At 70.6% G+C, this 57,671-nt stretch carries 42 protein-coding genes, 1 tRNA gene and 2 riboswitches (1 of these 45 running past the window's edge); of the genes, 27 read left to right on the forward strand and 16 right to left on the reverse strand.

Going from position 1 to position 57,671, the window contains the following annotated elements:
* Window positions 1-356: 356 nt before the first annotated feature.
* Window positions 357-447: riboswitch (ZMP/ZTP riboswitch) on the forward strand.
* Between the two features lie 20 nt (window positions 448-467).
* The gene (locus IEZ13_RS40560; protein WP_183227039.1) at window positions 468-1,892 is read left to right on the forward strand and encodes a glycine hydroxymethyltransferase; all 1,425 of its coding nucleotides are present in this window, start codon (window positions 468-470) and stop codon (window positions 1,890-1,892) included.
* A 288-nt stretch (window positions 1,893-2,180) separates the two neighbouring features.
* Window positions 2,181-4,349, forward strand: a complete 2,169-nt coding sequence (locus IEZ13_RS40565; protein WP_183227036.1) for a discoidin domain-containing protein — start codon at window positions 2,181-2,183, stop codon at window positions 4,347-4,349.
* Here IEZ13_RS40565 and IEZ13_RS40570 read toward each other — a convergent pair.
* Window positions 4,336-5,127 (reverse strand): substrate-binding domain-containing protein, encoded by a 792-nt coding sequence (locus IEZ13_RS40570; protein ID WP_229795655.1) that lies wholly within the window; start codon window positions 5,125-5,127, stop codon window positions 4,336-4,338. The two genes, IEZ13_RS40565 and IEZ13_RS40570, sit on opposite strands and share 14 nt — an antisense overlap.
* Window positions 5,128-5,277: 150 nt before the next feature.
* Between IEZ13_RS40570 and IEZ13_RS40575 the strand changes: the two genes are divergently transcribed.
* The 5 genes from IEZ13_RS40575 to IEZ13_RS40595 are packed head-to-tail and all read left to right on the forward strand — an operon-like array spanning window position 5,278 to window position 11,266.
* Window positions 5,278-7,245, forward strand: coding sequence for a putative bifunctional diguanylate cyclase/phosphodiesterase (locus IEZ13_RS40575; protein WP_229795658.1), 1,968 nt, complete (start codon window positions 5,278-5,280; stop codon window positions 7,243-7,245).
* Complete coding sequence (locus IEZ13_RS40580) at window positions 7,242-8,141, forward strand: ABC transporter substrate-binding protein (RefSeq protein WP_183227030.1); 900 nt, start codon at window positions 7,242-7,244, stop codon at window positions 8,139-8,141. Before IEZ13_RS40575 ends, IEZ13_RS40580 begins: the two co-directional genes overlap by 4 nt.
* Before the next feature lie 42 nt (window positions 8,142-8,183).
* On the forward strand, window positions 8,184-8,783 hold the full coding sequence (locus IEZ13_RS40585) for a TetR/AcrR family transcriptional regulator (protein ID WP_183227028.1): 600 nt from the start codon (window positions 8,184-8,186) through the stop codon (window positions 8,781-8,783).
* 12 nt (window positions 8,784-8,795) lie between these two features.
* Window positions 8,796-9,698: an ABC transporter ATP-binding protein gene (locus IEZ13_RS40590; RefSeq protein ID WP_183227026.1), complete on the forward strand. Its 903-nt coding sequence runs from the start codon at window positions 8,796-8,798 to the stop codon at window positions 9,696-9,698.
* Window positions 9,695-11,266 carry an ABC transporter permease gene (locus IEZ13_RS40595; RefSeq protein ID WP_183227024.1) on the forward strand — a complete coding sequence of 524 codons (1,572 nt, stop codon included), beginning with the start codon at window positions 9,695-9,697 and terminating at the stop codon, window positions 11,264-11,266. Before IEZ13_RS40590 ends, IEZ13_RS40595 begins: the two co-directional genes overlap by 4 nt.
* Here IEZ13_RS40595 and IEZ13_RS40600 read toward each other — a convergent pair.
* The 3 genes from IEZ13_RS40600 to ahcY all read right to left on the reverse strand — a co-directional run bounded on the left by IEZ13_RS40600 (window position 11,263) and on the right by ahcY (window position 14,987).
* Window positions 11,263-12,918 (reverse strand): Na+/H+ antiporter, encoded by a 1,656-nt coding sequence (locus IEZ13_RS40600; protein WP_183227022.1) that lies wholly within the window; start codon window positions 12,916-12,918, stop codon window positions 11,263-11,265. The two genes, IEZ13_RS40595 and IEZ13_RS40600, sit on opposite strands and share 4 nt — an antisense overlap.
* 4 nt (window positions 12,919-12,922) lie before the next feature.
* Complete coding sequence (locus IEZ13_RS40605; RefSeq protein WP_183227020.1) at window positions 12,923-13,462, reverse strand: DUF4142 domain-containing protein; 540 nt, start codon at window positions 13,460-13,462, stop codon at window positions 12,923-12,925.
* A gap of 64 nt (window positions 13,463-13,526) precedes the next feature.
* Complete coding sequence (gene ahcY, locus IEZ13_RS40610) at window positions 13,527-14,987, reverse strand: adenosylhomocysteinase (protein WP_183227018.1); 1,461 nt, start codon at window positions 14,985-14,987, stop codon at window positions 13,527-13,529.
* A gap of 297 nt (window positions 14,988-15,284) precedes the next feature.
* Between ahcY and IEZ13_RS40615 the strand changes: the two genes are divergently transcribed.
* From IEZ13_RS40615 to IEZ13_RS40625, 3 genes are all read left to right on the forward strand, one after another.
* Window positions 15,285-17,249 carry a glycosyl hydrolase family 28-related protein gene (locus IEZ13_RS40615; protein WP_229795660.1) on the forward strand — a complete coding sequence of 655 codons (1,965 nt, stop codon included), beginning with the start codon at window positions 15,285-15,287 and terminating at the stop codon, window positions 17,247-17,249.
* Window positions 17,250-17,379: 130 nt separating this feature from the next.
* Window positions 17,380-18,279 carry an NAD-dependent epimerase/dehydratase family protein gene (locus IEZ13_RS40620; RefSeq protein WP_183227014.1) on the forward strand — a complete coding sequence of 300 codons (900 nt, stop codon included), beginning with the start codon at window positions 17,380-17,382 and terminating at the stop codon, window positions 18,277-18,279.
* A gap of 57 nt (window positions 18,280-18,336) precedes the next feature.
* Entirely contained in the window at window positions 18,337-18,981 is a 645-nt protein-coding gene (locus tag IEZ13_RS40625; RefSeq protein WP_183227012.1) for a response regulator transcription factor, read from the forward strand.
* 1 nt (window position 18,982) lies between these two features.
* Here the strand turns inward: IEZ13_RS40625 and IEZ13_RS40630 are convergent, their stop codons facing one another.
* Window positions 18,983-20,473, reverse strand: a complete 1,491-nt coding sequence (locus IEZ13_RS40630; protein WP_183227010.1) for an MFS transporter — start codon at window positions 20,471-20,473, stop codon at window positions 18,983-18,985.
* A gap of 167 nt (window positions 20,474-20,640) precedes the next feature.
* Between IEZ13_RS40630 and IEZ13_RS40635 the strand changes: the two genes are divergently transcribed.
* Together IEZ13_RS40635 and IEZ13_RS40640 are read left to right on the forward strand one after the other, a co-directional pair.
* Window positions 20,641-22,728, forward strand: coding sequence for an Ig-like domain repeat protein (locus IEZ13_RS40635; protein WP_183227008.1), 2,088 nt, complete (start codon window positions 20,641-20,643; stop codon window positions 22,726-22,728).
* A gap of 47 nt (window positions 22,729-22,775) precedes the next feature.
* Window positions 22,776-24,056, forward strand: a complete 1,281-nt coding sequence (locus tag IEZ13_RS40640) for a M48 family metallopeptidase (RefSeq protein WP_183227006.1) — start codon at window positions 22,776-22,778, stop codon at window positions 24,054-24,056.
* 129 nt (window positions 24,057-24,185) lie between these two features.
* Here IEZ13_RS40640 and IEZ13_RS40645 read toward each other — a convergent pair whose 3' ends face one another.
* The 3 genes from IEZ13_RS40645 to IEZ13_RS40655 form a co-directional block, all read right to left on the reverse strand.
* A complete protein-coding gene (locus IEZ13_RS40645) occupies window positions 24,186-25,643 on the reverse strand; it encodes a calcium-binding protein (RefSeq protein WP_183227004.1) in 1,458 nt (485 codons plus the stop codon).
* An 11-nt stretch (window positions 25,644-25,654) separates the two neighbouring features.
* On the reverse strand, window positions 25,655-27,232 hold the full coding sequence (locus IEZ13_RS40650; protein WP_183227002.1) for an integrin alpha: 1,578 nt from the start codon (window positions 27,230-27,232) through the stop codon (window positions 25,655-25,657).
* A 188-nt stretch (window positions 27,233-27,420) separates the two neighbouring features.
* The gene (locus tag IEZ13_RS40655; RefSeq protein WP_229795662.1) at window positions 27,421-28,521 is read right to left on the reverse strand and encodes a Gfo/Idh/MocA family protein; all 1,101 of its coding nucleotides are present in this window, start codon (window positions 28,519-28,521) and stop codon (window positions 27,421-27,423) included.
* A gap of 62 nt (window positions 28,522-28,583) precedes the next feature.
* On the opposite strand from IEZ13_RS40655, the gene IEZ13_RS40660 reads away from it, so the two are divergent.
* From IEZ13_RS40660 to IEZ13_RS40675, 4 genes are read left to right on the forward strand one after another with little or no spacing between them, the layout of a single operon-like run.
* The gene (locus IEZ13_RS40660) at window positions 28,584-28,799 is read left to right on the forward strand and encodes a DUF397 domain-containing protein (RefSeq protein ID WP_183226998.1); all 216 of its coding nucleotides are present in this window, start codon (window positions 28,584-28,586) and stop codon (window positions 28,797-28,799) included.
* Window positions 28,800-28,820: 21 nt separating this feature from the next.
* Window positions 28,821-29,225, forward strand: coding sequence for a TOBE domain-containing protein (locus tag IEZ13_RS40665; protein ID WP_183226996.1), 405 nt, complete (start codon window positions 28,821-28,823; stop codon window positions 29,223-29,225).
* Window positions 29,222-30,007 (forward strand): ABC transporter permease, encoded by a 786-nt coding sequence (locus tag IEZ13_RS40670; protein WP_183226994.1) that lies wholly within the window; start codon window positions 29,222-29,224, stop codon window positions 30,005-30,007. Before IEZ13_RS40665 ends, IEZ13_RS40670 begins: the two co-directional genes overlap by 4 nt.
* On the forward strand, window positions 30,004-31,047 hold the full coding sequence (locus IEZ13_RS40675; protein ID WP_183226992.1) for an ABC transporter ATP-binding protein: 1,044 nt from the start codon (window positions 30,004-30,006) through the stop codon (window positions 31,045-31,047). The genes IEZ13_RS40670 and IEZ13_RS40675 overlap by 4 nt, the downstream gene beginning before the upstream one ends.
* A gap of 3 nt (window positions 31,048-31,050) precedes the next feature.
* On the opposite strand, the gene IEZ13_RS40680 is transcribed toward IEZ13_RS40675, so the two are convergent.
* Window positions 31,051-32,145 carry a DNA glycosylase AlkZ-like family protein gene (locus IEZ13_RS40680; protein WP_183226991.1) on the reverse strand — a complete coding sequence of 365 codons (1,095 nt, stop codon included), beginning with the start codon at window positions 32,143-32,145 and terminating at the stop codon, window positions 31,051-31,053.
* A 15-nt stretch (window positions 32,146-32,160) separates the two neighbouring features.
* The gene (locus IEZ13_RS40685; RefSeq protein WP_183226989.1) at window positions 32,161-32,766 is read right to left on the reverse strand and encodes a GNAT family N-acetyltransferase; all 606 of its coding nucleotides are present in this window, start codon (window positions 32,764-32,766) and stop codon (window positions 32,161-32,163) included.
* A 120-nt stretch (window positions 32,767-32,886) separates the two neighbouring features.
* Here IEZ13_RS40685 and IEZ13_RS40690 point away from each other — a divergent pair, with 120 nt between their 5' ends.
* Together IEZ13_RS40690 and IEZ13_RS47185 are read left to right on the forward strand one after the other, a co-directional pair.
* Window positions 32,887-33,474 (forward strand): class I SAM-dependent methyltransferase, encoded by a 588-nt coding sequence (locus tag IEZ13_RS40690; protein WP_183226987.1) that lies wholly within the window; start codon window positions 32,887-32,889, stop codon window positions 33,472-33,474.
* 770 nt (window positions 33,475-34,244) lie between these two features.
* On the forward strand, window positions 34,245-34,400 hold the full coding sequence (locus IEZ13_RS47185; protein WP_221246302.1) for a hypothetical protein: 156 nt from the start codon (window positions 34,245-34,247) through the stop codon (window positions 34,398-34,400).
* Window positions 34,401-34,546: 146 nt separating this feature from the next.
* Here the strand turns inward: IEZ13_RS47185 and IEZ13_RS40695 are convergent, their stop codons facing one another.
* Window positions 34,547-35,773, reverse strand: coding sequence for a saccharopine dehydrogenase family protein (locus IEZ13_RS40695; protein ID WP_183226985.1), 1,227 nt, complete (start codon window positions 35,771-35,773; stop codon window positions 34,547-34,549).
* A gap of 299 nt (window positions 35,774-36,072) precedes the next feature.
* Window positions 36,073-36,222, forward strand: a riboswitch (cyclic di-AMP (ydaO/yuaA leader).
* On the opposite strand from IEZ13_RS40695, the gene IEZ13_RS40700 reads away from it, so the two are divergent.
* Window positions 36,222-36,785, forward strand: a complete 564-nt coding sequence (locus IEZ13_RS40700) for a LysM peptidoglycan-binding domain-containing protein (protein WP_183226983.1) — start codon at window positions 36,222-36,224, stop codon at window positions 36,783-36,785. It overlaps the preceding riboswitch by 1 nt.
* 3 nt (window positions 36,786-36,788) lie before the next feature.
* Here IEZ13_RS40700 and IEZ13_RS40705 read toward each other — a convergent pair.
* Window positions 36,789-36,861, reverse strand: a tRNA-Arg gene (locus IEZ13_RS40705).
* Between the two features lie 76 nt (window positions 36,862-36,937).
* The gene (gene katG, locus IEZ13_RS40710) at window positions 36,938-39,160 is read right to left on the reverse strand and encodes a catalase/peroxidase HPI (protein ID WP_183226981.1); all 2,223 of its coding nucleotides are present in this window, start codon (window positions 39,158-39,160) and stop codon (window positions 36,938-36,940) included.
* 338 nt (window positions 39,161-39,498) lie between these two features.
* Here katG and IEZ13_RS40715 point away from each other — a divergent pair, with 338 nt between their 5' ends.
* The 3 genes from IEZ13_RS40715 (at window position 39,499) to IEZ13_RS40725 (ending at window position 46,459) form a co-directional block, all read left to right on the forward strand.
* On the forward strand, window positions 39,499-44,343 hold the full coding sequence (locus IEZ13_RS40715) for an ExeM/NucH family extracellular endonuclease (protein ID WP_183226979.1): 4,845 nt from the start codon (window positions 39,499-39,501) through the stop codon (window positions 44,341-44,343).
* Between the two features lie 80 nt (window positions 44,344-44,423).
* On the forward strand, window positions 44,424-45,647 hold the full coding sequence (locus IEZ13_RS40720; protein WP_229795664.1) for a vanadium-dependent haloperoxidase: 1,224 nt from the start codon (window positions 44,424-44,426) through the stop codon (window positions 45,645-45,647).
* A 233-nt stretch (window positions 45,648-45,880) separates the two neighbouring features.
* Window positions 45,881-46,459: a hypothetical protein gene (locus IEZ13_RS40725; RefSeq protein ID WP_183226977.1), complete on the forward strand. Its 579-nt coding sequence runs from the start codon at window positions 45,881-45,883 to the stop codon at window positions 46,457-46,459.
* Here the strand turns inward: IEZ13_RS40725 and IEZ13_RS40730 are convergent.
* Window positions 46,419-46,733, reverse strand: a complete 315-nt coding sequence (locus IEZ13_RS40730) for a DUF3040 domain-containing protein (RefSeq protein WP_183226975.1) — start codon at window positions 46,731-46,733, stop codon at window positions 46,419-46,421. The two genes, IEZ13_RS40725 and IEZ13_RS40730, sit on opposite strands and share 41 nt — an antisense overlap.
* 236 nt (window positions 46,734-46,969) lie before the next feature.
* Between IEZ13_RS40730 and IEZ13_RS40735 the strand changes: the two genes are divergently transcribed.
* From IEZ13_RS40735 to IEZ13_RS40755, 5 genes are all read left to right on the forward strand, one after another.
* Window positions 46,970-47,257 carry a hypothetical protein gene (locus IEZ13_RS40735; RefSeq protein WP_183226973.1) on the forward strand — a complete coding sequence of 96 codons (288 nt, stop codon included), beginning with the start codon at window positions 46,970-46,972 and terminating at the stop codon, window positions 47,255-47,257.
* Between the two features lie 465 nt (window positions 47,258-47,722).
* Entirely contained in the window at window positions 47,723-50,521 is a 2,799-nt protein-coding gene (gene fxsT, locus IEZ13_RS40740) for an FxSxx-COOH system tetratricopeptide repeat protein (protein WP_183226971.1), read from the forward strand.
* Between the two features lie 26 nt (window positions 50,522-50,547).
* The gene (locus IEZ13_RS40745) at window positions 50,548-50,757 is read left to right on the forward strand and encodes a hypothetical protein (RefSeq protein ID WP_183226969.1); all 210 of its coding nucleotides are present in this window, start codon (window positions 50,548-50,550) and stop codon (window positions 50,755-50,757) included.
* The gene (locus IEZ13_RS40750) at window positions 50,738-51,964 is read left to right on the forward strand and encodes an FxsB family cyclophane-forming radical SAM/SPASM peptide maturase (RefSeq protein WP_183226967.1); all 1,227 of its coding nucleotides are present in this window, start codon (window positions 50,738-50,740) and stop codon (window positions 51,962-51,964) included. Before IEZ13_RS40745 ends, IEZ13_RS40750 begins: the two co-directional genes overlap by 20 nt.
* Window positions 51,961-53,241: an aKG-HExxH-type peptide beta-hydroxylase gene (locus tag IEZ13_RS40755; RefSeq protein ID WP_183226965.1), complete on the forward strand. Its 1,281-nt coding sequence runs from the start codon at window positions 51,961-51,963 to the stop codon at window positions 53,239-53,241. The genes IEZ13_RS40750 and IEZ13_RS40755 overlap by 4 nt, the downstream gene beginning before the upstream one ends.
* Here the strand turns inward: IEZ13_RS40755 and fxsT (IEZ13_RS40760) are convergent.
* Together fxsT (IEZ13_RS40760) and IEZ13_RS40765 are read right to left on the reverse strand one after the other, a co-directional pair.
* Entirely contained in the window at window positions 53,230-56,475 is a 3,246-nt protein-coding gene (fxsT, locus tag IEZ13_RS40760) for an FxSxx-COOH system tetratricopeptide repeat protein (protein WP_183226963.1), read from the reverse strand. The two genes, IEZ13_RS40755 and fxsT (IEZ13_RS40760), sit on opposite strands and share 12 nt — an antisense overlap.
* Before the next feature lie 143 nt (window positions 56,476-56,618).
* Window positions 56,619-57,671: the 3' portion of a 3-deoxy-7-phosphoheptulonate synthase gene (locus IEZ13_RS40765; RefSeq protein ID WP_183226960.1), read on the reverse strand. The gene runs 12 nt beyond the window's last position; the window shows 1,053 of its 1,065 coding nt (coding positions 13-1,065); its start codon lies off the right edge, out of view; it ends in the stop codon at window positions 56,619-56,621.

A 57,671-nucleotide genomic window follows, 5' to 3' on the forward strand; every position in this document is an offset into this window, starting at 1 on the left:
AGGGTGTGGGAGAGTAGGACGCCGCCGGACTCAACGTGATAGAAAGGCCCACCCCATCCGGGGTGGGCCTTTCTTTTTGCCCGAAATCAGCGCCGTTACTTTTTCGTGATCTGAATCGGCGAACCAAATCGCCCCCGCCGGCATCGGACTCGGTGACAGCAGCCGGAAGGACAGCCGCTGCCGCTGGTGTCTTGTCGTCACGGGGGCGATCAAGAGTTCGGCGGCAGCGGCGACAGCCGAGGGCCGTAGCCGAGGGCCGTGCTCCGGGCGTACCGGAAGAGGGTTTGAGGCCGCGGCAAAGTGGTGTGGGTGACCTGCGATGGGCGTGCCCGTGGAAAGCGGCGCCGGTATGCTGGCGGGCAGGCCGTGACTGGCGCGTTCGGATGGTTGACCATCGGGGAGCGGCCTCGTCGAGATGACGACTTGCCGTGCGCCTGGGCCTCTTCGCTTCGTGATAGGGAGGTCCCATGCCTGAGTTGAACGCCGAATCCACCGCCTTCCGCGCCGCCCTCGAGGTGGTCCGGTCCGTGGAGCCGCGGATCGCCGACGCGATCGCGCAGGAGCTGACCGACCAGCGTGAGTCGCTGAAGCTGATCGCGAGTGAGAACTACGCTTCCCCGGCTGTTCTGCTGGCCATGGGTAACTGGCTCTCCGACAAGTATGCGGAGGGCACGATCGGCCGTCGTTTCTACGCCGGCTGCCAGAACGTCGACGCCGTCGAGTCGATCGCCGTCGAGCACGCCAAGGCCCTGTTCGGCGCGCCGTACGCCTACGTTCAGCCGCACTCCGGCATCGACGCGAACCTGGTCGCCTACTGGGCGATCCTGGCCGACCGGGTCGAGGTGCCGTACCTGAAGAAGTTCGAGAAGCGGCAGATCAACGACCTGACCGACGCCGAGTGGGCCGAGCTGCGGCAGGCGTTCGGCAACCAGCGGCTGCTCGGCATGTCGCTGGACGCCGGTGGCCACCTCACCCACGGGTTCCGGCCGAACATCTCCGGCAAGATGTTCGACCAGCGCAGCTACGGCGTGGACATGGCGACCGGCCAGATCGACTACGCGGCGCTGCGGGAGACGGCCCGGGAGTTCAAGCCCGCCGTGATCGTCGGCGGCTACTCGGCGTACCCCCGGAAGGTCAACTTCGCGACGCTGCGCGAGATCGCCGATGAGGTGGGTGCCACCTTCATGGTGGACATGGCGCACTTCGCCGGCCTGGTCGCGGGTGGCGTGTTCACCGGCGACTTCAACCCGATCCCGCACGCGCACATCGTCACCACCACCACGCACAAGAGCCTGCGCGGCCCGCGCGGTGGCGCGGTGTTCTGCCAGCCGGAGCTGTCCGCCCAGGTGGACCGCGGCTGCCCGATGGTGCTGGGTGGCCCGCTGCCGCACGTGATGGCGGCGAAGGCGATCGCGTTCGCGGAGGCCCGCCGGCCGGAGTTCGCGACCTACGCGCAGCAGATCGTCACGAACAGCCAGGCGCTCGCCGAGGGTCTGCTGAAGCGGGGTGTGCGGTTGGTCTCCGGCGGCACTGACAACCACCTGGTGCTGATCGACGTGCACCCGTTCGGCATCACCGGCCGCCAGGCCGAGCAGGCGCTGCTGGACAGCGGCATCGTCACCAACCGCAACGCGATCCCGCAGGACCCGAACGGCGCCTGGTACACCTCGGGCATCCGGATCGGCACGCCGGCGCTGACGAGCCGCGGCCTGGGCGTCGCGGAGATGGACCAGATCGCCGAGCTGATCCACAACGTGCTGTCGGCGACCACGCCGGCCGAGGGGTCGAAGGCGAAGTTCAACCTGGACCCGGCCCTGGCCGACCGGATCAGCAAGCAGGCCACCGAGCTGCTGGCGCCGTTCCCGCTCTACCCGTCGGTCGACCTCGGCTGAGCTCGTCCTCTTCGGAGCCCTTCACCCCGCCGGGTGGAGGGCTCCGTCGTTTATGCGCTGAGAACCCCAGATGTGAGTTGTGACGAACGCTAGCGGAACCGGTTCCGGAATCCCTGTTATTGACGGGCCCGAATCGCCCCGGCCAGCGAGAACGCGCGATGAGCTGGGAAAACCCGCGCCGGTTCCGGAACCGAGCCGAAGTCTGGATTGTGAACCGGAGAACTCTTAGCGTCAGGTGCTGGGTGAGCGCTCTCCCATGATCATTACTCCTCCGTCCTAGGAGATGCCATGTCCGTTCCCAGACGCTCCCCCTGGCGGCGCGGTGCCGCCGGTGGCCTGGTGGCCGTGCTGGTCGCCGGGCTGACCACGATCACCGGCAGCAGCGCGGCCGCCGCCGAGGTCCTGCTCTCGCAAGGAAAGCCGGCCACCGCCTCGTCCACCGAGGCGCCGGGCGCCTACCTCGCCGCCGAGGCGGTCGACGGCAACACCGGCACCCGCTGGTCGTCGGCCTTCACCGATCCCCAATGGCTCCAGGTCGACCTGGGCACCTCCCAGGCGATCACCCGGGTCGAACTGAACTGGGAGACCGCGGCCGCCAAGGCGTACCAGATCCAGGTCTCCGACAACGCGTCCAGCTGGACCACGGTCTACTCGACGACCACCTCGACCGGCGGCAACCAGTCGGTGGCGGTCACCGGCACCGGCCGGTACGTGCGGATGTACGGCACGCAGCGGACCACCACCTACGGCTACTCGCTGTGGGAGTTCAAGGTCTTCGGCGAGACCGGCGGGCCGACCGTCCCGGGTGGCGGCAGCCTCGGCGCCAACGTGGTCGTCTTCGACCCGTCGATGTCGTCGGCCACCATCCAGGCCCGCGCCGACGAGATCTTCCGTCAGCAGGAGTCGGCCCAATTCGGCACCGGCCGGTACGTGCTGGCGTTCAAGCCGGGCACCTACAACAACCTCAACATCCAGGTCGGCTTCTACACCTCGGTGGTCGGCCTCGGGCAGAACCCGCAGGACGTCCGGATCAACGGGGACATCACCGTGGACGCCGGCTGGTTCCAGGGCAACGCCACCCAGAACTTCTGGCGTTCCACCGAGAACCTGTCGGTCTACCCGGTGAACGGGGCGAACCGCTGGGCCGTGTCGCAGGCGGCGCCGTTCCGCCGGATGGACGTGCACGGTGACCTGAACCTGGCGCCCAACGGCTACGGCTGGGCCTCCGGTGGCTACATCGCCGACTCCCGGATCAGCGGTTCCGAGGGCCAGTACTCGCAGCAGCAGTGGTTCACCCGGAACAGCCAGATCGCGTCGAACACCAACGCGGTCTGGAACCAGATGTTCCTGGGTGTGCAGGGCGCCCCGTCGGGCGCCGCCTACCCGAACCCGCCCTACACCACGATCGCGGCCACGCCGGTCATCCGGGAGAAGCCGTACCTCTACCAGAGCGGCGGAGACTACGCGGTTTTCGTGCCCAGCCTGCGGACCAACTCGAGCGGTGTCAGCTGGGCGAACGGCAACACACCGGGTGCCGGCATCCCGCTGAGCCAGTTCTACGTGGCCAAGCCGGGTGACACCGCGGCGCGGATCAACCAGGCGCTCGCGCAGGGCCTGAACCTGATCTTCCAGCCGGGCATCTACCAGATCGACCAGACCATCAACGTGACCCGGGCGAACACCGTCGTCCTCGGCCTCGGCTACGCCACCATCATCCCGGTGAACGGCGTGACCCCGATGCAGGTCGCCGATGTGGACGGTGTGAAGATCGCCGGCATCCTGTTCGACGCGGGCACCACCAACTCGGCGAACCTGCTGGTGATGGGCCCGAACGGATCGTCGGCCAACCACGCCGCCAACCCGTCGACCGTGCAGGACGTGTTCTTCCGGATCGGCGGCTACATCGCCGGCAAGGCCACCAACAGCCTGCTGGTGAACAGCAACAACGTGATCGTCGACCACATCTGGGCCTGGCGGGCCGACCACGGCAACGCCGGGACGTACGGGTGGAACGTCGCGACCGGTGACAGCGGCCTGATCGTCAACGGCCAGGACGTCATCGGGTACGGGCTCTTCGTCGAGCACTACCAGAAGTACGAGGTGATCTGGAACGGCAACGGCGGCCGGACCTATTTCCTCCAGAACGAGATGCCGTACGACCCGCCGACTCAGGCCGCCTGGCGGACCGGGGCCAACGGGTACGCCGCGTACAAGGTGGCCGACTCGGTGACCACGCACGAGGCGTGGGGCATGGGCAGCTACTGCTACTTCAACGTGAACCCGTCGATCCACGCGGACCGCGGGTTCGAGGTGCCGGTCAGGTCCGGTGTGAGGCTGCACAACCTGCTGACCGTGTCACTGGGCGGCAACGGGGTCATCGACCACGTCGTCAACACCACCGGTGGACCGGCTCAGGGGACGGCGACGGTCCCGTCGTACGTCGTCAACTTCCCGTAGGGATCTCACCGCTGCCGCGCGGGACGAGGGTGGTCGGCACCCGGATCTCGCGCGGCGGCCCCTCGTGGCCGTCGATGCGCTCGAAGAGCGTGCCGACGGCCACCCGGCCCATCCGGGCCGCGTCCTGGGCGACCACGGTGACCGCCGGCTCGAGCAGGTCGGCGAGGGGGAAGTCGTCGAAGCCGACCAGCGCCACCGAACGGTGCCGGTCCGCCCGGCGCAGCGCCCGGACCGCGCCCCGCGTGATCGGGTCGTGCCCGGCGAACAGCGCGGTCGGCGCGTCCGGGCGGCGCAGCAGGGCCAGCGTGGCGCGTTCCGCGGTGCTCTCGCCGTCCAGGTCGTGCACCACCGGACCGGGCCGGTCGCCGAGCGCCTGGCGGTAGCCCCGGAAACGGTCCCGTGCGGTCGGGGAGTCCTGGTGACCGCCGAGGTAGGCGATCCGGCGGTGGCCCCGGGCGGTCAGGTGCCGGACCGCCGCGGCGGCGCCCGCCACGTTGGTGGAGACCACGGCGTCGGTCTCGAAGCCGGTCGGCGGGCGGTCCACGCAGACGATCGGCGTGCCGGCGAAACGGGCCAGGTACGACTGATCGGCACCGGACGGCACCACGATGAGACCGTCGGCCCGGCAGTGCTGGAGGACGTGGGCCAGTTCCCCGGCCGGGCCGCCGGCGAGCACTCGCGCGCCGCGGGTCCGGGCCTCCTCCTCGACGGCCCGGTGCAGGACGCCGGAGAACGGATCCGCCAGGTCTTCCAGCAGCACCCCGATGGTTCTGTGCACGCTCGGTCCAATCACTCGGCGATGTTCCCGGCACTCATTGTGTCGTTCTTCGATGTCTGGCGGCCGCCACGCCGAATCCTCAACCCCGACCTCTCCGGGTCGATCAAGTGGCACATGTGGTTCCCGCGGGTCCGTCGCCGCCTTCCGCGAGTGCGGAGCAGTTCCCGGCTGTTCGCCACCTACGCGGCGGCCAGTCTCCTGCCCGTGGTCGCCCTGGGTGCTCTCCTGCTCCAGGACTATCGCGGGGACGCGGCCGCACAGGGCCGCGAGCAGGGGCTGGCCCAGGCCGAGGTGATCGCCCGGATGGTGATCGCGCCCGTCCTGAACAGCGGTGGCTCGTCCACCCTGGGCGACGCCGACCTGAGCCGGCGGGGACTCACCGCCGAGCAGTTCGAGCGGATGCGTGAGGCCACCCAGATCGCCGTGTACGACGGCTCGGTCCAGCACCTGCGGGTACGCGGGTTCACCGGCCGGGTGATCTTCTCCGACGACGGCTCGACCGGCAGTGGCGTCCCGGTCTCGGACCCCGACTTCCGGTCCGCCGCCTCCGGTCACCCCCAGGCCCGGGTGGTCACCGGGCGGACCCGGACCATCCGGGTGATGCGGCCGCTGTTCCTCAACACCGGGCAGTCGGTCGGGGTGCTCGAGGTGTACCTGCCGTACCAGCGGATCGACGACCGCCTCCAGGCGCAACTGGTGCACACCTCCAAGCGCATCGCCGGCGGCCTCGTGGCCCTCTACCTGGTGCTCGGGCTGCTCGCCTGGTGGACCACCCGGTCGCTGAGCCGGTACGCCGCCGATCAGCGGCACAACGCGCTTCACGACGCGCTGACCGGTCTGCCCAACCTGGCGGCGTTCCGTACCTGGGCGGAGGCCGGGCTGGCCGAGTCGCTGCGGGACGGGCAGCCGGGCGCCGTGGTGCTGGTCGACCTCAACCGGTTCAAGGAGGTCAACGACACCCTGGGCCACCACGCCGGCGACGAGTTGCTGCGGATCGTGGCCGACCGGTTCCGGGCCCGGCTCGGCGAGCGGGACATCCTGGCCCGGCTCGGTGGTGACGAGTTCGCGCTGTTCCTGCCGGGCCGTACCGGGCCCGAGGCGGTGGCGCTGCTGGCGAAGATCCGGGAGCGGCTGTCCGAGGAGATGGTGCTCGACGGTGTGCCGCTGAGCATCGAGGCGAGTTTCGGCATCGCGCTCTTCCCCGAGCACGGTGGGCGGCTGGAGGAGCTCAAGCAGCGCGCGGACATCGCGATGTACCAGGGCAAGCGCGGCACCGCCGACATCGTCGTCTACTCCGGCGACGGCATCGGCCACTCGCACCAGTGGCTCGTGGTGCAGGCCGAGCTGCGGCACGCCCTGGAACGCGGCGAACTGGTGCTGCACTACCAGCCCAAGGTCAACCTAGCCGACGGCGAGGTCCGCGCGCTGGAGGCGCTGGTCCGCTGGCAGCACCCGCAGCGAGGGCTGGTTCCGCCGGGCGACTTCCTGCCGGCCGCCGAGCACTCCGGGCTGATCGTCCCGCTCACCGAGTGGGTGCTGCGCCGTGCCCTGACCGACCAGGTGGGCTGGTCCGCGGCCGGACAGCAGTGGGCCGTCTCGGTCAACGTGTCCGCCCGCAACCTCGAGGTCCCCGGCTTCCCGGAGCTGGTGGCGAACCTGCTCGCGGAGACCGGCACGCCGGCCCGCCGGCTGGTCCTGGAGGTCACCGAGACCGCCCTGGCCGGCGACGGGGAGGCCGCCGCCCGGGTGATCGGCGAGATCGCGGCACTCGGCGTCGGCATCTCGGTCGACGACTTCGGCGCCGGATACACCAGCCTCTCGCACCTGCGGGAGGTGCCGGTCGACGAGATCAAGATCGACCGGGGATTCGTCTCGGACGTCATCGACGACCCGCGGAGCCGGGCCATCGTCCGTTCGGTGATCGAGCTGGCGCACGGGCTCGGCAGCCGGGCCACCGCCGAGGGCGTGGAGACCGCCGAGATCTACCGCTGGCTCGTCGAGGCGGGCTGCGACGAGGCGCAGGGCTACCTGATCGGGCGCCCGGTGCCGTGGCCGCAGGTGGCGCCCGAGTTCGAGGTACCGAAGACCGTCAGTGAAGCCGAGGGGGCCGTTCGATGACGCCACTGCGCCGGACCATCGCCGCCACCGGGCTCGCCCTCGTGCTGGCGGCCGGAGGTTGCACCCGGGCCGACGACACGGTGCAGGCCGGTGGGCTCGACGCGACCGGCACCGTGACGATGGACCAGCAACTGCACGACAGGCTGCCCGAGGCGGTCCGGGCCCGGGGTCTCATCCGGCTGGTCACCGACGCCAGCTACGCGCCGATGGAGTACTTCGCGGCGGACGGGCGCACCATCATCGGGTTCGACGCGGACCTGGCCGGGGCGCTCGGCGACGTGCTCGGCATCAGGGTCGAGATGGTGGTGGGCGCCTTCGACACGGCCCTGGACGAGGTGGCGGCCGGGACCTACGACGGGGTGCTCTCGTCGATGACCGACACGAAGCAGCGGCAGGCGAAGGCGGACTTCGTCGACTATCTCTCCACCGGCACGTCGATCCTGGTGCAGCGGGGCAACGTGAAGGGGATCACCGAACTCGACGACCTGTGCGGGCAGACGGTCGCCACCGAGAAGGGCACCTACCAGGAGGAGATGCTCCAGCGGATCCGCGCGAAGTGCGGCGCCGCGGGAATGTCCATTCACCGCCTGGTGACGAACGCCGACACGCTGATGGAACTGCGGACCGGGCGGGTGGCGGCGGTGTTGCAGGACTACCCGCCCGCCTCGTTCCTGGCCACCGACGAGCGGACCAGCGCCTTCTTCCAGCTCGCCTCGGACCAGCAGTACGAGACCGGGCTCTTCGGGATCGCGGTGGCCAAGGACGACACTGCCCTGCGGGACTGCCTGCGCGCCGCCCTGCAACGGCTCATCGATTCCGGCACCTACGCCGACCTGCTGGCCCGTTGGGAGCTGAGCGCCAGCGCGGTGACCGAGGCGACGGTCAACGGTGGATAGGCGACGATGGCAAGCTACACGATCGTGTAGTACGCTACACGTGTGAGTAGTGGTAGCGACCTGACCGCCCGTGCCCGGATCCGGGAAGCGGCCATCGCGCTCTTCGCCGAGCGTGGTGTCGCCAGCGCCTCGATCCGGGACATCGCGCAGGCCGCCGGTGTCTCCTCGGGCCTGCTGCGGCACCATTTCGGGTCCAAGGAGGGCCTGCGTGACGCCTGCGATGAGTGGGCGATGAGCCGGGTCGTCCAGATCCAGATGCGGTTCACCGAGCTGGGCACGTTCGGCCCGGTCGACCCCGAGTTCCTGGTGCTCCAGCGCTATCTGGTGCGGTCCCTGATGGACGGCTCGCCACGTGGCATGGCGATGTTCACCCAGGCCGTCGAGCACGGCGAGCAGTGGCTGGCCGGCACCTCGCTCCAGTCGGCGGATCCGCGTGCCTTCGCCGCGGTCCTGGGCGCCATGAAGCTGGGCATGTTCGTGATGCGCGACCAGCTCACCGCGGTCCTCGGTGAGGACGCCGGTGAGCTGCCCGGCTATCTGCGCATGATCCGGGCCTCGGTGGAGATCTTCACTCAGCCACTCCTCACGCGAGAGCAGGCCGACCAGGCACTCAAGGCACTGGATCGGCTGGTTGATTCGTGATGGAGGCGATCCATGTCCGAGGCCATCGACGCTGAGGGACTGATCAAACGGTTCGGCGCGGTCACCGCGCTGGACGGGTTGGACCTGCGGGTCCGCACCGGGGAGGTGCACGGGTTCCTCGGGCCGAACGGGGCGGGCAAGACCACCGCGATCCGGGTCCTGCTGGGGCTGATGCGGGCCGACGGCGGATCGGCACGGCTGCTCGGGGGTGATCCCTGGGCAGACGCCACCGAACTCCACCGCCGCCTGGCGTATGTGCCGGGTGACGTCACCTTCTGGCCCAACCTCACCGGCGGCGAGGTGATCGACCTGCTCGGGCGGCTGCGTGGCGGTGTCGACCGGAAGCGGCGCGACAGCCTGATCGAGCGGTTCGAGCTGGACCCGCGCAAGAAGGGCCGGGCCTACTCGAAGGGCAACCGGCAGAAGGTGGCCCTGGTCGCGGCCCTCGCCTCCGATGTGGAGCTGCTGCTCCTGGACGAGCCGACCTCCGGCCTCGACCCGCTCATGGAGGAGGCCTTCCGGGAGGTGATCCTGGAGGAGAAGCGGCGCGGCGACCGGACCGTGCTGCTGTCCAGCCACATCCTGTCCGAGGTCGAGGCGCTCTGCGACCGGCTCACCATCATCCGGGCCGGCCGCGTCGTGGAGACCGGCACCCTCGGCGACCTGCGCCACCTCACCCGGACCACGATCCGTGCCGAGCTGACCGGCCCGGTGAACGGGCTGGGCGACCTGGCCGGTGTCCACGACCTGATCACCGAAGACGGCCGGGTGGCCTTCGACGTGGACGCCGATGCCCTGGAGCCGGCCCTGAAAGCGCTGGTCGCCGCCGGGGTGCGCAGCCTGGTCAGTCAGCCGCCCTCGCTGGAGGAACTGTTCCTGCGCCACTACACGCGGGACGAGGAGACCGCGCGATGACCGGCACCCTCAGCCTGCTGCGGTTGGTGCTGCGCCGGGACCGGGTCGCCATGCCGCTCTGGGTGCTCGGGCTCGGGCTCCTGCCGTATGTCTACGTCACCGGGTTCGACACCCTCTTCGCCACCGCGCAGGAGCGGATCGACTACGCCCGGATCAGTTCGGGGAACGCCGGATTCGTCGCCCTCTACGGTCCACTGCACGGCGACAGCATCGGCGAGCTGACGGTCTGGCGTGGCGGTTTCGTACCGGTGATGATCGGCCTGGCCGCACTGCTCACGGTGATCCGGCACACCCGGGCCGACGAGGAGGCGGGCCGGACCGAGCTGATCCGGGCCACCGTGGTCGGCCGGTTCGCGCAGCTCGCCGCCGCCGTGCTCGGCACCGCCGCGGCCTGCCTCGTGATGGGCGTGCTGGTGGTGGTGACCCTGATCGGCAAGGGGCTGCCGGCCGGCGGGTCGGTGGCGCTGGGCGCGGTCTTCACGCTGAGCGGCTGGGTCTTTGCCGGGGTCGGTGCGGTCGCCGCGCAGGTGAGCGAGACCGCCCGTGGCGCCCGGACGATCGCGGTGCTGGTTCTCGGCGCGGCCTACGTGCTGCGGATGGGCGGGGACATCTCGGCGCTCGGTGACGAGCGGATGGAGTGGCTGTCCTGGCTGTCCCCGGTCGGCTGGCTGCACCGGGTGTTCCCGTTCGGGGCGGACGCCTGGGGGCCGGCGCTGCTGACCCTGGTCGTCTCCGTCGCCACGGTCGGCGCCGCGGCGTACCTCTCGACCCGGCGTGATGTGGGCGGCGCCCTGGTCGCCGGACGGCTCGGACCGGCCACCGCGGCCGCGGGCCTGAACTCGCCGGTCGCGCTCGCCTGGCGCCTGCACCGCGGCCTGCTGTTCGGCTGGACCGGCGGGTTCGCCGCCCTCGGGCTGGTCTTCGGCGGGGTCGCCGGCAGCGTGGCGGAGCTCACCGAGGACTCGGCGAACGTGAGCGAGGTGTTCAGCCGGTTCGGCGGGGCGGACGCCGTGCTCGACAACTACTTCTCCACCACCGCCGCGATCTGCGGGGTGATCGTGTCCTGCTATGCCGTGCAGGCGGCGCTGCGGATGCGTGACGAGGAGCAGACCGGGCACGCCGAGGCGGTGCTCAGCACCGCCGTGAACCGGTACGCCTGGGCCACCGGCCACCTGCTCTTCGCGCTGCTCGGCCCGGCCGCCGCACTGCTCGCCCAAGGGCTCACGGCCGGGCTGGTGCACGGCGACCCCGGGCCGGTGCTGGGCGCCTCGATCGCCCAGTTGCCCGCGGTCTGGGTGCTGGCCGGGCTGACCGTGCTGCTGGTCGGCGCGGCTCCCCGGCTGGCCCAGGCGGCCTGGGCGGCGGTCGCGGCGTGCCTGCTGGTGATGCTGGTCGGCCCGCTGCTCGAGGTGGACCAGTGGGTGCTCGACATCTCGCCGTTCACCCACGTCCCGCATCTTCCGGGCGGGGACCTCACGACCGTACCCCTGATGATGTTGATCTTGATCGCGGCCGGTCTGGGCGGCGCCGGCCTGATCGCCCTGCGCCGCCGCGACCTGCCGGTCTAGGAGCCCGAAGGGCGCTTCGGCAGGATCAGCTCCTCGTGATCCAGCTCGCGGTTGAGCATGCGCAGGTTGTCGTCGTCGAGACGGCCCGCGTCGCGCCAGCGCAGCAGCTCCTCGCGCTCGGCGTCGATCACCGCCTGCCGGACCATGAGCGCGGCCTCGTACTGCGGCGACTCCGGCACCTCGTGCGACTCGACCTGCTCCAGCAGGTCGAGTCGCCGCTGGTAGCGGTCCAGCCGGAACTGGAGCTGCGTGCGCATCGTCTCGATGGCCTCGTCCTCGACGTTGTCGTGCTGCTGCTCCTGGATGTCGTCGAGCCGGTCCAGGGCAACGATCACGGCGGCCGAGCGGGCCTCGTTGCGCAGCTTCGCCTTGTCCGTCTGGTTGGCGCGCAGGCCCAGCCAGCGCATCAGCGGCGCGAAGGTGAGACCCTGCCCGACCAGGGTGACCAGCACCACCGCGATCGCGCAGAAGCGCAGCAGTTCGCGGTCCGGGAAGCCGATCGGCAGGGTGAAGACCGCCGCCAGCGTGATGACGCCGCGGGTGCCGGCCCAGCTCAGCGCGACCACCTCCTTGCCGGTGAGCGGGGCCTCGCGCTTCTCGACGTCGGTCTCCGGCTCGTCCTGGCCGCCCAACCGGGTGTGCAGCGAGCGTGGCAGCCACTGGGTGGTGACCAGCCAGAGCGGGCGCAGCAGCAGCACCACGCCGAGCGTGATGGCCAGAGCGATCAGGATGGTGCTGGTCTCGTACTCGGCCAAGCCCCGCACCACGTGGGGCACCTGCTGGCCGATGAGCAGGAAGACCATGCCCTCCAGCAGGAAGTCGATGAGCCGCCAGACGGCGCTGACCTGGAGTCGGCTGGCGCCGGTCGTGTACCGCGGGGTGTCGTGGCCGACGATCAGGCCGGCCACCACGACGGCCAGCACGCCGGAGATCGTGACGTAGTGGTGGACGAACGAGTTCTCGCAGATCAGGTATGCCGCGAGCGGGGTGATCAGGGAGAGGGCGTTGGCGTTGAGCGGGTCGTAGCGCAGGGCCTTGAGCATGCGTACCGCGTAGGCCACGGCCACGCCGACCAGCACCCCGCCGGACGCCGAGATGACGAACTGGCCGACCGCGTTGTCGAAGTTGAAGTTGCCGTCCCGCCACGCGGCCACCGCCACGGTCAGGATGGTCAGCGCGGTCGCGTCGTTGAGCAGGCCCTCACCCTGGATCAGGGTGACCAGCTTGCCGGGCAGCCCGGCCTTGCGGCCGACGGCGAGCGCCGCGACCGGGTCCGGCGGCGCGACGGTCGCGCCCAGCGCCACGCCGGCCGCCAGGGTGGCCCCGGCCACCCAGAGCGAGAAGCCGAGGCCGATCAGGAGCGCGGTGACCAGCACCAGCACCACCGAGAGGCTGATCACCGTACGCATGTTGTGCCGGATGTCCAGCAGCGACGAATCGAGTGCCGCGTTGTAGAGCAACGGCGGCAGGATGAAGGTAAGGACGAGTTCGGGATCGAGGTCGAGGTTCGGCCCCGGCAGGTAGGCGTACAGGATGCCGATCAGGGTCAGCAGGACCGCCGCCGGGAGGCCGGTCTTCTCGGTGACCCATCGGACGGCGACGATCACGCAGACCGCGCCCAGAACGAAAAGCAGGATCCCCTCGTAACTCATTCGATCATTGTCGCGGCTGCTCCAGGGCGATTCGGTTTCGGGCCGCGGTCAAAGCGTCACGATTCTTCTCGATAGCCGGGACGGCGGTCACGACGATCTTCCGCACCATCGGGTCGGTGGTCGTCCGGAGCACGATCCGGGCGAGTTTGGCGGCCCGCTCGTACGCCGAGATCTGGGTGCTCACGAAGAGCGTGTCGAACGCCCGCCCGGACGCGGCCTGGTACTGCTCGTTGAGGGTGAGCTGTTCCGAGTTGGGCTCGGCGGGCAGCCGGACCTCCAGCGCCTCGGCGGCCGCGCGCACCTGCGCGTCGAGTTTGCGGTGGTACGCCACGAACCGTTTCCCCAGTTTGCGGACCGAACCCAACTCGCCCTTGCGGGCGGCCAGCCGCCCGGCCGTGATCTGGGCCAGGTTGCCCTGATGGGCGGCGATCAGGAACTCCGCCTCCGGGCTGACGGGACGGGCCGGGGCCGCGGTCGCGGCGGTGACCGGCAGGGCGGCCAGAACAGCGGCCGCCATTACTGTGATCAAGCGACGAATCATCATGATCACAGGATATTTGGGCAAAAAGGGGTGATCGCCGCTTCTGGCGACGATCACCCCTGGTGTATCAGTAGCGGTAGTGCTCCGGCTTGAACGGGCCCTCGACGTCCACGCCCAGGTACTCCGCCTGCTTCTTGGTGAGGGTGGTCAGCCGGACGCCGAGCGCGTCCAGGTGCAGCCGGGCCACCTTCTCGTCCAGGTGCTTCGGCAGCACGTAGACCTGCTTCTCGTACGCCCCCGGCTTGGTCCAGAGCTCGATCTGGGCCATCACCTGGTTGGTGAACGAGTTCGACATCACGAAGCTCGGGTGACCGGTCGCGTTGCCCAGGTTCATCAGGCGGCCCTCGGAGAGGACGATCACCGAGTGGCCGTCCGGGAAGCGCCACTCGTGCACCTGCGGCTTGATCTCGATCTTCTCGATGCCCGCGACCTTGGCCAGCCCGGCCATGTCGATCTCGTCGTCGAAGTGGCCGACGTTGCCGACGATCGCGTTGTGCTTCATGGCCGACAGGTGCTCGACCGTGATGATGTCGGTGCCGCCGGTGGTGGTGATGAAGATGTCGGCCTCACCCACCACGTCCTCGAGCCGGACCACCTGCATGCCGTCCATGGAGGCCTGCAGCGCGCAGATCGGGTCGATCTCGGTGACCACCACGCGGGCGCCCTGACCGCGCAGCGTCTCCGCCGAGCCCTTGCCGACGTCGCCGTAACCGCAGACCACGGCCAGCTTGCCGCCGAGCATCACGTCGGTCGCCCGGTTCAGGCCGTCGACCAGGGAGTGGCGGATGCCGTACTTGTTGTCGAACTTGCTCTTGGTGACCGCGTCGTTGACGTTGATCGCCGGGAAGAGCAGGGTGCCCTCCTTGGCGAGCTTGTAGAGCCGGGCCACACCGGTGGTGGTCTCCTCGGTGACGCCCTTGATCTCCGCGGCGATCTTGGTGAAGCGGTCCTTCGAGGAGGCCAGGCTCGCGCGCAGCGTCTCGAGGATGATCCGGTACTCGTGGACGTCGTCCTCGGTGGGTTGCGGGACGGCGCCCGCGCCCTCGAACTCGACACCCTTGTGCACCAGAAGGGTGGCGTCACCGCCGTCGTCGAGGATCATGTTCGGGCCCTGGCCGTCGCCGAAGTCGAACAGGCGCATGGTGGCCCACCAGTACTCCTCCAGCGTCTCGCCCTTCCAGGCGAACACCGGGACACCGGCTGGCGCGTCGACCGTGCCGGTCGGGCCGACCACGGTCGCTGCGGCCGCCTCGTCCTGCGTGGAGAAGATGTTGCAGGACACCCAGCGGACCTGCGCGCCCAGCTCGACCAGGGTCTCGATCAGTACGGCGGTCTGCACGGTCATGTGCAGCGAGCCGGCGATCCGGGCGCCGCGCAGCGGCTTCGAGTCACCGAACTCCTTGCGCAGCGACATCAGGCCGGGCATCTCGTGCTCGGCGAGACGGAGCTGGTGGCGGCCGGCCTCGGCGAGCGAGAGATCGGCGACCGCGAAGTCCAGGCCGTTGATGGATCGAAGTTTGTCGCTCATGAAAAGAGGGCTCCTCCCTCTCAGGAGGCGCCCTTTCGTCATCTTCACCCGCGCCGAGCGTGGCGGAGCCCGAGTCGGACATCCGTTGCAGCGCCTCTCGGCGGGGCCGTGAACCACCTTAACGCCCACCCCGCAAGATCACACCAGATGGTCAGAGTTCGGGCTGCACCGTTCACGCCTCAAACTTGCTATTCATTGCAAGAAGAGAGCAGAAACTTGAAATTCAGCGACGGGCTCTTGTGAGTTAGATCACCGGACATCTATCGTCGGCTCACCGTCTCTCCCATGGAGCCATCGATGTCCCACCATTGGTCCGCCCTTCTTCTCGGCATAGTGACCGGCGCGGCCGGTCTCGCCGCGCCGGCCGCGGCCGCTCCCACGCCCACCGCGGTCACCCGGGCCGCCCTCGATCCCGCGCTGGTCGCCGGCCGCGGCGCAAACGTTCCCTTCCTGGAGCAGGAGGCCGAGAAGGCCGCCACCAACGGCACCGTCATCGGCCCGGACCGCACCGCCTACACATTGCCCGCCGAGGCGTCCGGACGGTCCGCCGTCACCCTCGACCCGGGCGAGTGGGTGGAGTTCACCCTGCCCCGGGCCGCCAACGCGATCACCGTCCGCTACAGCATCCCGGACGCGCCGGAGGGCGGCGGGATCACCGCGCCGCTGTCGGTGACCACCCGGCACGGCACCCGCACCATGACGCTGACCTCGCAGTACTCCTGGCTCTACAACCAGTACCCGTTCACGAACGACCCTCGAGCCGACCTGCTGCACCCGGACTGGTGGATCACCGAGTGCGCCTGTGTGCCGGCCGCCATCGAGCCGAAACCGGTGATCACCAAGCCGTTCCGGCCGGCCCACTTCTACGACGAGCAGCGGCTCCTGCTCGGGCACACGGTCCGGGCCGGCGACCGGGTCCGGCTCACCGCGCGCGACGTGCCGACCACCATCGACCTGCTCGACTCCGAGCTGGCCGGCGCCCCGAAGATCGACCTCTCCGGGGTCAACGTCCTGCTCTTCGGCGCCGACCCGACCGGCCGCCGGGACTCCGCGCCCGCCATCGAGAAGGCGATCGCGTACGCCAAGCGGGCACACCGCGGGGTCTACCTGCCGCCCGGCGTCTTCCAGGTGAACCGGCACATCCTGGTCGACGACGTGACGATCACCGGGGCCGGCAACTGGTACACGATCATCAAGGGCCGTGCGGTCGCCCTCGGCGAGCCCGCTCCGGACGGCTCGGTGCACACCGGCGCCGGTTTCTACGGCCGGGACGCGGCCGACGGCGGCAGCCGCAACGTGCACCTGTCCGGGTTCGCGATCCAGGGCGACGTCCGCGAGCGGATCGACACCGACCAGGTCAACGCCATCGGCGGCGCGATGAGTGACTCCAGCGTGGACGGGCTCCACATCCAGCACACCAAGGTCGGCCTGTGGTTCGACGGCCCCATGTCGAACACCCGCATCACCAACAACGTCATCGTCGACCAGATCGCGGACGGCCTGAACTTCCACACCGGGGTGGTGAACTCGGTGGTGCGCGGCAACTTCGTCCGCAACACCGGCGACGACGCGCTGGCCATGTGGTCGGAGAAGACCGCCGACTCGGGCAACGTCTTCGACCGCAACACCGTCCAGTCGCCGACCCTGGCCAACGGCATCGCGATCTACGGCGGCCACGACACCACCGTGTCGAACAACCTGATCGCCGACCCGGTGCGCGAGGGCAGCGCCCTGCACGCCGGGACCCGGTTCGGCGCCGAGCCGTTCACCGGGCACCTGCGGTTCACCGGCAACACCACGGTGCGGGCCGGGACGTACGAGCTGAACTGGAGGATCGGTCTCGGCGCGATCTGGATGTACGCGCTGGAGGGCAGCATCGGCGCGGACGTCCAGGTGACCGGTGACCACTACCTGGACAGCACGTACAACGCGATCATGCTGGTCGCCGAGTGGGGCGTGAAGGACCTCTACTCGATCGACGGCGTGACGTTCAAGGACATCCGGGTCGACGGCACCGGCACCAGCGTGCTCAGCGCCCGTGCCGGCGGATCGGCCTCGTTCGAGAACGTGGACGCCCGCAACGTCGGGGCGGTCGGGGTGAACAACTGCGGCCGGTTCCGGTTCACGCCGGAGGGCTCCGAGTTCGCCCTCACCGACCGTGGCGGCAACGACGGTGGATGGCTGGGGCCGTACGTCCCGAATGTCATCACCTGCGACGACCGTCCGCCGGTGGTCGCTCCGCCGGCACCCTCCCGGTGGTGATCGCAACCCCTGTCGCCCGGCCGTGACGACCACAGAGTGGCGTCACGGCCGCACCGGGTAATACGGGCTGAGCAGTTGGTTTCCCGGGGGAAGGCTTGGGTAGCCTGGTCGGCGCTGCGAGGACCGGAAGATGGGAAACACGTTGAGCCGAACCCTGTTGGTCACCGGTGGCGCCGGATTCGTCGGCAGCTCCTTGATCAGGTCGCTGCTGAACGATTTCCCCGACGCCGTGGTGATCTCGCTGGACAACTACTTCACCGGAACCCCGGAGAACCACGTCCACGACCCCCGGGTCACCTACATCGACGGGTCGACCGCGGAGATCGCCAAGATCTGGGCCGACCGTGGTCTCCCGGCACCCGAGCTGGTCTTCCACCTCGGCGAGTACTCGCGTATTCCGCAGTCCTTCGACGACCACGACCTGACCTGGGACTTCAACCTCCTCGGCACCAAGGAGGTGGTCAAGTTCACGGCCGGGCACGGCGCGAAGCTGATCTACGCCGGGTCCAGCTCCAAGTTCGGCAACGACGGGGAGGACGAGAACCTCAACCCGTACGCGTGGACCAAGGCCAAGAACATCGAGTACATCAAGAACTACTCGAACTGGTTCGGCCTGGACTACGCGATCGCCTACTTCTACAACGTCTACGGCCCCGGCCAGATCACCCACGGCAAGTACGCCACGGTGATCGGCATATTCGAGCGGCAGTACCTGGCCGGCGAGCCGCTGACCGTCGTCTCCCCGGGCACCCAGACCCGCGACTTCACCCACATCGACGACATCGTCCGCGGCCTGGTGCTGGTGGCCCGCAGCGGCTCCGGTGACGGCTACCTGCTCGGCACCGGCTGCGAGTGGCCGCTGGCCAAGGTCGCCGAGATGTTCGGCACCGAGTTCACGCTGGTCGCGGAGCGGCGCGGCGAGCGGGTCCGGGGCCAGGCCGACATCACCAAGGCGACCGGCCTGGGCTGGCGCCCGGAGCAGCGGCTGGACGAGTACATCGCGGCGTTCACGGCGGCGCACCCGCGCTGAGGCGACCCGAGCCGGATCGGATGTATAGCTTGGCCCAGGAGGGGCATCCCGTGCGTCATGCAGAACGGGATCCGGGTAGCAGTCGTGGACGATCATGCCGCCTTCGTGCGCGGCCTGGAGCTGTTGCTTCCTGAGGTGAGCGGCGGCCGGGCCACAGTCGTGGCCACCGCCGGGGACGGGGCGCACGCGGCCGGCGTGGTCCGTGACGCCGTCCCCGATCTGGTTCTCGTCGACCTGCACATGCCGGCACCCGGTGGCGTCCAGGCGATCACGGCCGTCCGCGCGGCCGCTCCCCGGGCCCGGGTGTTCGCCATGTCCCGCGGCGACGATCCGGAACAGGCTCTCGACGCGCTGCGGGCCGGCGCGGCGGGCTTCCTGCCGAAGACCGGCGAGCCCGCCGAGCTGACCCAGCCACTGATGGCCGCGCTGGCGGGCTGGGCCCTGCTGCCCGCGCCGCTGCTGAGCATGCTGGTCGAGCGGAGCCGCCCGGCCGGCACGCTGCCGGCCACCGTCCAGCTCGACGACGACGACCGGCGGCTGCTCCGGCTGATCGCCACCGGCTCGTCGACCAACGAGATCGCGGGGCTGCTGCACGTCTCCGAGCGCACGGTGAAACGCCTGACCGCGGCGCTGCTGCGGAAACTGCGGGTGTCCAGCCGTACCGAGGCGGCCGCGCTGGCGGGCAGCGCCGGCCTGGTGTGAATCAGCCGGTCGCCCGGGGACGCGTGGTGACGGCGGACAGCGGCGTCGCCACATCCTCCAGCGACCTGCCCTCGGCGTCGATGCCGAGGATCGCCTCCACGATGCCGCCGACCGCCATCACCGCGGCGCCGATCAGGAAACCGATGAACAGCCGGTTCGGGTCGTCGCCCTCGCCGATCAGCGCGCCGTAGAAGACCGGCCCGATCGCGCCGAAGCACTGCGCGATGGCGAAAAAGACCGCGATGGCCTGGGCCCGGATCTCCAGCGGGAAGATCTCGCTCACCGTGAGGTACGCCGAACTGGCCCCCGCCGACGCGAAGAAGAAGATGACACTCCACGCGATCGTCTGCGTCGTCGCGTTCAGCAGGCCCTCGTTGAAGAGGACCGCGGTGATCGCCAACAGCGCGCCGGACAGCAGATAGGTACCGGAGATCATCTTCCGCCGGCCCACCGTGTCGAAGAGCCGCCCGATGGTGAGCGGGCCGATCAGGTTGCCCAGTGCGAACGCCACCAGATAGAGCGGCGCGGCCTTCTCGTCGACGCCGTAGAACTTGGTCAGCACCATCGTGTAGGTGAAGAAGATCGCGTTGTACAGGAACGACTGCGTGATCATGAGGGTCGCGCCCAGCGTCGACCGGGACGGGTAGACCTTGAACAGCACCCGCAGCAGCGACAGGTAACCGTGCGGCCGGCTGGGCCGGATGTCGATCGCCTTCGCGTCGTCCACCGGCGCCAGCGTCTGGCCGGACGCCTCGGCGGCCCGCTCGATCCGGGCGATGTTCTCCTCGGCCTCCGCCTCCCGGCCGTGCATGATCAGCCAGCGCGGGCTCTCCGGCAGGTGCCGGCGCAGACCCCAGATCGCCAGGCCGATGACCGGGCCGATCAGGAAGGCGATCCGCCACGCCCAGTTCAGCGACACGTTGTTGAGCAGGATGTACGTCCCGAGCGTGCCGATGATCGCGCCACCCCAGTAGGTGCCGTTCACCCCGATGTCGACCCGGCCCCGGTACTTGGCCGGCATCATCTCGTCGATCGCGGAGTTGATCGCGGCGTACTCGCCACCGATACCGGCTCCCGCGATGAATCTGGTGAGATACAGGAAGACCAGTGCCGCTGGGCCGTTGCCCCAGGTCAGGGCGGTGAGAGCGTTGCCGCCGAGGTAGACGGCGAGGGTCACGATGAACAGGTTCCGCCGGCCCATCGCATCGGAGAGGCGGCCGAAGAAGAGCGCGCCGAACACCTCACCCAGCAGATAGACGGTGGCGATCAACCCGACCTGGGCCGAGCTGAGGGCCAGGGTCTCCTGCTCGGCGAGGACCGGCCCGACCGCGCTGGCCACGGTGATCTCGAGCCCGTCGAGGACCCAGGCCGTACCCAGGGCGATGATGATCCTGGTGTGGAACGGCGACCAGCTGAGCCGGTCGATGCGGGCGGGGATGAGACTGCGGATGGTTCCCGATCCGGAGGCCGGGGACCCGAGATCATGCGCCATCCTCACGGATTACCCAGCCGGCTCTCAGCCACCCGCATCCATCCAAGGTCATCTGTTTCGTTGGCCACGTCGGTACGGCATCGTCCGTTCGGGTGATCAGACGAAAATGATCTTCTGTCTATGATCCTCCGGCCAGCAGTCCCGCCTCGATGGATCACGAGGTCCTCATGCGTATCTCCCGGGTCGCGATCGCGACCACGGTCCTCGCCGGCGCCACCGCGGTGGGCTTCGGTCTGGCGACCGGCACCGCCCTCGCTGACTCCGACGAGAAGCTCCCCATCACGAAGTTCGGCGACATCGCGGTCGACGCCGTGCACCAGCGCGTCTTCGTCAGCGACCCCACCTCCGGGAAGATCGTCGCGACGAACTACCAGGGACACGAGGCCACCGCGGTGACCGGGCTCGCCGGCGTCGACGGCCTCCTGCTCTCCGCCGACTCGAGCGTTCTCTACGCCGCCGTCAGCGGCGGCCACCGGATCGCCGCGATCGCGACCGACACGCTGACCGAGACGGCCAGCTACCCGGTCGGCGACACCGTGGCGATCAAGGATGTGGTCGGCCCGATCAGCGGCAAGCTCTGGTTCTCCACCATCGCCGGAAACGCCGGGTCCGGCACCATCGGCTCGGTGGACCTGGCCACCTCCGCGGTCGCGGTGCACGACGCCCGGGCCGACGGGGTCGGGCTCTACGCCATTCCCAAGATCTCCACCGGAGCCGGCGCGCCCGGCCTCATCGTGCTCACCGACATCGACACGACCAGCGGTGACAGCGTCGTCTACGACGTCTCGTCGGGCGCCGCGGACCTGAAGCTGAACGCCGAGGTATTCGGCGAGTTCACCTCGGACGTGGCGGTCTCCGGCGACGGCGCCGACCTGATCCAGGTCGGCTACAACGGCTCCCACCGGATCGCGATCTCGGACGGGACCAAGACGGCCGCCTACACCAGCCTGAACCACTTCGGTGGGGTCGACGTCGCGTCGGACGGCCGGGTCGCGCTGTCCCTCCGCTACGGGACCGACGACGTCTACGTCTTCCAGCCCGGCGCCACCACGCCCGAACGCGCCTTCAAGCTGCCGTCGGTCGCCGGCAGCTACAACCGGCCCGAGGTGGTGGGCCGCGGTCTCGCCTGGGAGCCCGGCGGATCACGGATCTTCGCGGTCGCCGAGGGCGACGGCTCGCAGAACAACTACTGGCTCTACACGCTGAACGACTCGGACCCGGTCGAGCCCGACCCGACGACCGTGTCCCCCTCGCCGTCCACCTCCACCTCCACGCCCTCGCCCGAACCCACTGGGACCAACTCGCCGGAGCGGCTCCAGCCGACCATCTGGCTGACCGCGCCGGCCACCGCCACCCGGGGCCAGGCGCTGACCATCACCGGCGCGATCAACGCGAACTGGCCGCTGCCCGCGGGCAAGGAGCTGGCTCTGTGGCGCCACGACGTGGAGAGCACGAGCGGTCCCTCGTTCGGCGGGCTGACGACGACCGACGCCAACGGCGAGTTCCGCTTCACGAACACGCCGGCCGCCGGTGGCGAGGTCACCTACGAGGTCGTGTTCGAGGGCGACGAGGACTACCACCCGGCGACGGCCTCGGCGGTGGTCCAGGTCTCCCGGACGACTCCCGGTCTGACCCTGGACAAGAACAAGACCGTCAACGCGTACGGGGCGACGGTCACCTTCACCGCGACACTGGGCGCCACCTACAGGAACCGGGTGGTCGAGATCTGGGCCGACCCGTACGGCTCCGACCAGGCCAACCGCCTGCTCAAGCGGGCCACGGTGAACAGCGCCGGCAAGGTCGCCGCCAGCTTCAAGCTGACCCGCAACACCACGCTGACCGCCCGGTTCACCGGTGACGCCCGGTACGCCCCGCGGACCGTCACCTCGGTCGCCTACACGAAGGTCGCGGTCAACACGAATGTCACCAAGCACTTCAAGACCAAGAAGATCGGGTCGGTGTCCTACTACGTCATCCGTACGACGAAGGACCCGCACTTCGTCACCACGATGACGGCCTACCCGAACCGCTTCCACCGGATCGTCATCCAGCGTTACAAGAACGGCAAGTGGACGGCGTTCGAGAGCGCCACCATCGGGCTGAACCAGTACGGCGTGTCGGAAGCCTGGATCACCGGCTACTACCCGGCCGGTATGCGGTTCCGGGTGCGCGCCGAGTACGGCAACAGCCCCTACAGCGACAAGATCAACGCCACCACGTACGGCACTTGGCGGTACTACACGTACGCCAAGTAATCCGCCGAGGTTGACGGCCGTCGGGGTGGGCACTCAAGATCATCTTTGTGTCTATCACGACGGCCGATGCCTGTCCGCGGTGTGCCGGGACGCTGACCACACTGCCTGAACAGGAGCCGTGGTGCGGCGCCTGTGAGTGGAATCTGGACGCCTTCCCGCCGGTCGAGGACGCCGGCTGGTACACGCGGCGGATCATCGAGCGCGACCGGCGGGCCGGGTTCCGGGCGCACCGGGAACTCGTCACCGCGGAACTCGACGGGAACGGCGGGCGTACGGCGTACCGAATCCTGTTGTTGATCTCGGGTTTGGTCGTGCTCGGCGACCTGGTCCTCGCCGGGTACGGCCTCTGGCTGGTGATCTGGGGCGATCCGTTGTTCCCCAAGATGTTCGGGCTGATGCTGGCCGGTCTCGCCTGGGTGCTCCGTCCGAGGATCGGCAGTTTCAAGCGCTTCCTGAGCGAGGACACCTACCTCGTGGAGCGGACCGACGCCCCGGTCCTGCACCGGCTGATCGAGTTGATCGCGGCGGAGATCGGCGCTCCGGTGCCGGACCGGTTGATGATCGACTATCGCGGGAACGCGGGTGTGGCGGTCGTCGGGTTCCGGCGCACCAGCGTGCTGACCCTGGGGCTGCCGCTGCTGGTGGCGCTACGGCCGCAGGAACTGGTGGCGCTGATCGGCCACGAGCTCGGACATCTCAAGCACGAGGACAGCACCCGGACGCTGCTCATCCAGCCCGCCACGACCACCTTCGGCCGGCTCGCCGAGATGGTCCGCCCGCCCGCCGAGGAGGACGTCGTGGGAGCGGGCGATCCCGCCATCGTCGTGTACCGGCTCTGGCAGGCGGTCGGCGGCTCACTCGCGCTGATCCTCGCGGCGGCGCACACCCGGATCGGGGTGGTCGCCGCCGACGGGAACCGCCGAGTGGAGCTGCGCGCCGACGCGATGGCCGCCCGGGCCGCCGGATCCGAGGCCGCACTGTCGATTCTGGACGCGCTCACGCAGATGGGGATGTTCTTCGAGCACATCCAGCCGTGGGTCCCGAAGGGTGAGGCCGGGCCGACGTGGCGGCGGCTGATCCACGCGGTCCGGGAACGGGAACAGCCGGACGGTCCGGCCCGGCGGCAACTCACCGCCCGGACCGAGGCCACCCTGCTTGCCAGTCATCCGCCGGCCGGGCGCCGGTACCAGTGGCTGGCGGCGCGGCCGCCGCAGCCGGCCCACCTGGTGGTGGACGCGGCCACGGCGGCCCGCCTGGATTCCGAGATCGACCGGTACGCGGAGGCGCTGCACCGCGCGATGAGCGACCATCCGATGTTCTGGAACTAGCCGGCGATGTCGGAGCCGTAACCCCCGCCGAGATCGCCCAGGAAGCGGCCGTTGGTCACCGTGGCGTTGCCCAGGCCCTGGTAGCCGCCGAGGAAGCGGGTGATGGTTCCCGAGCCGTAGCCCGGGTGGTCATTCGCAGTTCACCTGATCCCCGGTGCCGTAGTTGTACTCGTGCCGGCACGAGTCCACGCCGTCGCCGCCGTCGAGGGTGTAGCGGCTGTAGGTCTCGAAGCCGCCGCCGTACAGGGTGTCGTCGCCGGCCTCGCCGTAGACCTTGTCGACGCCGGTCTTGGAGCCGTCGTCGGCGTGCAGTTCGTCGTTGCCGCCGCCGCCGCGGATCACGTCCGCGCCGGTCGAGCCGTTGATGACGTTGGCGCCGCCGTTGCCGGTCAGCACGTCGTCGGCCCAGCCGCCGTACAGGTTCTCGACGTCGGATCCGATGCTGTCCTTCTCGCCGCTGGAGCCGTCGTCGCCGCTCTGCCCGTCGAGGTCGGCGATCACCCGGACCAGCCGGTCGCCGTACGAGACGGTGTCCCTGCCGGCGCCGCCGGACAGCTGGTCGTTGCCGAAGTCGGCGGTGAGGTTGTCGTCGCCGTCGCCGCCGAACAGCCGGTCGTTGCCGTCGCCGCCGACCAGGTAGTCGTCGCCGCCCAGACCGTGCAGGGTGTCGTTGCCCTCGCCGCCGTCCAGCCAGTTGGGGCTCCCGTTGGCGGCCAGCCAGTCGTTGCCGTTGCCGCCGCGGAGACCTTCGACGTCCGTACCGATGGAGTCGCCCTCGCCGGCCTGGCCGTCGTCGCCGGACTGCCCGTCGGCGTCGGCCGCGACCGCCCGGCTGCGGGCCATGTATTCGACCGCGTCGCTGCCGGGGCCGCCGTGGATGACCTCCCGGGCCGTGCCGTTCCAGCCGCCCTGGTTGAAGCTGTCGGAGCCCTCGTCGCCGTAGAGGATGTCCCGGCCGGTGCCCTCGTCGAACATGTCGTCGCCGGTGCCACCGCGGACCACGTCGTTGCCGGCGCCCGGGTCGATCCGGTCGTTGCCGGAGTCGCCGTAGATGTAGTCGGTGCTGGGCCCGCCGCGCAGGTCGTCGGCGCCGATGCCGCCGCGGATGACGTTGACGCCGCCGTCCGGGTAGATGTAGTCGTTGCCGCCGTTGCCGTAGATCGTGTCGTTGCCGCTGCCGCCGAACAGGTTCTCGCCGCGCGGCCCGCCGATGATCTTGTTGGTGCCGCTGCCGACCCGGATCCACAGGCCAAGGTCGCTCTGGTTCACGACGGTGTCGTTCTCGTCGTACGTGTGGATCGCCCCGCCGGTGGGCGCCCCCGACGTGGTGCACCGCACCCGCGTCTTGTCGCCGCCCACCCGCTTGCAGCCCGCGCCGGGTTTGATCGTGACCCGGTCGTCGATGGTGACCGTGTTGCCGGACCGCGTGATCGTCACGTAGTTGACCCGGTTGGCGGCCGCGCTGAACTTGATCTGCGTCCGGTTCAGCACCTGCGCGGTGCCGACGGCGGCGGCCGAGGCCGGGCCGGAGATCGTCAGACCGGCGAGAACGACGGCGGTGATGGTGCCGGCCCGTAGCGTCTTCATGGAACTCCTGTTCATCGGGCGATGTACCCGCCGTAGCCGACCCCGTTGGGGTCGAGGAACCGGCCGCTGGTCAGCGTGGCGTTGCCGAGGCCCCGGTAGCCGCCGAGGAAGCGGGTGACGGTTCCCGATCCGTAGCCGGGATGGTCGCCGGCGACCTGCTCGGAGGGGGCGCTCACCAGCGCGTCGATACCGCCGGAGCCGTTCAGGTTGAGCAGCGCGACGTTTGCCCCGAACCGGTCGCCGCGCTCGGCGCCGTCCGGCACCCCGGCCGACGACTGGGTGAGGGTCTGCGACTTGGCGCCGGTCAGGCCCTTGGCCGAACCGCGCAGCAGCACGACGGCGCCCGCGTCGTTGTTCTCCCCGGGCACACCGACCAGCACGTCGGCACGACCGTCGAGGGTGACGTCACCGACCGCGATGCTGTCGCCGAACCGGTCCCCGCCCTCGGCGGCGCCGGCCACCCCCGGGCTGCTCTGGGAGATCGCGATGGCGCCCTTGGCGGAGAGCCCGGTGGTACGCCCCGGCACGGTGACGACCATGCCGCCGTAGACCTCGGAGCCCGCCTGCGCCCCGGACACCCCGCAGACGACCTCGCCGTACCCGTCGCCGGTGGTGTCGCCGATCGCGAGGGCGGCGCCGACCTCCCAGACCCCGAGCTTGCGGACGGTCGTGGCGATCTTGCCGCCGTGGAGCGCGGTGACCTTCTTCAGCGACACACCGGCGGACGTCCCCCAGAACTGGGTGATGGTCCCGCTGCCGTTGTAGTTGCGGTCCGGGCGCTCGCCCGGGGCGCCGACGACCAGTTCCTGGTAGCGGTTCTTGTCGATCCGCCCGATCGCGACGGCGAAGCCGAACTTGTCGCCGGTGCCGGGCGACCCGGGAACCCCGGCGGTGTCCTGGCTGATCCAGCGGGCGCCTCCGGCGGTGAGGCCGCTCGAACCGCCCTTGAGCACGACGGCCGCGCCGGCCTCCGCCCTGTTCCCGATCCGCTTGCGCGGGATGCCGATGGCCAGTTCGTCCCGGCCGTCGCCGGTGATGTCGCCGGCCGCGAGCGAGAAGCCGAACCAGTCACCCTGCACGGAGAGGCCGGGCACGCCAGCGGTGCTCTGGCTGAAATGCTGGGCCCGGTTCGGCTGGAGTCCGCCCGGCCCGCCCGGGATGATCCAGACAGCGCCGGCGACATACCCCATGTTGCGCAGATCGGGCTCGTTGTAGTCGCCGATCGCGAGGTCGTCGTACCGGTCGCCGTTGAAATTGCCGGCGGCCATCGAGTAGCCGAAGCCGCCGCTGGAGCTGCCCGGGATCGCGGTCTTGAGCACGTCGCGATGGGCCGCCGACGAGTAGGCGACGGCCACCCCCACGTTGCTGAATACCGCGACGTCGTCGCGGTTGTCGCCGTCGAAGTCGGCGCGGCTCGTGCCCTTGCCGGTGTAGGGCCTTACGCCGACCGGCGTGCGTTCCAGCACCAGGGTGACGCCGTCCCGGACGGTCTCCGTCACGGTGGGGGATGCGGCTTCGGCGGCGACCGGAGACGTCAGCATTGTGGTGCCGGCGATCGCCGCGACGAGCACGCTGCGCGTGTACCTCATGGGGGTGCTCCTCAGGCTAGGAGCAGCAGATTACCTATCCATGAATCGAAGGGGATCCCCGTTTCCGGGCGCTGTCGATCACGGAACGGCGACGATTCGCGGGCGTCACGACGAACCGGGACCGGATCGTCCGAAATTCCCCAAAAAACCAAGACCATCGAGGGGTACGCCCAGAGCGCACCCGATCCTCAGAGGCCGACCCACCGGCCGGAGGCGGCGGACTCGGTCACCGCGTCGAGGATCTCCGCGGCCGCGATCGCGTCGGCCAGGGTCGCGCCGTGCGGCACCCCCTCGGCGATCGACCGCAGGAACAGCCCCGCCTCGATCACCTTGAGGTCGTCGTACCCCAAAGGGATGCCGGCCCCCGGCTGGAAGTCGCCGTGCGCGCCGTCGCCCGGGCCCACGAAGACGGTCGCGTCGCCGATCCGCAGCTCACCCATCCGCCGGAAGTCCCAGGACAGCACGCCCTCGGTGCCGTGCACGGTGAACCCGTACCGGTTCTGCTCCCCGGCCGCCACCCGGCTGGCCTCCAGCGTGACCCGGGCCCCGGAACGCATCCGCAGCAGCGCCCCGAACCAGTCCTCGTTCTCGACCGGGCCGGGCTCACCCGTACCCCGCTGGTGTCCGGAGGTGGCGCCCGCCGGGCGCGGGCGTTCGGCGATGTGCACAGCCGTGTCGGCGACCAGCGCGGACACCTCACCGAGCAGGTGGCGGATCAGGTCGGCGGCGTGCGAACCCAGGTCGCCGAGCACCCCGTTACCGCCGCGGGCCCGCTCGAACCGCCAGCTCAGTGCGGCGTCCGGGTCGGCCGCGTAGTCGCTGAAGAACCGGAACCGGGCGTGCGTCACCCGGCCGATCCCACCGGCCCGCAGGATCTCCCGGGCCCGGGCGACGGCCGGCGCGTGCCGGTAGTTGAAGCCGACCGCGACCCGCACGTCCCCGGTGATGGCGCGGGCGTCGGCGGCGCCCAGGCCGACCGGCTTCTCGATCCAGAGGTGCCGTCCGGACGCGGCGAACGCGACGCCGATCTCCCGGTGCAGGAAGTTCGGCGCGGTCACGCTGACCGCCGCGATCCGCGGGTCGCCGAGCAGGGCACGCCAGTCCGTGGTGGCGGTGGCGAACCCGTACACCCCGGCAGCCTCGGCGGCCCGGCCCGGCACGTCGTCGGCGACCGCGATCAGCTCCGGCCGGGCCAGCTCCGGATAGTGATGGCCGACCCGCGCCCACGCCCGGGTGTGCGCCCGGCCCATCCAGCCGAACCCGATCACCGCGACGCCGATCGATCCCATCCCGGTCATCGTAGGTGTGGTCCGAGTAGCAGGTCGACGGCTCCGTGCGGTTAGGTGGGAGTGTGGCCGAGAAGACCTATGCCGAGACGTTCGACGCCGATGCCGCCGAGTGGCTGCGCTCCGGCGGTCCGGCCGGGGAGTTCGTGGAGATCTCCCGGCTCCCCGACGGCGGCGCCGCAATGCGCAACTCCACCGACCCGGCCACCATCCTCTTCTTCACCAAGGGCGAGTGGGACGCCTTCACCGGCGGCGTCCACGACGGCGAGTTCGATCTCTGACACGAACTAGAGTGATCGCTCGTGACGGTCTTTCAGATCGGGGAGGCGGCTGACCTGCTCGGGGTCAGCCCGGACACGATGCGCCGCTGGGTGGACGCCGGGCGGCTCGCGGCGGGCCGGGACGAGCACGGCCGCCGGGTGATCGACGGCGTGGAGTTGGCCGCCTTCGTCCGCGCCCAGGCCGCCGAGCCGGACGGCCGCTCCGACGAGTCGTCCGCCCGCAACCGGCTGCGCGGCATCGTGACCGCGGTCGTCAAGGACACCGTGATGGCCCAGGTCGACATCCAGGCCGGCCCGTTCCGGCTGGTGTCGCTGATGAGCCGGGAGGCGGTCGACGAACTCGATCTTCAGGTGGGGTCGATCGCGGTCGCCGTCATCAAGTCGACGACCGTGGTGGTCGAGCGGGCTCCGAAGGGGCGTCATTGAGGACGCGCGTCCCCGTACCCCTGCTCGTTCCCGCGATTTTGGGTCTGCTCTTCCTGATCCTGCCGCTGGTGGGGCTGCTCGCCCGGACGCCGTGGGCCACCCTGTTCGAGCGGCTGACCGAGCCGGGTGTGGTGGCGGCGCTGCGGCTGTCGCTGCTCACCTCGACCGTGGCGACCGTGTTCTGCCTGGCGCTCGGGGTGCCGCTGGCCTGGCTGCTGGCCCGGGTCGAGTTTCCCGGGCGGCGGCTGGTCCGGGCGCTGATCACCGTGCCGCTGGTGCTGCCGCCGGTGGTCGGGGGCATCGCGCTGCTGCTGGCGCTGGGCCGGCGCGGTCTGGTCGGGCAGTGGCTGGACCAGACGTTCGGGATCAGCCTGCCGTTCACCACGGCGGGCGTGGTGGTGGCCGAGTCGTTCGTGGCGCTGCCGTTCCTGGTCATCGCGGTCGAGGGGGCGCTGCGCGGCGCCGACAGCCGGTACGAGGAGGCCGCCGCGACGCTCGGCTCGAACCGCTGGACGACCTTCACCCATGTGACGTTGCCGCTGGTGGCGCCGGGGATCGCGGCCGGGGCGGTGCTCTGCTGGGCGCGGGCGCTGGGGGAGTTCGGCGCCACGATCACCTTCGCCGGGAACTATCCGGGGATCACGCAGACCATGCCGCTCGCGGTCTACCAGACCATGGAGAGCGGTGACCTGGAGGGCGCCGTCGTGCTCAGCCTGATCCTGCTGATCGTCTCGGTCGCCATCCTGGCCGGGCTGCGCGACCGCTGGCTGACCGCGCCATGAGTCTTCTGGACGCGCGTCTCGTCGCCGAGCGCGGCGCTTTCCGGCTGGACATCGGGCTGCGGATCGAGCCGGGCGAGACGGTCGCGCTGCTCGGCCCGAACGGCGCGGGAAAGACCACGGCGCTGCGCGCGCTCGCCGGGCTGACCCCACTCTCCGGCGGTCACCTCACCCTCGGCGGCGAGGATTTACGGGGTACGCCCACCGAGCGCCGCCCAATCGGGGTGGTGTTCCAGGACTACCTGCTGTTCCCGCACCTCAGCGCCCGGGACAACGTGGCGTTCGGCCCGCGCCGGCACGGCCTGGACCGCAGGGCCGCGCACGCCGTGGCGGATCGCTGGCTGGACCGGGTCGGGCTGGCCGAGCACGGTCGCCGCAAGCCCCGGCAGCTCTCCGGCGGGCAGGCGCAGCGGGTGGCGCTGGCCCGGGCGCTGGCCGTCGACCCGGTCCTGCTGCTGCTCGACGAGCCGCTCGCCGCCCTGGACGCCCGGACCCGGCTGGAGACCCGCGGCGAGCTGCGGCGGCACCTGGCCGAGCACCCGGGCGCCACGCTGATCGTCACGCACGATCCGCTGGACGCCCTGGTCCTGGCCGACCGGCTGGTCATCGTCGAGCACGGCCGGGTGGTGCAGGAGGGCGACGCGGCGACCATCACGGCCCGCCCGCGTACCGATTACGTGGCCCGGCTCGTGGGACTCAACCTGTACCGCGGCCGGGGTGGCGGGCACACCGTCGAGCTGTCCGACGGGTTCGTCCTGACCAGCACCGACATCGTGCACGGCGACGCCTTCGTGGCCTTCCCGCCGGCCGCGGTCGCCCTGCACCCGCACCAGCCGGACGGGAGCCCACGCAACACCTGGCCGGCCGTGCTCGCCGACGTCCAGCAGCACGGCGACAGCCTGCGGGTACGCCTGGACGGCCCGATCTCGGTGGCCGCCGACATCACGCCCGCGGCCGCCGCGCAGATGGGTCTCACCCCGGGGCAGGAGCTGTGGGTGGCGGTCAAGGCCGCGGAGACCCGCGCCTACCCCGCCTCCGGATGACGGTCACTCGAAGGTGACCGTGGCGTCGGGAACCCCGCGGCCACGGGCCACGTGGGCGGCCTCCTTCTCGACGACCCGCCGCCGGTCCGCGGACAGCGGCGCGAACACGGTGACCGTCAGATCGACCCGCTTCTGCCCGGCCATCCGGGCCCGCCACACGCCGGCGATCTCCCCGTCCACCAGCAGGGCGCCGGGATTGCCGAGGATGCGCCACACCTCCCTCTGCCGCTCCCGGCCGGGCACCAGCAGGTCCCGGTCACGAGCCTGGAGCAGCGGATCCATGGCGGGTAGCCAGCGCGCCCCGCGTGGCTCCGGCGCCGACTCGAGGAGCCCGGCGGACGCCTCCGGCAGCCACCCCCGGCGCCCCTCCACTCGGACCTCGGCGAGACCGGACGGCCACTCCCGTTTCACCACCGTGGCGGTGGTGCCCAGGTATCTCGCCACCTCGCCCGGCGTCGCCGGACCGAGGAACCGCAGGTAGGTCTCGACCAGCCGGCCGAACCCCTGATTGCCGGACGGCATCGGTGGCCCCTGGGAAATCGGGCCGAGCATCGCGTCCCGCCCCCGGGACAGCACTTCGACGCCACCGGCCAGGCCGGCGTGCTGCCACACATTCGACGCGATGTGCCGCGCCCCGCACGGCCGGCAATCGTAGGTCAGTTCGGCCGGCACCCGGCGGCTCACCTCGGTGCTCGCCTCACCCCGGGGCAGTGGCCCGGTCAGCACCTCGCGGAACGCCTCCGCGGTCACGGTGAACGCCCGCACCCCGAGCCGTGGCGCCTCCGGGATCTGGCCGCTCCGGATCCGGGCGGCCGCGTCCTCGTCACCGACCGGCCACAGCTGCCCGGTCAGCGTCGCCAGGTCGGCGCGGCGATGCCGGTGTGGCGCACCCCGAGCCGCCCAGACGCTGATCAGACGGTCGTCGTCGAGGTCCGCCCCGGTCCGCGCGGCGAACGCCACCCGGGCCGAATCCGGCGTGTAATCCTGCACCCCGAGGTCGAGAACCGGCAGGTCGGCCGGGCGGGCGCCGGAGCGCTCGGTCAGCCCCTGCGCGGCGAGCCGGTAGGCCATTACGCGCGCACGATCGACGTCGATCATCGGCACCCCTCTCGGTCACCGCCGACCGTACCGCCGGGACGCGACGTTCCTCCGGCGATCGTGCTGGGTTCCGGGACGGCCCTCGACGTACTCCCAGGTGTCCAGCACGGTCGGCCCGTACGGTCCGGCCTGCTGGATCGGCGGCTCGGCGGCCGGACGATACCCACAGCGGCGGGCCACCGACGTGCTCGCCGTGTTGCCGCGATCGATCCGCAACAGCAGCCGCCGCAGCCCCAGCGTGTCGAACGCGTACCCGGTGAGCAGCGAGAGCGCGGCCGACGCCAGGCCCCGCCGCCGGTACGGCCGCCCGACCAGATAGCCCAGCTCCGCCTCGTGCAGCTCGGACCGCACGTTGAACAGCAGCACCTCACCGAGCGGCGGCCCACCGTCGGTGGTGATCGCGAGCTGGATCCGGCTGCCGCCGACCCGGCCCTGACGAGCCCGCCGAAGGTACGCGAGCCCGGCCTCCACATCGAACGGCGACGGCATCAGCGTCCAGCGGGCAATGTCCGGTTCGTCCAGCAGAGCGACCAGGTCGTCGAGGTCTTCGGGGCACCATTCGCGCAGCACGACACCGCTACCCGCCAGCCTTAGCGGGTAGGGCAACGGGCTGACGGTCACCCCTGAATCGTGCCCGGTAAGAACACCTTGGGGCTAGTAGCGATCGACATGAACCCCGCGAATAGTTCCTTACCGTCCACCGGTCGGATCACCGATACCGCTCTTGAGGAGGATGGGTGCATGCGCGACGACGACCACTGGGCCCGCTACAACTCCCATCAGGGTGACCGGCCGGTCCGTGAGCAGTGTGCCCGGGCCATGTCTCTGGCCGGGCCGGGCGCCGGCCGGACCGCCACCGACCTCGGCTGCGGCGCCGGCGTGGAGACCTCAGCGTTGCTCGGCGCCGGCTGGCGGGTGGTCGCGGTCGACGGCGAGCCGGGCACGCATGTGCGCCTGTCCCGCGCCGCCGGGGACCGGCAGGAGATGTTGACGGTACGGACGACGCGTTTCCAGGACCTGTCGGAGCTACCGCCCACCGACCTGATCTACGCCGGGTACTCGCTGCCGTTCCAGACCCGTACCTCGTTCGATCGGTTGTGGACGGTGCTCCGCGCCTCTCTGCGCCCCGGCGGCCGGATCGCCGTCGACCTGTTCGGCGACCACGACTCGTGGGCCGGCGACCCGGACATGACGTTCCTCTCCGAGGCCGAGGCGCGGGGTCTCTTCGACGGTCTGGTGATCGAGCACTGGCACGAGCGGGACGAGCCGGGCCCGGCGTTCAGCGGGCCGAAGCACTGGCACGTCTTCGAGGTGATCGCCCGTCTGTAGGTCCGCGTGTCGCTTCCGGTCTCTTTTCCGGTACGCGTGACTTCGCCCCGTCTCGTTTGGATCGTCCCGTCCGTGCGGCGCGAGCTTGCCGTGTGGTCCGGCCTGTGCCGCGCCCGCCGGGCTGAGATCGGTTGGCTGCTCCCTCATGTCTTACCGGTCGCGCGGGGTGGGCGGTCACGGTCTCGCTGGCCAGGTGCCCATCGTGCCGACTCCCGGCCGTCACGCCACTCGCGTCGGGTGGGTGCTCGCCCATGAGGACTGCCGAGGCACACGGAAGTCCCGCCGTCTGTCACTCACCGTGACAGGGGCGATGAAAGTGGAGGATGCGGTGTTTCCCGAGTGTGATTCCTGGTTGCTCCACCGGCGGCGTCACGTCACTCATCCGCACGGTTCCTGCCGGCAACTCCTTGATCAACCCGGCAGTGGCCCCGGCTCGATCGGCTCCCCACGACTACGATCCGGATCATGGGTGATCGCCACGACTGGCGCGATCTTGTGCCCTGACGGCCGCTACACCGGCAATGAAAACCCAACGTCGGCGAACAATAGTCAATCATGAAGCCTGATGTGTGCCTCGACGGCAACCAACACTCAAGATCATGCCAAGGGGCAACGAGGCACCAAGATCCCAAGCCGTGACCGGCTCGCCAGCCCCATCGACTGCCGAGAGCACGTCACCTCGCGGAGCGACCTCGACGCTATCGGCGACCCCGCGGGAAAGGGTCTCGGGAGCAGCACCGATCCATCACACGATTACCGTATCGGTCACGGTGAGTGACTCCCGACGGGTTCCGCGTCCCGTGACCGTCGTCAACCGCGACCAACCACCCACCCGCCGCGACCGGCGGCGCGGCCGGAAGTGGGCACGCCGGCTGCCTGGCGAGCACGGCCGCGACCACTCACCCAGCGTGACCGGCGGCACCTGAGTGGGGTGGCCCACCGATCTCCGCCCGGCGGCCGCGGCACGGGCCTGACCACGACGCGAGCGAGCACCGCACGGACGGAACGATTCAAATAGGGCGAAACGGCGTCACGCGTACCCCAAAGAAGCCTGACCTCGATCGCCGAACGTCTAGAGCCGCTCGGTGGTGATCTCCAGACCGGCCGCGCGGAGGCGGTCGACCAGGGCGTCACCGATCCCGGTCGCGGGGGTGAGCACGCCGCCGGGTGACTCCGGCAGGCGGTCCCGGTCGAGGGCCAGTGCCAGGGCGGACTCACCGAGCATCACGGCGGTCGCCGCGTACCCCGGATCGCCTTTGGCCTTGACCCGCGCGCGATAGCGCGCCCCCGACGAGGTCGTGGTGAAGATGTCCATGGTGAAGTGACCGTTGCGCCGGGCGTTCTCGTCCGGCCCGGTGCCGGGCGCCGGCAGGATCCGGTCCAGCAGGAACCGGGCCGGGGGCAGCGCGAAGCCGATCACCAGGCCGTTCAGCGCACCCTTGACGGCCAGCGCGGCGGCCGGGCCGCTCACCCGCATCGCCTCGCGGTAGCGGAAGCGGGGGCCGTACGCCCAGCCGCGCAGCGCGTTGCTGCGCCGGACCACCCGGGTGTTGTAGGACGCCATCACGAACGGCGCGAGGTGACCGCGCACGCTGGCGTCCACGTCGGAGCCTCGCAGCGTCACCATGTCCGGCTGACGCCCGAGATCGGGTTCGGCCTCCCGGTCCGGGCTCAGCGAGTACGGGCTCGCACCCACCCGGCGCAGGCGACGGTCCTTCTTCATGACGTCGACCTGGTGCCGCATCGAGTCGATGGTGCCGCCGCTGAATCCGCCGCGCATCCGGGTCACGACGAGCGTGGTGTCGGTCAGTTCCCCGGCGTCGTCCGCGCGTACCGCCGCATGCAGGACGTGCACCCCGATGTCGGACGGGATCGAATCGAAGCCGCAGGAGTGCACGATCCGTGCGCCGGTGCGCTGCGCGGTCGCATGGTTCTCGTCGATGCTGTCCCGGGCGAACAGCACCTCACCGGTGAGGTCCACATAGTCGGTGCCGGTGGCGGCGCACGCGCGGGCGAGCGGCCGGCCGTATTTCGCGTACGGGCCGACGGTCGTCAGCACCACACGGGCGCGCCCGGCCATCGTGGTCAGCGCGGGTTCGTCGTCGGCGTCGGCGACCACGATCGGCCAGTCGACGCCGAGGTCACCCGCGACCTTCTCCAGTTTCGCGCGGGAGCGTCCGGCCAGCGCGATCCGGGTGCCGGCCGGCGCGTGTTCGGCCAGGTGACGAGCGGTCAGCACGCCGACGAAACCGGTTGCGCCGTAGACGATGACGTCCAGTTCGCGTTGTGGATCGTTCATGCCGTCACCTCCGCTTCGCTCCGGCGCCGCCATGAATCCAGGACTGAGCTGAATGATTCGCTCGCAAGCTCGCTCATGGCCGCAGATTGTGCACCCTCGGTGCAGAACATGCGAGCCGTCCAGGTGTTCGCGCGGTCGGCGCGCCGAGATCAACCCGTTATACATACAAAAATGATCAAAGACGCTAATTTGTGACCTGGAACAACTCCATCGCCGCTGCTCGGCCATGCCCGCCGGGCGCAGCGGATACGCAGCCCGCCAAGCGGGCACCGTGGCCGGAACGCCGAGTCCTGCCGCTGGTCACGGTCCAGACGAAATCGAACGGCAAGGAGCGGGGGACCCAAGAGTTCCTCGGCGCTGACGCGCCTCGGGGTGAAGCCGCCACACGGCGGCCGGGCACCTCTGCCCGAACCCGACAGCTGACCTCGTAGGCGTGGAGGACAAGCTCATGGTTCAGACCAGGAAACAGTTCCAGCGGGCAGTCGGGCTCGTCGCCGCGAGCCTGGCCGGCGGCGTGGCCCTCGCCGGGCCGGCCGCCCCCGCACAGGCCTCGATCAACTGGGACGCCATCGCCAATTGCGAATCCGGCGGCAACTGGCGCATCAACACCGGAAACGGGTACTACGGCGGTCTACAGTTCAGCGGCAGCACCTGGCGCGCCTACGGCGGTGGCCGGTACGCGAACACCGCGAACCGGGCCAGCAAATCCGAGCAGATCCGCGTCGCCGAGCGGGTGCTCCGGGGCCAGGGGATCAGGGCCTGGCCGCACTGCGGGCCCCGGCACGCCTTCCGGCCGGCCGCGTCCCGCAAGACCCGGGTCGTCCGGTCCTTCGCGCTCCGGTCCTCGACCACCGGCGCCGGCGGCACCTACGTGGTACGCCGCGGCGACACGCTGACTCAGATCGCGGCCCGGAACGACGTCCCAGGAGGCTGGCAGGCCCTCTACCGGGCCAACGCGGGGGTCCTGGACAGCCCGCACCGGCTGCAGGTGGGACAGCGCTTGAAGATCTGAAAGTGGGCCCGGCGCGATTTGAACGCGCGACCTACCGCTTAGGAGGCGGTTGCTCTATCCACTGAGCTACGAGCCCGACGCCCTGAGGGTACCAGCAGGCGGGGCCCGGGTCGGCGCGGCCGACCCGGGCCCCGGAGGGACTGCTACCGGCCTCAGGCCAGGTCGAACCGGTCCAGGTTCATGACCTTGACCCACGCCTCGACGAAGTCGGTGACCAGCTTCTCCTTGGCGTCGTCGCTGCCGTAGACCTCGGCCTGCGCGCGCAGGACCGAGTTCGAGCCGAAGATCAGGTCAGCCCGGGTGGCGGTCCACTTGACCTCGCCGGTCCGGCGGTCGCGACCCTCGAAGGTCTCGCCCTCGGAGTCGGTGGCCGACCAGGTGAGGCCGAAGTCGAGCAGGTTGGCGAAGAAGTCGTTGGTCAGCACGCCCGGCGTCGCGGTGAAGACGCCGTGCTGCGAGCCACCGGTGTTCGCGCCGAGCACCCGCAGGCCGCCGACCAGCACGGTCAGCTCCGGCGCGGTCAGCGTGAGCAGCTGCGCCTTGTCGACCAGCAGTGCCTCGGTGGGGCGGCGGTGGCCCTTCGCGAGGTAGTTGCGGAAACCGTCGTGGGTCGGCTCCAGCACGGCGAACGACTCGGTGTCGGTCTGCTCCTCGGTCGCGTCGGTACGACCCGGGGTGAACGGCACCTCGATGTCGAAACCGCCGTCCTTGGCGGCCTTCTCCACGGCGGCCGTGCCGGCCAGCACGATCAGGTCGGCCAGCGAGATCTTCGTGGCGCCACCGGCCGCGTTGAACTCGGCCCGGATGCCCTCGAGCACGCCCAGCACCTTGCTGAGCTGGGCCGGGTCGTTGGCCTCCCACTGGTTCTGCGGGGCCAGGCGGATCCGGGCGCCGTTCGCGCCACCGCGCTTGTCGGTGCCACGGAACGTCGACGCCGACGCCCACGCGGTCGCGACCAGCTCGGAGACCGACAGGCTGGAGGCGAGGACGGCGGCCTTCAGCGAGGCGACCTCCGCCGCGCTGACCAGCTCGTGGTCCACGGTCGGCAGCGGGTCCTGCCAGATCAGCGGCTCGGACGGGACCTCCGGGCCGAGGTAGCGGGAGATCGGGCCCATGTCACGGTGGGTCAGCTTGAACCAGGCCTTGGCGAAGGCCCGGCCGAACTCCTCCGGGTCGTCGTGGAACCGCTTGGAGATCGGGCCGTAGACCGGGTCGAAGCGGAGCGCCAGGTCCGAGGTCAGCATCCGCGGCTCCTGCCGCTTCGCCGGGTCGAACGCGTGCGGCACCAGGTCGGAGCCGGCGCCGTTCTTCGGGCGCCACTGGTGCGCGCCGGCCGGTGACTGGGTGAGCTCCCACTCGTACGCGAAGAGGATGTGGAAGAACTCGTTGTCCCAGCGGGTCGGGTGGTAGGTCCAGGTGACCTCCAGACCACTGGTGATCGCGTCGGCGCCCACGCCGGTGCCGTAGCTGCTCTTCCAGCCCGTGCCCTGCGCCTCGATCGGGGCGGCCTCCGGCTCCGGGCCGACGTGCTCGGCCGGGCCGGCGCCGTGGGTCTTGCCGAAGGTGTGGCCGCCGGCGATGAGCGCCACGGTCTCCTCGTCGTTCATGCCCATCCGGCCGAACGTGTCGCGGATGTCGCGGGCCGAGGCCAGCGGGTCCGGGTTGCCGTTCGGGCCTTCCGGGTTGACGTAGATCAGGCCCATCTGCACGGCGCCGAACGGCTTGGCCAGATCACGGTCGCCGCTGTACCGGTTGTCACCCAGCCAGGTGTCCTCGGAACCCCAGTTGATGTCCTCGGGCTCCCAGACGTCCGCGCGGCCGCCGCCGAAGCCGAAGGTCTCGAAGCCCATGCTCTCCAGGGCCACGTTGCCGGCCAGGATCATCAGGTCGGCCCACGAGATGTTCTTGCCGTACTTCTTCTTGACCGGCCAGAGCAGCAGGCGGGCCTTGTCCAGGTTGCCGTTGTCCGGCCAGCTGTTCAGCGGGGCGAAGCGCTGCTCGCCGCCGCCCGCGCCGCCGCGGCCGTCGAAGGTCCGGTAGGTGCCGGCGCTGTGCCAGGCCATCCGGATCATGAGCGGGCCGTAGTGACCGAAGTCGGCCGGCCACCAGTCCTGCGACTCGGTCATGATCGCGGTGATGTCCGCCTTCACGGCCGCCAGGTCGAGGCTCTTGAACGCCGCGGCGTAGTCGAAGTCACCGCCCAGCGGGTTGTGCGCCGGCGGGTTGTGGTGCAGGACGCTCAGGTCGAGCTGGTTGGGCCACCAGTCGCGGTTCGTCCGGCCGCCGTGGGAGCCGGAGCCGCCGTGCGCGACCGGGCAGCCTCCCTGGGCGGCCTTGCTCTCGAGTCGTTCCTGGGCGGCGAGTTCGTCTGCCACGAAATCCTCCGGGTAGCGAGCGGTGAGTCGCGACGAGTCTGCCCTGCTTTTCTGGAACGAGTCAAGAAAAGGACGTAGCGTTCCATCTCTCGCGGTGAAGCTCACGTCACCGAGAGTAGTTTTACGAACTCACATAGTGACGGACTGCACGTTCTCTTTGCTGATGCGTGACAGTGGACCCACATTTTCGCGACCGTACAAAAGCGAACAATGAACGACGTGAAAATCCTTCTCCAGGTCTTCCTTGCAATGCCCTACCGTTACCTTCCTGAGAATCTTTCGTCACCAGCGGTACCTACGCTGCGGCGGATCAACTTTCCTTCGGAGGGTCAACCTCGATGCGTTCCTACATACGCAGCGTGGGTGACGCCGGACGGTTCCTCCCAGTCCCGAGAACCCCTGCGGGGTTCCGTGCGCTGGGTGCCGCCGTCCTGGCGACCACGCTCGGTCTCAGCCTTACCGGCCCGGTTTCCGCCGCGACGGACGCGCCGTTCATCAGCGAGATCCACTACGACAACGCGGGCACCGACAGCGGCGAGATGGTTGAGATCGAGGCCCCGGTCGGGTTCGACCTGAGTGGCTGGCAGCTCTACCTCTACAACGGCAGCGGCGGAGGCACGTACTCGCCGACCACCGCGCTCAGCGGGGTCGTTCCGGCCTCCGGCGTGCAGACCTACCCCATCGCCGGCCTCCAGAACGGCGCCCCGGACGGCCTCGCGCTGGTCAAGCCGGACGGCACGGTCGCCGAGTTCCTCAGCTACGAGGGCGTCCTCACCGCCACCAGCGGCCCGGCCGCCGGCCAGGCCAGCGTCGACATCGGAGTGTCCGAGGTGGGCACCGAGCCCGCCGGGCAGTCGCTGCAGAAGATCGACGGCGTCTGGACGGCGTCGGCCACCAGCACCTTCGGCACCCGCAACACGGCCACCCCCGAGGAGCCGGAAGAGCCGGAGGAGCCCGGGACCGGCTGTGCCGTCCCGGTCACCCACACGATCGCCGAGGTGCAGGGCACCGGCGCCGCCACCGGCCTGGCCGGCTCGACCGTCACCGTCGAGGGCGTCGTCACGGCCGACCACCGGACCGGCGGCTACAACGGCGTCTACGTGCAGACGGCCGGCAGCGGCGGGGACCGTCCGGTCACCGCGGGCACCGCGTCCGACGGCATCTTCGTCTACCTGACCTCGAACACCGCGAACCACCCGTCGGTGGCCGTCGGCGACCAGATCCGGGTGACCGGCTCGGTGAGCGAGTACAACGGGCTCACCCAGATCACCATCGCCGCGAAGGCCGACGTGCAGGTCTGCGCCACCGGCGCGACCCTGCCCGCCCCGGTTCCGCTGGCCCTGCCGCTGGACGACGCCGCCCGCGAGTCCGCCGAGGGCATGCTGGTCGCCCCGGTCGGCACCTACTCGGTCTCGGACGTCTACAACACCAACCGGTACGGCGAGATCGTCCTCGCGGCCGGTGGCGCCCCGGCCCGCATCCCGACCGACGCGGCCCGGCCCGGCAGCGACGCCGCGGCCCAGCTCAAGGCCGCCAACAAGGCCGGCCGCGTGCTGCTCGACGACGGCCGGACCACCAACCTGTCCACGGCCGGCGTGGCCCCGCCGTACTTTTCGGCCACCGAGCCGTTGCGGGTCGGCGACACCGTGGAGAAGTTCGGCGCGAGCGTGCTGAGCTACGGCTTCAGCGAGTGGCGTTTCCAGCCGGCCACCCCGGTCGACGCGAGCACCCCGGCGGCCGTCCGCACCTCGTTCAAGGCCACCAACCCGCGGACCGCCGCTCCGGCGAACGTCGGCGGCGACATCAGGGTCGCCAGCTTCAACGTGCTGAACTACTTCGTCCACTTCGGTGGCGAGGCACGTGGCGCGACCGACGCGGCGGCGTTCGCCAAGCAGGAAGCGAAGATCGTCAAGGCGATCACCGCCCTGGACGCCGACGTGGTCGCCCTCATGGAGATCGAGAACTCGGTCCGCTTCGAGGCGACCGAGACCCAGCTCGCGCTGAAGACCCTGGTCGCCGCCCTGAACGAGGCCGATGGCGCGGGCACCTGGGACTACGTCCGGTCGCCGGCCGAGCTGCCGGGCGCGGCCCAGCAGGACTACATCACCAGCGCGATCATCTTCAAGCCCGGTTCGGTGACGCCGAAGGGCGCCTCCCGGTCGGTCAACGACGAGACGGTGTGGGGCAACGCCCGCGAGCCGATCGCGCAGACCTTCACCTCGGGCGCCATCGACTTCACCGTGGTCGCGAACCACTTCAAGTCGAAGAGCGCCTCGGTCACCCCGACCGGTGACAACGTCGACACCGGCGACGGGCAGGGCGCCTACAACGGCGACCGGAAGCGGCAGGCGCAGGCGCTGGCCACCTTCGTCGAGGGCCTCGGCACCGACAAGGTGATCCTGCTCGGTGACTTCAACTCGTACGGCCAGGAGGATCCGCTCCAGGTCCTGTACGACAAGGGCTTCACCGACGCGCACCCCGCGGACAAGTTCTCCTACGTCTTCGGCGGTGAGTCCGGCTCGCTCGACCACGCCCTGGTCACCGACTCGCTGAAGAGCCGCGTCACCGGCGTCGACATCTGGAACATCAACTCCGTCGAGTCGTTCGCCTTCGAGTACGACGGCTACGCGCCGTTCTACGCGGAGAACGCGTACCGCTCCAGCGACCACGACCCGGTGGTCGTCGGCGTGGAGACCGGGCTGACCGGCCCGGTCGACCTCCAGCTGCTGAGCATCAACGACTTCCACGGCCGGCTCGAGTCGCCGTCCACCTCGGGCGGCCAGGCCGTCGGTGGCGCCGCTCAGCTGGTCGGGCTGGTCGACCAGCTGCGGGCCGCGAACCCGAACACCGCGTGGATCTCCAACGGTGACAACATCGGCGCGTCGACCTTCATCTCCGCGATCGACAACGACAACCCGACCATCGACGCCCTGAACGCCGGTGGCCTGGCCGTCTCCGCGGTCGGCAACCACGAGTTCGACAAGGGCCTCGCCGACCTGGTCGGCCGGGTCAGCGACCGGGCGGACTTCCCGCTGCTCGGCGCGAACGTGTACAAGGACGGCAAGCGCGTCCTGCCGGCCTACGACGTGCAGAACCTGGGCGGCGTGAAGGTCGGTTACATCGGTGTCGTCACCGAGCAGACCGCCTCGCTGGTCAGCCCGGCCGGCATCGCCGGCGTCGAGTTCCACGACCCGGTCGCCGAGGCGAACGCCCTCGCCGCGCAGCTCTCCGACGGCGACGAGGCCAACGGCGAGGCCGACGTGCTCGTGCTGCTCGCCCACGAGGGCGCGCCGACCGAGCACATCGGCTCGGCCGAGGCCCTGGCGGCGGACCCGGTGTTCGGCCCGTTCACCCGGGTGAGCGCCGAGATCGACGCCATTTTCAGCGGCCACACCCACCAGCCGTACGCCTTCCAGATCCCGGTCCCGGGCGTGCCCGGCAAGACCCGCCCGGTCGTCCAGGCCGAGGACTACGGCGAAAAGCTGGGCAAGGTCGTCCTGACCTTCGACCCGGCCACCGGTGAGGTCACCGCCTCCACCTCCGAGCTGATCACGGTGGCCGGCTACCCGTCGAACACCGCGGTCGCCGGCATCGTCGCCGCGGCCAAGACGAACGCCACCGAGCTGGGCAAGCAGCAGCTCGGCAAGATCTCCGGCGACATCAAGCGGGCCTACACGGCCGCGGGCGCCGAGGACCGTGGCGCCGAGTCGGTGCTCGGCAACCTGATCGCCGACGTCCAGCTGGACCAGACCACGGACGCCGGCCGTGGCGGCGCGCAGATCGCCTTCATGAACCCGGGTGGCCTGCGGGCCGACCTGCTGTACGGCACCGACGGCACGATCACCTACTCGCAGGCGTTCGCGGTTCAGCCGTTCGCCAACGACGTGGTGACCCAGACCCTCACCGGCGCCCAGATCAAGCAGGTGCTGGAGGAGCAGTGGCAGCCCGCCGGGGCCTCACGTCCGGTGCTGCACCTCGGCTCGTCGAAGGGGCTTACCTACTCCTACGACGTGAACCAGGCGCGCGGCTCGAAGATCATCGCATCGACGCTCAAGCTGAACGGGGTCACCCTCGACCCGAACGGCACCTACCGGGTCACGTCGAACTCGTTCCTCGCCACCGGTGGTGACAACTTCACCACCCTGGGCAAGGGCACGAACAAGGTGACGACCGGCGACAACGACCTCACCATGCTGGTCAACTACTTCGCCGCGCACACGCCGATCACCGCGGACACCACGCCGCGCAGCACGGCGGGCGTCCTGGACGCCACCGCCCCGACGGGCACCTACGCCCTGAACACGGCGGCGCTCTGGCCCGGTCAGACGGTGACGCTGACCGAGACCGCGCTGGACGACGACGTCAGCGACAACGCGAAGATCACCCGGGTGGTGAACTGGGGCGACGGCAGCGCGGCTGAGACCCTGGCGGCCGGCACGACCACGGCGACCCACCGGTACGCCGCGGCCGGCGGCTACCAGGTGACCGTGACCCTCACCGACGAGGTGGGCAACAGCGGCCCGGCGGCCTTCACCGGCGCGTCCACCGTCACCGTGGCGGCGCAGGCCGGCCGGTACACGCTGGACCCGAAGGCGATCTGGGCGTCGCAGTCGGCCACCCTGGGCCTCAGCGGCGTCACCGGCGCCACCGAGATCTCGGTCGACTGGGGCGACGGGGTCACCACCCGCTCCTCGGTGAACAACGCGACCGTGTCGCACGCGTACACCAGGGCCGGTCTGTTCACGGTCAAGGCCACGCCGGTCAACCCGGCGGGCAACGGGACCACGGTGACCGTCGGCAGGATCCTGGTCGCCCAGGACTTCTTCGCCCCGGAGATCCTCCTGAACGAGCCGCGCAACGAGGAGCGGATCTCGTCCTGGCAGACCCTTTCCGGCTCGGCGTACGACCTGGGCATCGGCGTCGCGACCGCGAACGCCAAGCTGGTCCAGGAGCGGTCCGGCAAGTGGTACTACTACGCGGCCGGCACGTGGACCCGGGCGACCTCGGAGCGGGACGCCCAGGCCAGGGCCGCGGTGGTCAGCGCCGCCCCGGACGCCAAGGGCAACTGGAGCATCGCGCTCACCGGCGTCGGCAAGGGCAAGCTGGTGATCAGCTACTGGGCTGAGGACAGGGTCGGCAACGACTCGAAGGTCCGCGTCCACACCGCTCGCATCACCAGGTAACACGAGCAGCGAGAAGGCCCCCGCCGTACGGTGGGGGCCTTCTTGTTTGCGAGGTTTTGTCGATATTTACTATAGAAACGGTGGGTTATTCGACGATTGTCAAGAAAGTCGGCGCGGGGCTGCTCGGCGCCGTCACCGTGACCGCCATCGGCACCGCCGTGCCCGTGGCCGCCGCGCCGGCCACCGATTCCGTGCTGACCTGGTACGACGCCACCGCGGCGGCGATCACCGCCGGTGGAGCCGACACCCAGGTGACCAACGGCCGCACCTGGGCGATCGGCTGGCTGGCCGCGGCCCGGGCACAGAGCGGCTCCCCCGCGAAGGCCTACCAGCGCGCGGCCCTGGCCGGAGCGGTCCACCGGACCCTGATCACTCTGACCCCCACCCAGGCCGCCGCGGCCGACACCGTGCTCGCCGCCGACCTCGCCACCATCCCGGACGGGCCGGCCAAGGACCGGGGGCTCGCCGCCGGCCGGGACGAGGCCGCCGACCTGATCGCCGAGCGGGCCGGGGACGGGCTCGACCCGGCCTCGGTGAACAAGCCGTTCCCGGTGCCGGCCGCCGTGCGCGGCATCTGGCAGCTCACCCCGCCGGCGTACGCCCCGGCCACCCAGTACGGCAACCGGGTGGCCCGCCCGTTCGCCCTGCGCCGCGCCGCCCAGTTCCGTCCGGCCCCGCCCCCGGCGCTCGACTCGGCCCGGTACCGGCGGGACATCGCCGAGGTGAAGGCGTACGGCGCGGCGAACAGCAAGGTCCGCACCCGGGCGCAGACCGCCACCGCCACCTTCTGGCTCGGCTCGTCGTACGTGCTCTACACCCCGATCCTGCGGGCCGCCGTCGAGCAGTCCCGTGGCCCGGTCGCCGAGCGCACCCGGCTCGTCGCCCTGTTCCACGTCGCCTCGGTCGACACCCAGATCGCCACGTCCGACGCCAAGTACGCGTACCGGCTGTGGCGCCCGGTCACCGCGATCCGGGCCGGCGGCGACGCGGAGTGGCTGCCGCTGCACGCCACCCCGGCGCATCCGGACTACCCGAGTGGGCACAACACGTACTCCGGCTCGGCCGAGCAGATCCTGACCGTGCTGTTCGGCCCGAAGGCGCGCGGCGCGTACACCGTCCCGAGCCCCTCGGCGCCCGGTGTGACCCGCACCTACACCGACTGGAAGGTGCCGAGTCTGGAGAACGTGGACGCCCGCGTCTGGTCCGGCATCCACACCCGTTTGGCCGACGAGGCCGGCATCAAGCTCGGTAAGGATGTGGCCGCGAACACCGTCCGCAACGCCCGGACGCTCCTCGCCGGATAACTCTTCCGCTACGGATACGGCTGGCGCCTCGGCGCCAGCCGTATCACGTCAAGTAGCCGGTATTTTGATCACCGGCGAAATGGGAGGATCGGATGAGCGTCCGAACGAGTCGATACTCGTGGATCGTTCTTGCTGTAGGGCTGGTGATTCTGGCTCTCGGTGTCGTCCTTCTGATGAACGGCACGGCCGGGTGCGGGCCGGCCGAAACGCGCGTCGGCAACCAATGCGTCACTGTGGGTGATGAGACCGGTCTGGCGCGCCCGCTGGAGCACTCGGTCGGCCGGCTCGCCGGGATGCTCACCATCGGCCTCGGCGTCCTGCTCGGTGCGGCCGGGGTCTATCTCACCTTCTTCGCCGACCGGTCGGTCAGCCCGGCCACCGGGGTGGGCGACCGGATCGAGTTGGCCCGTCGTGAGGGCTGGCGCTTCCTCGACGTCGACCCCGACCTGCTGGCGGACTGGAGCGACACCCCCGACTTCGGCGAGGACCAGCCGGCGTACGCGGTCCTGCGCGGGGTTCACGACGACCTCGAGTTCGTGGTCTTCGACTACCGCAAGCCGGACAGCGGCGAACTGGCCACCGCGTGGATCGTCTACCTGCCGGAACCGTCGCGGGCCTTCGTCAAGTGGGCGACCAGTCAGGAGCCGCTCTACCGGCGTCCGCTCAACATGGTGGGGGTGCGGGCGGACGCGATCGTCGACATCGGCCGCCAGGTGCACCGGTCCACCGAGCCGGAGAGTGTCCTGCGCCAGATTCGGGCGCTGGCCGAGATCATCCGTCACTTCGAGGGGCAGGCCGCTGCCAGCTCCTGACCTCGCGCCGCCTGCGCAGCCGGTGGGCCGCGGCGCCGGTGGTGACCGCCGCCCAGAGGGTGGCGAGGGACGCGACGATCCACCAGCCCACCACGGCCAGCACGATGGCGACGGCGGTGACGAGGGCGGACAGGATGAACAGTGGAAGCGGAGCGAAGCCGGTCGGTGACACGCTGAAGTTTCCGCCGCCCATTCGGGCACAGAAGTCGGGATCATCCCGTCGGAGCTGGCGTTCCAGCTGTGCCAGCCGCCGACTGTCCTCTTTGCTGAGCATGTCCGCTACCTTCCGGTCCGCCGAGCCGGTGAAGCATGGATCGAGATGGGGCGATCCCGATCAGAGCCCATTGTTACCTCTGAGTTGCCTCGGTGATACGTCTGCGTGTGCCGAATTTTGGTCCCGGTCCGCTCCGGACAGTGGGACCAACCGGACTCTTGCCGCATCGGGTACAACGTCCCGCGGTCCCGGGGATGACGGCCGGTCCAGGGCAAACCGCGACGTACGGCCGTCGGATGACCTTATGGTTGGCTATCGTGATCGTATTTGGGCCGGGGCAACCCGGCCCTTGTCAGGTGGAGGGCGGCATGGGCGGCGCCGGCCAGAGTGATCCGGACGTGCCGGGCTTGATCGACGTCACGGATCTCCCGGTGGACCGCCTTATCGCGGACGGCGATTCCGTGCTCGCCAACGCCATCCGGCGCTTGTTGATCGAATTCGACGGTGCGCGGGAAGTTCTTTCCGCCTTCGACAACTTCGCCGGCGATCCACCGGGCGCCGCGAGCGCCGAATCCGAGCGATAGCCTCGGTCTCCTCCTTCGCCCGGCGCACCGAACCGGAGGTGGCGGCCAGGCAGCCGATCGCCTGCAAGGTCGATTCGCCGCTGAGTTCCCCGGTCAGAAACAGAATCAGGACCGTCACCACGACCGCCACGAAGGCCAGTTCGTTCGCGACCCGGTCCGCGCCGGGCCTTTGGTGATCACGCATTTGCCGACCCTCCTCGACGATCTTTCCGCCTGAACCAATCCTCGATCCTCCGGAATGCGCGAGAACGGATCCTGGCATTCATCGCCACAAGTTGACGGTTGGCGTACGCCCGTTTCTCGTGAAATCCTGTCTGACACAACTTGACGATTCTTGGCAGCGTCGGAGCGTGACTCGTGGCGGTTCAGATGCCCGGGCCAGATCAATTACTCCCGGGTCCACTCCGGGATCTGGTTCTCGCCCTGCACGAGCTGTATCGCAGTGCCGGAAAGCCGGGCGTCCGAATGATCAGCAACGATGTCAGAATCCGTGGGGACCTCGCCGACACCGTCAGCCACGAAACGGTGAGCGCCATGCTCCGCGGCGACGGGCTCCCCAAGTGGGTGAAGCTGGACTGCGTCGTCCGGGTGCTGGCCGCCCGCTCGGTGGACCGCCGTGATCCGCAGGAGGTGGTTCGCGGCTTCCTGCAGCTGTGGCTGCGGGCCTCGGACGACTCCGACCCGGCCCGCCGGGTGGTGGAGGCGCCGGGCTCCCCGGTCGAGGCGCCGGCCGGGGAGCCCGGCGGCGAGGAGCCTCCCGAGATCGTCCGGCCACGGGTGCTGCCGGAGCGAAACAGCGACTTCACCGGCCGGGACCTGATCCTCGACGAGGTCCGGCGCCGGCTGCGCGAGGGCCGGTCGCTGCCGGTCATCCTGTACGGCCTGGGCGGCGCCGGGAAGACCCAGGTGGCGGTGGAGTACCTGTACCGCTGGGCGGTCCCGGAGAACGGCCTGGTCTGGTGGGTGCCGGCGCACGACCCGATACCGGCCCGCAAGGCCCTGGCCGACCTGGGCAAGCGGCTCAACCTGCCGGCGAACCGGGACCTGGAGCAGACCGTCCGGTCGGTGATCAGCGAACTGGAGCGCGGCCGGGTCTCCTGGCACCTGGTCTTCGACAACGCGGAGCTCTCCGACGCGCTGCTGGCGCTGCTGCCGTCCTCGGCACGCGGCCAGGTGCTGATCACCTCCCGCGACCCGAACTGGGCGAACGTCGGCACCGCCATCGAGGTCCGGCCGTTCGACCGGGCCGAGAGCATCCAGTTCCTGCGCCGCCGCGGCCGGGAGATCGACGGCGCCGACGCGGACCGGCTCGCCGACCGGCTCGGCGACCTGCCGCTGGCCCTGGAGCAGGTGGCCGCGGTGCAGGCCGCCACCCAGATGCCGGTCGCCGAGCTGATGCAGCTCTTCGACGAGCACATGCAGGAGCTGCTGGGCACCGGCCGGCCGCAGCACTACACCGACACCGTGGTGGCCTTCGTCCGGATCGCGGTCGACGGCCTGCGCACCGAGGCGCCGAGCGCCGCCCAGCTGCTGGAGCTCTTCGCCTACCTGGGCACCGAGCCGGTCTCGGTCACCCTGCTGCGCAGCGGGCAGGACGCCCCGGTCACCGCGCCGCTGGCCCGGGCGCTCAGCGATCCGATCCAGATGGCCCGCACCATCCGGGCCCTGCGACGGTACGGTCTGGCCACCGTCGAGCAGCAGACCCGGCGGATCACCGTGCACCGGCTGGTCCAGGTGGCGCTGCGGGAGGCGCTCGACGCGGCCGCCCGCGAGCGGGGCCGGGTCAACGCCGAGCTGTTGCTGGCCGCCGCGAACCCGGGCGCCCCGGAGGACATGCGAGCCTGGGACCTGTACGCGGAGATCTCCCCGCACGTGATCCCGGCCGGGCTGATCGGCTCCGCCCATCTGCCGGCCCGCCGTCTCGTCGTCGACCAGATCCGCTACCAGAACCGGGCCGGTGACTACGCGGGCAGCCTGCGTCTCGCCGACCTGGCCATCGCGGCCTGGACCCCGGCCGACGCGAACGGCGTGGCCGGGCCGGTCGAGGAACTGGCCATGCGGGCCACCTTCGAGCGGGCCGAGACGTTGCGCGCGCTGGGCCGCTACGACGAGTCCCGCGAGCTGAGCATCGACTCCTGGAACCGGCTCCGGGAGAGCACCGAGTACGGCGCCCGGCACCACTTCACGCTGCGCGCGGCCCGTACCGTCGCGGCGCACCACCGGATCAACGGCGCCTACCGGAGGGCGCTGGAGGTCGACGAGGAGACGCTGGCGCACTGCCGGGCCGCCGACCCGGAGGACGAGGAACGCATCCTGCACCAGATGCACAACGTCGCGGTGAACCGGCGCCTGCTGGGCGACCACCGGAGCGCCTTCGCGATCGACGAGGAGGTGCTGCGCCGACGGCGGGAGATGTTCGGTGACCGGGATGCCCGGACACTGCTGTCGATCGGCAACCTGGCCCGCGACCATCTCGGCCTGGGGCACTACCAGCAGGCGTACGACCTGCAGCAGGAGGTGCTGCCGGTGTTCCGCGCCCGAATGGGCACCCGGCACCAGCAGGTGCTGATGAGCGTCCGTACGGTCGTGGTGGCGCTGCGCAAACTCGGCCGGCACGCCGAGGCCCTGCGCCTGGCCCGGGAGAACTACGAGGTCAGCCTCACCCAGCTGGGCACCGACCACGAGCACACGCTGGCCGCCATGATGAGCCTCGCCAACGCCGGCTGCACGCTGGCGGTCGCCGAGCACCGGCCACCGGACGACGCCCTGGAGCTCGCCGAGCTGGCCGTCACGCGATACCGGCGGGTTTTCGGGCGGTTCAACCCGGTCACCCTCGCGGCCGAGGTCAACCACGCGATCATCCTGCGGGCGCTGGGCGATCAGCGGGCTCTCGAGATGGACCGGATGACCCTGACCGAGTTACAGGAGCGATTGGGGGATGAACACCCGTACACCCTTTGTGCGGCGGTTGATTTCGCCACGGATCTGTCTCTTGATCAACAATTCGACGACTCTCGTGACCTGCTCCGTCGTACCCTCGAAGTGTCTCAGCGAGTGCGCGGAAATGATCACCCGGATACGCTCGCCTGCGCCGTGAATCTGGCCTTGGAGTTGAAACAGTCAGGCGCGTTGGGGAGCGCTCAAGTGCTGCTTGACACTACACTTGGCAGCCTCCGCCGGGTTCTCGGACCACACCATCCGAGCACGGTCAATGCTGCACTCGGGGTGCGCGCGGAGTGTGACATCGAGCCGCCGCCGACCTGATCGCGGCGGCGGGCGAGGAGGCGAGGATGGCCGCAGATCCCGGGGTGGCCGGGAGTGGCGACGCGCTGCCCATGGCGCTGGTCGACGTCACCGGCATACCACTGGATCAGCTGCTTCCCTCGACCGATTCGGTGCTGGCGAATTCGCTGTCCGCACTGGTCGCGGAGATGAGCGGAAATCGGGAGATCCTAGCCGCCTTCTCGAATTTCGCGCCCGATGAACCGAGCCCCCTCTGAGGCGCCGCTCCCCGATTGGCCGCACCGGGCTCTGGACGTCCCGCGACTGATCGCGGAGGGCTGGTCACCGCGCCCGTTTCGGGATTACGTGATAAAGGTCCATCAGCGCTGCAATCTGGCCTGCGACTACTGCTACATGTACACGATGTCCGACCAGAGTTGGCGGACCCGCCCCGCGGTCATGCCACCCGAAGTGGTGCGGGCGGCCGCCGGCCGGATCCGTGAGCACGCCCGGGCGCACCGGCTGGACGGCGTGCGCCTCATCCTGCACGGCGGCGAGCCGCTCCTGGCCGGCCGGGACGGGTTGCGATCGATCGTCGGCACGCTGCGCTCGGCCCTCGCCGGGACGTGCGCCGTCGACTTCGGATTGCAGACCAACGGCGTCCTGCTCGACGAGAAGATGCTCGGTGAGCTGCGATCGCTCGACGTCGCGATCGGGATCAGCCTGGACGGGCCGCCCGCCGACAACGACCGGCACCGGCGCCGGGCCGACGGCCGGGGCAGCTACGCCGCGGTGCACCGGGCGCTCACCCTGCTGGACCAGCCGGGCAACCGGTCCGCGTACGCCGGTCTGTTGTGCACCATCGACCCGGACACCGATCCGCTGGAGTGCTATCGCACCCTGCTGGGCTACCACCCGCCGGCGATCGACTTCCTGTTCCCGCACGCGAACTGGGAGCAGCCGCCCCGGCGCGCCACGGAGGACGACACCCGGTACGCCGACTGGCTCGTCACGATCTTCGACGAGTGGTACGGCGCCGAGCGCCAGGCCACCCGGATCCGCCTGTTCGAAGCGGTGATCAACCTGCTCCTGGGCGGCGGCAGTCGCAGCGAACAGGTGGGACTCAGCCCGGTGGCGGTCGCGGTCATCGAGTCGGACGGGGCCGTCGAGCAGGAGGACTCCCTCAAATCGGCGTACGACGGGGCGTGCTCCACCGGCGCCAACGTGCTCACCCACGAGCTGGACGCGGCCCTCACCCACCCCGGGATCGTCGCCCGGCAGATCGGGGAACGGGCGCTCGCCGACGCCTGCCGGCCGTGTGAGCTGCGCCGGGTCTGCGGCGCCGGCCACTACGCGCACCGGTACCGCCGCGGCGCCGGCTTCCGGAACCCGTCGGTGTACTGCGCCGATCTGACCCGGCTCATCACCCACGTCCACCGCCGGGTCGCCGCCGACCTGGCCCGGCTTACCGGGGCACCGCAGTGACGACCAGGTGGCATCAGCTCACGTCCGCCCAGTTCGCCGGGCTGGCCGGGGGGTACGGCGGGGCCGGCCCGGTCGCCGCCCTGGCCCACGCCCAGCTCAGCAAGCACCTGCTGCTCATCAAGTTCATCGCGACCGCATGGAGCGGCGACCGGGCGTACCGGGACCGGGCCGTCGAGACCCTCACCCGGGCGCAGGCCGCCGGCCCGGGGCGGTTCGCCCACCTGCTCACCGATCCGCTGATCGGGGCCTGGGCGGCGGGGACCACCCGGCGCCTGCGTGGCGCGGTCCGTTCCGAGGCGCCGCTCGGCGTCGACTGCAACCACCTGTCCGCGGTGGCCGCCGCCGCGGCCGCGGCCACCGGGGTGGACACCGACCTGGTGGTGCACGTCTCCGGCGGTGGCGTCACACTGCCCGGCCTCGGACGGGCGCTGACCACCGCACCGGAGCACACCCCGCTCGCCGCGACCGTCCGGCGGGGCCGGGTGACCGTTCAGGGACAGGCCGGCTGGCAGGCGCTGCGGACCCTGACCGGCTCGGCGGAGCGGGGCGGGGTGCGCGTGGCCCTGGACGACCTGGGGGCGTACCGGGGTGGGCACCACGCTCCGCCTGCCGACCGGCTGGACGACGCGGAGCTGCGGCGCTGGCAGGACACCTTCGCGGCCGGGTGGACGCTGATCGCCCGGTACGACCCGGTGCGGGCCGGTGAGCTGACCGCCGGACTGCGGACCCTGGTGCCGCTGGCGATCCTCGACGGCCACTCGGCCCGCAGCGCCACCATCCGGGACGCCTTCGGCGCGTTCGGGCTGACCCGCCCGGCCACGCCGGCCGACTTCGCGGTCATGCTGGTCCACGAGTTCCAGCACTCCAAACTCTCCGGTGTCCTGGACATCCAGCCGCTCACCGACGCCACCTCGGCCGACCTGCACTTCGCGCCGTGGCGGACCGATCCCCGGCCGGTCGGCGGCCTGCTCCAGGGGGTGTACGCCTTCCTGGGCATCGGCCAGTTCTGGGAGCGGCTGCTCGGCGTGCCGCAGTTCGCCGGCCGAGCCGCGGACGAGCTGGCCTTGGTCCGCGAGCAGGTGCGCTGGGGACTGCGCGGGCTGGAGGCGGGCGCGCTGCTGCCGGCCGGGGCGCGGTTCACCGCCGGCATGCGGGCCGCCCTGGAGGCCCTGGACACCCGACGGCTGCCGGACCGGGCGGTAGGCCGCGCCGAGCAGGCCGTGCGGGGCACCCACGAGGCCTGGCGGCTGCGGAACGGGGAGGCGCTACGTCGGTGACGGCTCCAGGTCGCACTCGGCCCGCCGGCCCCGGGCCCGGTCGAGGGTGTCCGGGTGATCCGGCCCGAGGACCGCGGCCATCAGGCTGATGGTGCGCTCCAGCAGCCGCCGGCCGGACTCCTCGTCGCCGGTCGCCATCCGGTCGAACGCCACGTTGCCCGCGCACGCCAGGGTGTGCGGATGCTCCTCGCCACGCCGGCCGGTGAGGTCGGCCAGGGTGCTCTCGGACAGCTCGCGGGCGCCGGGCGCGTTGCCCCGCAGCGCCAGGTCGTTGGAGAGGTTGCTGATCGTCCGCAGCGTGTACGTGTGGTGCGGCCCGAACACCTCCCGGAAGCCGGTGGCGGCGCCCTCGTCCAGCACCTGCGCCGCCTCGAAGTCGCCCAGGGCACGCAGCAGCAGCGCCATGTTCACCTCGGCGGCCAGCGTGAACGGGTGTCGGGCGCCGAAGTCCCGCCGGTACGCCTCCAGCGCCCCGGTCGCGAGATCGTGCGCCTGGCCGATTTCGCCGACCGTACGCATCGCGTTGGCCAGGGTCATCGCCGCGGCGAGGCTGTGCTCGTGCCTCGGCCCGAGCCGGGACCGGGTGCCCTCGTAGCAGTTCCGGGCGCTGATCACGGCCTCCGCGAACCGGCCCAGCCGGATCATGGCGATGGCCTGGGTACGGGAGGCCAGCAGCACGTACGTGTGCCGGGGACCGAACTCCGCCCGCAGGTCCGGCACCACCTGGCTGACCAGGTCCAGCGCCTCCTGATGCCGGCCCATCGCCAGCAGGTCGCGCGCCACGTTGGCCCGGCAGTGCAGGGTCTGGTAGCGGTTCGGGCCGGTCCGGCTCCACTGCTGGACCAGGCCGGTGTCGATCCGGTGCGCCTCCTCCACGTCGCCGAGCATGCGCAGATTCACCGCCACGCTCTGGAGCACCCGCAGCGTGTAGAGGTCGTCCTCGCCGAACACCCGCCGATGCCGTTCCAGGTTCTCCCGGTCGACCGCGAGCGCGGCCCGGTAGTCGCCGAGAATGCGTAGGTCGAGCGCCACACTGTTCGCCGTGACCAGGGTGTACTCGTGGTCGACGCCGAACGCCGGACTGCCGCGCAGCACGGCGTACACCTGCTCGGTGAGCTCTCGGGCCCGCGAGCTCTCGCCGAGCGACCGCAGCGCGTTCGCCAGGTGCCGGGTGGCCAGCATGGTCAGCGCGCCCTGCGGGCCGATGTCCGGGCCCTCGCCGGCCCGCCACACCGGGATCGCCATCTCGGCGAGCCGGCGGCTGTTCTCGTAGTCGCCGACCAGGTAGAGGTAGCGCATCTGGTCCTGCACCACCATCCGGGCCTGCGGGAAGTCGGCGGCCACCAGGTTCGCCGGGACGATGTGCGGGCCGATCTCGGCGTGCGTGGCCCAGCCCTGCTGGCCGTCCGGGTCGCCCGGGTTGGCGTGCGCCAGGATGAGCTGCACGTTGCGCCGGCTGTGCTCGCGCTGCTCCTCGTCGAGGCTCTCCCGCAGCACCAACTGCATCAGCCGGTGCACCTGGATCTTCTTGTCCAGGTCCACCCGGGCGAGGCCGAGCCGCCGGACCGCCCGGATCGCCCGGCCCATCTCGATCGGCTCGCGCAGGGTGGTGCGCAGCGGCTCGGACAGCGGCGCCTCCCGGCCGGTGCGCAGCAGCTCCTGGGAGAGCGGCTCGGCGCCGAGGAACGCGAACAGTTCGAACAGTTGCGCCGTGCCGGGGCTGGACTCCCGCAACCGCTCCACGGCCAGCGCCAGGAACGCGGCCACCGTGGTCGGGTAGTACGTCGGCTTGCCCTCGGAGAGCAGCTCCCGGACGTGCGCGTCGAACAGCTCGAGGTATTCGGAGACGGGCATGCTGGTCTCGGCGTGCCAGGTCGCCGCCTGTTCCAGGGCCAGCGGCAGGTCACCGAGCTTCTCGGCGAGACGGTCCGCCTCCTCGGCCGAGATGTCCTTCGCCCGTTTCCGGATCAGCTCGATGCTCTCCGGGCGTTCGAAGACGTCCACCTCGACGGCGTCGCCGAGCCGGCTCCACTCCTGGTTGCGTGACGTGACGATGACGTGCCCGCCGGTCACCGGGACGAAGCGGGCCAGCTCGTCCGGCTGGTCGGCGTTGTCGTAGACCAGCAGCCAGCGCAGCGGCGTGGAAGCCAGCGTGTCGAGGACGGTGGCCGCGGTCTGCTGGAGGCTGTCGCTCTCCGGCAGCCGCAGCCGTTTGCTCAACTCGGCCAGGGAGGACAGCACCGTGGTCGGCTGCTCGGCGGGAATCCACCAGATCAGCTCGTAGCCGCTGATGTAACGGTAGACGTACTCCACCGCGAGCTGGGTCTTGCCGACACCGCCGAGCCCGTGCAGCGCCTGCGGGAGCACCGAGATCTTCGACTTCGTGACCAGCGCCTCGTTGAGGGCCCGCAGCATCGCCTCACGGCCGGTGAAGTCCGGGTTCTGCGCGGGCACGCTGCCCCAGATGGGTCGGCGGTCCGGTGGGTCGTCGTCGGCGTCGTCCGGGGGCGGCGGCAGGATCGCCCGGTTCGGCTCCGGCTCGGGCACCACCACGGGCGGCGGCTCGACCGGCTCCGGCGCGAGCGCGGCGGCCTCCTGCTCGCGACGGCTCGCGATGCACAGCCCGCGGACCGTGGCCTGGCTGAGCCCGATCCCGCCGGCCACCAGATCGATCCAGCGGTGCAGGTCCAGGGCCTGGGCCGGTTCGACCAGGTGGGCCAGGCGGTCCACGTACGTCAACAGCAGCGGCGCCCCACCGGTCCGGGCCGGTGCGGTCTCCAGCCGACGCACCAGGGCCGCCGGATCACCGGTCAGCGCGGCGATCTCCCGCTCCCGGCGGCCGGCCACCCCGGCCGCCGTGGCCAGGTGCTGCGAGCCCACCCCGGCGAGCAGGCTCAGCAGCGACTCGCGGTCGGCCGGTGCGAGCAGGACCTCCCGCTCCAGCTCCTCGGTCAGACGCTCCAGCTCGCGGACCGCGGGGCCCTCGCCCAGCATGTCGTAGACCACCCGGACGAAGGTGCGCAGGCCGCCGGAGCGGGCCAGCATGGCGCCGAGCAGGGACCACACGTCATGCCGTGCGTCGGGGTAACGGGACGCCTGCAACGGGCGGCCGAGCCGGGCTTCCAGCTCCGCGACGTAGCGATTCCGCTCACCCGGATCACGCATGCTCGGAATGTCGAGCAGAGCGTCGAGCAGTCGTTGCCGGTCGTCCAGGGTGAATTGCCGATCAAGCACGTCACGGCCCTCATTCGCGGTCGGCGAGGCTTAATCGTACGACGACGCGAGAGGCCCGATAATGCCGCTTTACATTGACGTTCATGATCGTAATTCAGTGGTGCCGCCGACCTTCCACACCGGAATGATCGGCGGCCACCCGTTCAGAGCGCGCGGCGTTTGGCCGACGCGGTGGCCAGCCGCTCCAGGACCGCCACCGTGGCGTCCCAGCCCATGCAGGCATCGGTCACCGACTGACCGTAGGTCAGCTCGCCGCCCAGATCCTGCCGGCCCGGCTCCAGGAAGCTCTCCAGCATCACGCCGCTGATCGCGCGCTGGCCGGACTCCATCTGCTGCGCGATGTCCTCGGCCACGATCGGCTGCCGCTTGTGGTCCTTGTTGCTGTTGCCGTGCGAGCAGTCGATCACCAGTCGCTCCGGCAGGCCCGCCTTGCGCAGCAGCGCGAGCGACGACTCGACGTCCTCGGCGCTGTAGTTCGGCTTGCCGCCACCGCCGCGCAGCACCAGATGGCAGTCCGGGTTGCCGGTGGTGTGCAGGATCGCCGGGGTGCCCGAGTAGTCGATGCCCGGGAAGACGTGCGACGCCTCGGCGGCCTGGATCGCGTCGACCGCCGTGGAGACGCTGCCGTCGGGGCGGTTCTTCATGCCGATCGGCATCGACAGGCCGGACGACAGCTGCCGGTGCACCTGCGACTCGACGGTCCGGGCGCCGATCGCGCCCCAGGCCACGGTGTCCGCGATGTACTGCGGGGTGATCGGGTCGAGGAACTCGACCGCCACCGGCAGGCCCCGCCGCACGACCTCGAGCAGCAGCTTGCGGGCGATCCGCAGGCCGGTGCCGACGTCACCCGAGCCGTCCAGACCCGGGTCCATGATCAGGCCCTTCCAGCCGACCGTGGAACGCGGCTTCTCGAAGTACACCCGCATCACGATCAGCAGATCCTGGCTGAGCCGTTCCGCCTCTTTCTGCAAAAGAGAGGCGTACTCGCCGGCGGCGACCGGGTCGTGCACCGAACACGGGCCGACGACCACGATCAGGCGCTGATCTCGGCCGTTGAGCACGTCCTCCACCTGCTTGCGGCCGGCCAGCACGGTGTCGTGCAACTCGGACGTCAGCGGCAGCTCGTGGTGGAGCAGCGCCGGGCTCATCAGCGGGACGACCTTCTCGATCCGCTGGTCTCGGACCCGCTGCACCTC

The sequence above is a fragment of the Actinoplanes campanulatus genome, from assembly GCF_014647795.1.
Classification (GTDB): Bacteria; Actinomycetota; Actinomycetes; order Mycobacteriales; family Micromonosporaceae; genus Actinoplanes; species Actinoplanes campanulatus.

Bases quoted from the DNA above. Each gene is read 5' to 3' on its own strand.
- IEZ13_RS40560 (WP_183227039.1), top strand. From the start codon at position 468: ATGCCTGAGTTGAACGCCGAATCCACCGCCTTCCGCGCCGCCCTCGAG.
- IEZ13_RS40565 (WP_183227036.1), top strand. From the start codon at position 2,181: ATGTCCGTTCCCAGACGCTCCCCCTGGCGGCGCGGTGCCGCCGGTGGC.
- IEZ13_RS40580 (WP_183227030.1), top strand. From the start codon at position 7,242: ATGACGCCACTGCGCCGGACCATCGCCGCCACCGGGCTCGCCCTCGTG.
- IEZ13_RS40590 (WP_183227026.1), top strand. From the start codon at position 8,796: ATGTCCGAGGCCATCGACGCTGAGGGACTGATCAAACGGTTCGGCGCG.
- IEZ13_RS40595 (WP_183227024.1), top strand. From the start codon at position 9,695: ATGACCGGCACCCTCAGCCTGCTGCGGTTGGTGCTGCGCCGGGACCGG.
- IEZ13_RS40600 (WP_183227022.1), bottom strand. From the start codon at position 12,918: ATGAGTTACGAGGGGATCCTGCTTTTCGTTCTGGGCGCGGTCTGCGTG.
- IEZ13_RS40605 (WP_183227020.1), bottom strand. From the start codon at position 13,462: ATGATGATTCGTCGCTTGATCACAGTAATGGCGGCCGCTGTTCTGGCC.
- ahcY (WP_183227018.1), bottom strand. From the start codon at position 14,987: ATGAGCGACAAACTTCGATCCATCAACGGCCTGGACTTCGCGGTCGCC.
- IEZ13_RS40615 (WP_229795660.1), top strand. From the start codon at position 15,285: ATGTCCCACCATTGGTCCGCCCTTCTTCTCGGCATAGTGACCGGCGCG.
- IEZ13_RS40620 (WP_183227014.1), top strand. From the start codon at position 17,380: ATGGGAAACACGTTGAGCCGAACCCTGTTGGTCACCGGTGGCGCCGGA.
- IEZ13_RS40625 (WP_183227012.1), top strand. From the start codon at position 18,337: ATGCAGAACGGGATCCGGGTAGCAGTCGTGGACGATCATGCCGCCTTC.
- IEZ13_RS40630 (WP_183227010.1), bottom strand. From the start codon at position 20,473: ATGGCGCATGATCTCGGGTCCCCGGCCTCCGGATCGGGAACCATCCGC.
- IEZ13_RS40635 (WP_183227008.1), top strand. From the start codon at position 20,641: ATGCGTATCTCCCGGGTCGCGATCGCGACCACGGTCCTCGCCGGCGCC.
- IEZ13_RS40645 (WP_183227004.1), bottom strand. From the start codon at position 25,643: ATGAAGACGCTACGGGCCGGCACCATCACCGCCGTCGTTCTCGCCGGT.
- IEZ13_RS40650 (WP_183227002.1), bottom strand. From the start codon at position 27,232: ATGAGGTACACGCGCAGCGTGCTCGTCGCGGCGATCGCCGGCACCACA.
- IEZ13_RS40655 (WP_229795662.1), bottom strand. From the start codon at position 28,521: ATGGGATCGATCGGCGTCGCGGTGATCGGGTTCGGCTGGATGGGCCGG.
- IEZ13_RS40675 (WP_183226992.1), top strand. From the start codon at position 30,004: ATGAGTCTTCTGGACGCGCGTCTCGTCGCCGAGCGCGGCGCTTTCCGG.
- IEZ13_RS40680 (WP_183226991.1), bottom strand. From the start codon at position 32,145: ATGATCGACGTCGATCGTGCGCGCGTAATGGCCTACCGGCTCGCCGCG.
- IEZ13_RS40690 (WP_183226987.1), top strand. From the start codon at position 32,887: ATGCGCGACGACGACCACTGGGCCCGCTACAACTCCCATCAGGGTGAC.
- IEZ13_RS40695 (WP_183226985.1), bottom strand. From the start codon at position 35,773: ATGAACGATCCACAACGCGAACTGGACGTCATCGTCTACGGCGCAACC.
- IEZ13_RS40700 (WP_183226983.1), top strand. From the start codon at position 36,222: ATGGTTCAGACCAGGAAACAGTTCCAGCGGGCAGTCGGGCTCGTCGCC.
- IEZ13_RS40715 (WP_183226979.1), top strand. From the start codon at position 39,499: ATGCGTTCCTACATACGCAGCGTGGGTGACGCCGGACGGTTCCTCCCA.
- IEZ13_RS40730 (WP_183226975.1), bottom strand. From the start codon at position 46,733: ATGCTCAGCAAAGAGGACAGTCGGCGGCTGGCACAGCTGGAACGCCAG.
- IEZ13_RS40735 (WP_183226973.1), top strand. From the start codon at position 46,970: ATGACCTTATGGTTGGCTATCGTGATCGTATTTGGGCCGGGGCAACCC.
- fxsT (WP_183226971.1), top strand. From the start codon at position 47,723: ATGATCAGCAACGATGTCAGAATCCGTGGGGACCTCGCCGACACCGTC.
- IEZ13_RS40745 (WP_183226969.1), top strand. From the start codon at position 50,548: ATGGCCGCAGATCCCGGGGTGGCCGGGAGTGGCGACGCGCTGCCCATG.
- IEZ13_RS40750 (WP_183226967.1), top strand. From the start codon at position 50,738: ATGAACCGAGCCCCCTCTGAGGCGCCGCTCCCCGATTGGCCGCACCGG.